At 43.1% G+C, this 57,671-nt stretch carries 52 protein-coding genes, 1 tRNA gene, 1 other RNA gene and 2 pseudogenes (2 of these 56 running past the window's edge); 25 read left to right on the top strand and 31 right to left on the bottom strand.

Features of this window, described 5'->3' with window-relative positions; translation table 11 throughout:
• The 6 genes and pseudogenes from AACQ38_RS01755 to zapG all read right to left on the bottom strand — a co-directional run.
• On the bottom strand, positions 1 to 883 hold part of the coding region annotated (locus tag AACQ38_RS01755) for a PAAR domain-containing protein (protein ID WP_207631751.1) (this coding region is incomplete at its 3' end). The annotated region extends 510 nt beyond the left edge of the window; 883 of 1,393 annotated nt are visible.
• 512 nt (positions 884 to 1,395) lie between these two features.
• Positions 1,396 to 2,457: an outer membrane-stress sensor serine endopeptidase DegS gene (gene degS / locus AACQ38_RS01750; RefSeq protein WP_165577257.1), complete on the bottom strand. Its 1,062-nt coding sequence runs from the start codon at positions 2,455 to 2,457 to the stop codon at positions 1,396 to 1,398.
• A 734-nt stretch (positions 2,458 to 3,191) separates the two neighbouring features.
• Entirely contained in the window at positions 3,192 to 3,314 is a 123-nt protein-coding gene (locus AACQ38_RS01745; RefSeq protein WP_278249216.1) for a hypothetical protein, read from the bottom strand.
• Positions 3,311 to 3,538: pseudogene (gene vapB / locus AACQ38_RS01740) on the bottom strand (type II toxin-antitoxin system VapB family antitoxin). Before vapB ends, AACQ38_RS01745 begins: the two are co-directional and overlap by 4 nt.
• A gap of 106 nt (positions 3,539 to 3,644) precedes the next feature.
• Entirely contained in the window at positions 3,645 to 5,021 is a 1,377-nt protein-coding gene (gene degQ / locus AACQ38_RS01735) for a serine endoprotease DegQ (protein WP_011148150.1), read from the bottom strand.
• Between the two features lie 237 nt (positions 5,022 to 5,258).
• A complete protein-coding gene (gene zapG, locus AACQ38_RS01730) occupies positions 5,259 to 5,663 on the bottom strand; it encodes a Z-ring associated protein ZapG (RefSeq protein ID WP_011148149.1) in 405 nt (134 codons plus the stop codon).
• 468 nt (positions 5,664 to 6,131) lie between these two features.
• Between zapG and zapE the strand changes: the two genes are divergently transcribed.
• From zapE to sspB, 5 genes are all read left to right on the top strand, one after another.
• On the top strand, positions 6,132 to 7,262 hold the full coding sequence (gene zapE, locus AACQ38_RS01725; RefSeq protein ID WP_165577256.1) for a cell division protein ZapE: 1,131 nt from the start codon (positions 6,132 to 6,134) through the stop codon (positions 7,260 to 7,262).
• A 254-nt stretch (positions 7,263 to 7,516) separates the two neighbouring features.
• Complete coding sequence (gene rplM / locus AACQ38_RS01720) at positions 7,517 to 7,945, top strand: 50S ribosomal protein L13 (RefSeq protein WP_011148147.1); 429 nt, start codon at positions 7,517 to 7,519, stop codon at positions 7,943 to 7,945.
• 15 nt (positions 7,946 to 7,960) lie between these two features.
• Positions 7,961 to 8,353: a 30S ribosomal protein S9 gene (gene rpsI, locus AACQ38_RS01715; RefSeq protein WP_011148146.1), complete on the top strand. Its 393-nt coding sequence runs from the start codon at positions 7,961 to 7,963 to the stop codon at positions 8,351 to 8,353.
• A gap of 346 nt (positions 8,354 to 8,699) precedes the next feature.
• Complete coding sequence (gene sspA / locus AACQ38_RS01710) at positions 8,700 to 9,341, top strand: stringent starvation protein SspA (protein ID WP_058589205.1); 642 nt, start codon at positions 8,700 to 8,702, stop codon at positions 9,339 to 9,341.
• Positions 9,342 to 9,344: 3 nt separating this feature from the next.
• Positions 9,345 to 9,860 (top strand): ClpXP protease specificity-enhancing factor, encoded by a 516-nt coding sequence (gene sspB, locus AACQ38_RS01705; RefSeq protein WP_165577255.1) that lies wholly within the window; start codon positions 9,345 to 9,347, stop codon positions 9,858 to 9,860.
• A 51-nt stretch (positions 9,861 to 9,911) separates the two neighbouring features.
• On the opposite strand, the gene AACQ38_RS01700 is transcribed toward sspB, so the two are convergent.
• The 3 genes from AACQ38_RS01700 to gltB all read right to left on the bottom strand — a co-directional run bounded on the left by AACQ38_RS01700 (position 9,912) and on the right by gltB (position 16,542).
• Positions 9,912 to 10,418 (bottom strand): hypothetical protein, encoded by a 507-nt coding sequence (locus tag AACQ38_RS01700; RefSeq protein ID WP_165577254.1) that lies wholly within the window; start codon positions 10,416 to 10,418, stop codon positions 9,912 to 9,914.
• A 238-nt stretch (positions 10,419 to 10,656) separates the two neighbouring features.
• Positions 10,657 to 12,075, bottom strand: coding sequence for a glutamate synthase small subunit (locus AACQ38_RS01695; RefSeq protein ID WP_011148142.1), 1,419 nt, complete (start codon positions 12,073 to 12,075; stop codon positions 10,657 to 10,659).
• A 9-nt stretch (positions 12,076 to 12,084) separates the two neighbouring features.
• Entirely contained in the window at positions 12,085 to 16,542 is a 4,458-nt protein-coding gene (gene gltB, locus AACQ38_RS01690) for a glutamate synthase large subunit (RefSeq protein WP_165577253.1), read from the bottom strand.
• 747 nt (positions 16,543 to 17,289) lie between these two features.
• Here gltB and arcB point away from each other — a divergent pair.
• The 3 genes from arcB (at position 17,290) to mtgA (ending at position 21,256) form a co-directional block, all read left to right on the top strand.
• Complete coding sequence (arcB, locus tag AACQ38_RS01685) at positions 17,290 to 19,635, top strand: aerobic respiration two-component sensor histidine kinase ArcB (RefSeq protein ID WP_165577252.1); 2,346 nt, start codon at positions 17,290 to 17,292, stop codon at positions 19,633 to 19,635.
• A gap of 237 nt (positions 19,636 to 19,872) precedes the next feature.
• Entirely contained in the window at positions 19,873 to 20,526 is a 654-nt protein-coding gene (gene elbB, locus AACQ38_RS01680) for an isoprenoid biosynthesis glyoxalase ElbB (protein ID WP_011148139.1), read from the top strand.
• Between the two features lie 4 nt (positions 20,527 to 20,530).
• Entirely contained in the window at positions 20,531 to 21,256 is a 726-nt protein-coding gene (gene mtgA, locus AACQ38_RS01675; RefSeq protein ID WP_165577251.1) for a monofunctional biosynthetic peptidoglycan transglycosylase, read from the top strand.
• Positions 21,257 to 21,387: 131 nt separating this feature from the next.
• Here mtgA and dolP read toward each other — a convergent pair whose 3' ends face one another.
• From dolP to AACQ38_RS01655, 4 genes are all read right to left on the bottom strand, one after another.
• Positions 21,388 to 21,963 carry a division/outer membrane stress-associated lipid-binding lipoprotein gene (dolP, locus tag AACQ38_RS01670; RefSeq protein WP_058589210.1) on the bottom strand — a complete coding sequence of 192 codons (576 nt, stop codon included), beginning with the start codon at positions 21,961 to 21,963 and terminating at the stop codon, positions 21,388 to 21,390.
• 10 nt (positions 21,964 to 21,973) lie between these two features.
• Entirely contained in the window at positions 21,974 to 22,564 is a 591-nt protein-coding gene (diaA, locus tag AACQ38_RS01665) for a DnaA initiator-associating protein DiaA (protein ID WP_011148136.1), read from the bottom strand.
• A 24-nt stretch (positions 22,565 to 22,588) separates the two neighbouring features.
• On the bottom strand, positions 22,589 to 22,969 hold the full coding sequence (locus AACQ38_RS01660; RefSeq protein WP_011148135.1) for a YraN family protein: 381 nt from the start codon (positions 22,967 to 22,969) through the stop codon (positions 22,589 to 22,591).
• 76 nt (positions 22,970 to 23,045) lie between these two features.
• On the bottom strand, positions 23,046 to 24,788 hold the full coding sequence (locus AACQ38_RS01655; RefSeq protein ID WP_165577250.1) for a penicillin-binding protein activator: 1,743 nt from the start codon (positions 24,786 to 24,788) through the stop codon (positions 23,046 to 23,048).
• Positions 24,789 to 24,851: 63 nt separating this feature from the next.
• On the opposite strand from AACQ38_RS01655, the gene rsmI reads away from it, so the two are divergent.
• Both rsmI and rnpB read left to right on the top strand, forming a co-directional pair.
• The gene (gene rsmI / locus AACQ38_RS01650; RefSeq protein WP_165577249.1) at positions 24,852 to 25,718 is read left to right on the top strand and encodes a 16S rRNA (cytidine(1402)-2'-O)-methyltransferase; all 867 of its coding nucleotides are present in this window, start codon (positions 24,852 to 24,854) and stop codon (positions 25,716 to 25,718) included.
• A gap of 75 nt (positions 25,719 to 25,793) precedes the next feature.
• Positions 25,794 to 26,170, top strand: an RNA gene (gene rnpB / locus AACQ38_RS01645) — RNase P RNA component class A.
• Between the two features lie 43 nt (positions 26,171 to 26,213).
• Here the strand turns inward: rnpB and AACQ38_RS01640 are convergent.
• Entirely contained in the window at positions 26,214 to 26,915 is a 702-nt protein-coding gene (locus AACQ38_RS01640; protein WP_011148131.1) for a pirin family protein, read from the bottom strand.
• A 110-nt stretch (positions 26,916 to 27,025) separates the two neighbouring features.
• Here AACQ38_RS01640 and AACQ38_RS01635 point away from each other — a divergent pair, with 110 nt between their 5' ends.
• Positions 27,026 to 27,922, top strand: coding sequence for a LysR family transcriptional regulator (locus tag AACQ38_RS01635; RefSeq protein WP_011148130.1), 897 nt, complete (start codon positions 27,026 to 27,028; stop codon positions 27,920 to 27,922).
• Between the two features lie 331 nt (positions 27,923 to 28,253).
• Positions 28,254 to 28,382 carry a hypothetical protein gene (locus AACQ38_RS01630; RefSeq protein WP_278249215.1) on the top strand — a complete coding sequence of 43 codons (129 nt, stop codon included), beginning with the start codon at positions 28,254 to 28,256 and terminating at the stop codon, positions 28,380 to 28,382.
• A 210-nt stretch (positions 28,383 to 28,592) separates the two neighbouring features.
• Here AACQ38_RS01630 and AACQ38_RS01625 read toward each other — a convergent pair whose 3' ends face one another.
• The 6 genes from AACQ38_RS01625 to AACQ38_RS01600 all read right to left on the bottom strand — a co-directional run bounded on the left by AACQ38_RS01625 (position 28,593) and on the right by AACQ38_RS01600 (position 31,611).
• Positions 28,593 to 28,988 carry a DoxX family protein gene (locus tag AACQ38_RS01625; protein WP_011148129.1) on the bottom strand — a complete coding sequence of 132 codons (396 nt, stop codon included), beginning with the start codon at positions 28,986 to 28,988 and terminating at the stop codon, positions 28,593 to 28,595.
• A 219-nt stretch (positions 28,989 to 29,207) separates the two neighbouring features.
• The gene (locus AACQ38_RS01620) at positions 29,208 to 29,468 is read right to left on the bottom strand and encodes a YqjK-like family protein (protein WP_165577248.1); all 261 of its coding nucleotides are present in this window, start codon (positions 29,466 to 29,468) and stop codon (positions 29,208 to 29,210) included.
• Positions 29,461 to 29,862, bottom strand: coding sequence for a phage holin family protein (locus AACQ38_RS01615; RefSeq protein WP_011148127.1), 402 nt, complete (start codon positions 29,860 to 29,862; stop codon positions 29,461 to 29,463). The genes AACQ38_RS01620 and AACQ38_RS01615 overlap by 8 nt, the downstream gene beginning before the upstream one ends.
• 1 nt (position 29,863) lies before the next feature.
• Positions 29,864 to 30,169, bottom strand: coding sequence for a DUF883 family protein (locus tag AACQ38_RS01610; RefSeq protein WP_011148126.1), 306 nt, complete (start codon positions 30,167 to 30,169; stop codon positions 29,864 to 29,866).
• A gap of 194 nt (positions 30,170 to 30,363) precedes the next feature.
• On the bottom strand, positions 30,364 to 31,035 hold the full coding sequence (locus tag AACQ38_RS01605) for a DedA family protein (RefSeq protein ID WP_011148125.1): 672 nt from the start codon (positions 31,033 to 31,035) through the stop codon (positions 30,364 to 30,366).
• 417 nt (positions 31,036 to 31,452) lie between these two features.
• Entirely contained in the window at positions 31,453 to 31,611 is a 159-nt protein-coding gene (locus AACQ38_RS01600) for a hypothetical protein (protein ID WP_157852119.1), read from the bottom strand.
• 89 nt (positions 31,612 to 31,700) lie between these two features.
• Here AACQ38_RS01600 and AACQ38_RS01595 point away from each other — a divergent pair, with 89 nt between their 5' ends.
• Positions 31,701 to 32,663: a TerC family protein gene (locus AACQ38_RS01595; protein ID WP_011148124.1), complete on the top strand. Its 963-nt coding sequence runs from the start codon at positions 31,701 to 31,703 to the stop codon at positions 32,661 to 32,663.
• A gap of 416 nt (positions 32,664 to 33,079) precedes the next feature.
• Entirely contained in the window at positions 33,080 to 34,327 is a 1,248-nt protein-coding gene (sstT, locus tag AACQ38_RS01590; RefSeq protein WP_165577247.1) for a serine/threonine transporter SstT, read from the top strand.
• Between the two features lie 119 nt (positions 34,328 to 34,446).
• Here sstT and AACQ38_RS01585 read toward each other — a convergent pair whose 3' ends face one another.
• The gene (locus AACQ38_RS01585) at positions 34,447 to 36,468 is read right to left on the bottom strand and encodes an oxidoreductase (protein ID WP_011148122.1); all 2,022 of its coding nucleotides are present in this window, start codon (positions 36,466 to 36,468) and stop codon (positions 34,447 to 34,449) included.
• Between the two features lie 393 nt (positions 36,469 to 36,861).
• On the opposite strand from AACQ38_RS01585, the gene AACQ38_RS01580 reads away from it, so the two are divergent.
• A complete protein-coding gene (locus AACQ38_RS01580) occupies positions 36,862 to 37,461 on the top strand; it encodes a GNAT family N-acetyltransferase (protein WP_165577246.1) in 600 nt (199 codons plus the stop codon).
• A gap of 53 nt (positions 37,462 to 37,514) precedes the next feature.
• Here AACQ38_RS01580 and AACQ38_RS01575 read toward each other — a convergent pair whose 3' ends face one another.
• The gene (locus AACQ38_RS01575) at positions 37,515 to 38,450 is read right to left on the bottom strand and encodes a VirK/YbjX family protein (protein WP_165577245.1); all 936 of its coding nucleotides are present in this window, start codon (positions 38,448 to 38,450) and stop codon (positions 37,515 to 37,517) included.
• Between the two features lie 577 nt (positions 38,451 to 39,027).
• On the opposite strand from AACQ38_RS01575, the gene idi reads away from it, so the two are divergent.
• From idi to dinQ, 4 genes and pseudogenes are all read left to right on the top strand, one after another.
• Positions 39,028 to 39,561, top strand: coding sequence for an isopentenyl-diphosphate Delta-isomerase (gene idi / locus AACQ38_RS01570; protein WP_011148119.1), 534 nt, complete (start codon positions 39,028 to 39,030; stop codon positions 39,559 to 39,561).
• 137 nt (positions 39,562 to 39,698) lie between these two features.
• On the top strand, positions 39,699 to 40,643 hold the full coding sequence (locus AACQ38_RS01565) for an SAM-dependent methyltransferase (protein ID WP_165577244.1): 945 nt from the start codon (positions 39,699 to 39,701) through the stop codon (positions 40,641 to 40,643).
• A gap of 114 nt (positions 40,644 to 40,757) precedes the next feature.
• Positions 40,758 to 41,690: pseudogene (locus tag AACQ38_RS01560) on the top strand (hypothetical protein); the annotation flags it as partial.
• 464 nt (positions 41,691 to 42,154) lie between these two features.
• On the top strand, positions 42,155 to 42,226 hold the full coding sequence (dinQ, locus tag AACQ38_RS23975) for a damage-inducible type I toxin DinQ (protein WP_369293964.1): 72 nt from the start codon (positions 42,155 to 42,157) through the stop codon (positions 42,224 to 42,226).
• 443 nt (positions 42,227 to 42,669) lie between these two features.
• Here the strand turns inward: dinQ and nadS are convergent, their stop codons facing one another.
• Entirely contained in the window at positions 42,670 to 42,966 is a 297-nt protein-coding gene (gene nadS, locus AACQ38_RS01550; protein ID WP_011148114.1) for a NadS family protein, read from the bottom strand.
• 47 nt (positions 42,967 to 43,013) lie between these two features.
• Positions 43,014 to 43,337, bottom strand: coding sequence for a type II toxin-antitoxin system RelE/ParE family toxin (locus AACQ38_RS01545; RefSeq protein ID WP_011148113.1), 324 nt, complete (start codon positions 43,335 to 43,337; stop codon positions 43,014 to 43,016).
• A gap of 383 nt (positions 43,338 to 43,720) precedes the next feature.
• Here AACQ38_RS01545 and AACQ38_RS23970 point away from each other — a divergent pair, with 383 nt between their 5' ends.
• Positions 43,721 to 44,293, top strand: a complete 573-nt coding sequence (locus tag AACQ38_RS23970; protein ID WP_165577242.1) for a BRO-N domain-containing protein — start codon at positions 43,721 to 43,723, stop codon at positions 44,291 to 44,293.
• A gap of 157 nt (positions 44,294 to 44,450) precedes the next feature.
• Here AACQ38_RS23970 and AACQ38_RS01535 read toward each other — a convergent pair.
• The 4 genes from AACQ38_RS01535 to rpsU all read right to left on the bottom strand — a co-directional run bounded on the left by AACQ38_RS01535 (position 44,451) and on the right by rpsU (position 49,212).
• Positions 44,451 to 44,527, bottom strand: a tRNA-Ile gene (locus AACQ38_RS01535).
• A 588-nt stretch (positions 44,528 to 45,115) separates the two neighbouring features.
• The gene (gene rpoD, locus AACQ38_RS01530; protein WP_109791827.1) at positions 45,116 to 46,960 is read right to left on the bottom strand and encodes an RNA polymerase sigma factor RpoD; all 1,845 of its coding nucleotides are present in this window, start codon (positions 46,958 to 46,960) and stop codon (positions 45,116 to 45,118) included.
• Positions 46,961 to 47,130: 170 nt separating this feature from the next.
• A complete protein-coding gene (gene dnaG / locus AACQ38_RS01525; RefSeq protein WP_113026170.1) occupies positions 47,131 to 48,876 on the bottom strand; it encodes a DNA primase in 1,746 nt (581 codons plus the stop codon).
• A 120-nt stretch (positions 48,877 to 48,996) separates the two neighbouring features.
• A complete protein-coding gene (gene rpsU / locus AACQ38_RS01520; RefSeq protein ID WP_001144069.1) occupies positions 48,997 to 49,212 on the bottom strand; it encodes a 30S ribosomal protein S21 in 216 nt (71 codons plus the stop codon).
• A 294-nt stretch (positions 49,213 to 49,506) separates the two neighbouring features.
• Between rpsU and tsaD the strand changes: the two genes are divergently transcribed.
• Positions 49,507 to 50,520, top strand: a complete 1,014-nt coding sequence (gene tsaD / locus AACQ38_RS01515; RefSeq protein WP_165577241.1) for a tRNA (adenosine(37)-N6)-threonylcarbamoyltransferase complex transferase subunit TsaD — start codon at positions 49,507 to 49,509, stop codon at positions 50,518 to 50,520.
• Positions 50,521 to 50,578: 58 nt separating this feature from the next.
• Here tsaD and plsY read toward each other — a convergent pair whose 3' ends face one another.
• Positions 50,579 to 51,235: a glycerol-3-phosphate 1-O-acyltransferase PlsY gene (gene plsY, locus AACQ38_RS01510; RefSeq protein WP_165577240.1), complete on the bottom strand. Its 657-nt coding sequence runs from the start codon at positions 51,233 to 51,235 to the stop codon at positions 50,579 to 50,581.
• A gap of 106 nt (positions 51,236 to 51,341) precedes the next feature.
• On the opposite strand from plsY, the gene folB reads away from it, so the two are divergent.
• Together folB and bacA are read left to right on the top strand one after the other, a co-directional pair.
• A complete protein-coding gene (gene folB, locus AACQ38_RS01505) occupies positions 51,342 to 51,692 on the top strand; it encodes a bifunctional dihydroneopterin aldolase/7,8-dihydroneopterin epimerase (protein WP_041380336.1) in 351 nt (116 codons plus the stop codon).
• Between the two features lie 176 nt (positions 51,693 to 51,868).
• Positions 51,869 to 52,687 (top strand): undecaprenyl-diphosphate phosphatase, encoded by an 819-nt coding sequence (gene bacA, locus AACQ38_RS01500; RefSeq protein ID WP_011148106.1) that lies wholly within the window; start codon positions 51,869 to 51,871, stop codon positions 52,685 to 52,687.
• Positions 52,688 to 52,752: 65 nt separating this feature from the next.
• Here bacA and AACQ38_RS01495 read toward each other — a convergent pair whose 3' ends face one another.
• Complete coding sequence (locus AACQ38_RS01495) at positions 52,753 to 54,003, bottom strand: multifunctional CCA addition/repair protein (protein WP_165577239.1); 1,251 nt, start codon at positions 54,001 to 54,003, stop codon at positions 52,753 to 52,755.
• 15 nt (positions 54,004 to 54,018) lie between these two features.
• On the bottom strand, positions 54,019 to 54,639 hold the full coding sequence (locus AACQ38_RS01490; protein WP_011148104.1) for a TIGR04211 family SH3 domain-containing protein: 621 nt from the start codon (positions 54,637 to 54,639) through the stop codon (positions 54,019 to 54,021).
• Between the two features lie 261 nt (positions 54,640 to 54,900).
• On the opposite strand from AACQ38_RS01490, the gene AACQ38_RS01485 reads away from it, so the two are divergent.
• Positions 54,901 to 55,839, top strand: a complete 939-nt coding sequence (locus tag AACQ38_RS01485; RefSeq protein WP_011148103.1) for a CYTH domain-containing protein — start codon at positions 54,901 to 54,903, stop codon at positions 55,837 to 55,839.
• A 33-nt stretch (positions 55,840 to 55,872) separates the two neighbouring features.
• Positions 55,873 to 57,671 carry the 5' portion of a bifunctional [glutamate--ammonia ligase]-adenylyl-L-tyrosine phosphorylase/[glutamate--ammonia-ligase] adenylyltransferase gene (glnE, locus tag AACQ38_RS01480; protein WP_165577238.1) on the top strand. The gene runs 1,072 nt beyond the window's last position, so the window shows 1,799 of its 2,871 coding nt (coding positions 1-1,799); it begins with the start codon at positions 55,873 to 55,875; its stop codon lies off the right edge, out of view.

Here is a 57,671-nt window from a genome sequence, read left to right as displayed (position 1 = left end):
GGCCGGCAATGGCGACCAGCCAGCGCAGGTCTTTGTTGTTGGCGGTCAGGATAGTCAGGGCATCACCGGTTTGCGGGGTGATGGCAATTGAGGCGGCAGCGCTGTTGATATTGGCGTCACAGGTGGTGCGGTGGCCCAGCCGGGCAATGGGCTTGCCGTTGGCAAACACCGTTTTCGCGCCTTCGGCAATCACCACCGAGCCGGGGTGGTCGCTGCACATAATTTTGTCCCCCTGACGGGCCACCGGCTGGCCTTCAAAAAAGACATTCGGCGACCCTTCGACAATCTGGCCTTTATTCGCCCCGTACTGCCCGAGTGTCGCGCCCACAGACGAGACCAGTCCGCCGACAAAACCGCCCGCCAGTCCGGCCGCTGCCCCGGCCACCACAGCCATCGCCAGGCCGCCGGTCGCCACAATTAACCCGCCGACGGCCACTGCCGCCAGTGCGCCGAGCAACACGCCACCCAGCGCCCCCCATAATCCGGCGCTTTTGTTCTGGTGGGCAATCGCATCCCCGAGCCGGGCCGGGGCCTGGCCTTCGGTGGCGACCGTGCTCTGGCCCATGTACGGGCCCAAAACCCCCATCACGCCATGCGTGAGGCTTTCGCCGATATTATTGCCTATCTGAGCTCCCAACTTCCCGGCGGCTACTCCTGCGACCAGCGGGAGGATGGCGGGGGCACCGCCCACTGCAACGGTATACGTCATCGCCGCCGTCAGAGAATGATACTGAAAACGCTCACTTTCCAGATAATTCAGCACCGTATCGGCAGAAGAGCTGCCTTCGGTCGGCGGGGGCGTATTATCCGCCGGGGTCGTCCCCGTGCGGGTTGTGCGCTGCGCGGTGCCGGCCCCCAGCCAGGCCATCATCAATACGCTCATGACTCCTCCCGGACATTATGGTTCATCACTCAAACGGGGCTGAAATGAGGTCATCATGGTCAGCAGTTGTTTTAGCTGGGATGGGGGCATGTTGCACGTTAGCCTGTCGACACGCTGAGTACTCAGGCAGTCAGCGATTTGTCCGGTGCTAAATCGCCTGCATGGTTTTTTTTGGAATGGCATCTCGCTTCCCTTATCATTTGCAAGTCTCGTCAGAACTATCTATAAAGCTATAAAGGCACCAGCAGTTTGTCGCTGATAGTCTTATTGATAACCTGTATGAACAGGCAACGTCGGGAATATTCCATTGCGGCTTAAGAGTATCGTGAAGATAGCTAATCAGTCATTTTATTTGTTTAATATCCACTCAGGAACATATAATAAAAAATTCCTGTTGTCCCGTCTGTTTGTGTGATGAGTATTTGATTAACTTAATAAATGTGACATAAATCCCAAATTTTTTTCACCAGTTGCGCTCACCAAAAATCCGATTTAAGTGAAGCTCAGGTGAATTAATATTCACTATATTCTTCAATGGTCACTTGTAGCGATAATATTTTCCCATTGCGCAATAAAGTGACAGGAACCACGCTGCCGGGGCGTATTTCAGCCACTTGATCCATTGTTTCAACCGCGGAAATAGCGGGTTTGTTATTGACACTGGTAATGATATCACCCACTTTAATACCAACTTTTTGCGCTGGTCCGTTTGTAGTCACCTGAAATACTCGTAACCCTTGAATCTGGTTAATACTGCCGTTAGAAGAGCGAATATGTGGCAGCTCTTGTGACGTTATGCCGATAAAACCTCGGATAACCCGTCCGTCACGAATAAGTTTCTGCATAATCTTGGTGGCGAGTTCAGTCGGAATAGCAAAGCCTAATCCTTCTGGGGTTTCACCATTTTCACTTTTATCGAATGATAATGTATTGATACCTACTAGCTCGCCAAGGGTATTAATCAAAGCTCCGCCAGAGTTACCCTGATTAATGGAAGCATCGGTCTGGAGGAAGTTTTGACGGCGGGTAGGGCTTAATCCAACGCGACCGGTAGCGCTAATAATCCCTTGAGTAATGGTTTGCCCCAAGTTGTAAGGGTTACCAATGGCTAAAACGACATCTCCCACATGCGCCACTCTATTTGGATTAATCGTTATGACAGGTAGGTTTTCGGCATCAATTTTCAGGACGGCAAGATCCGTTAAGCTGTCAGAGCCTATGACGAGGGCTTCATAAAAATGACCATCTTGCAGTGCAACAATAATTTGTCCTGCATTATTAATGACATGTTTATTGGTAAGAATGTAGCCTTTATCACTCATGATGACGCCAGAACCAAGGGTATGGTTTTCCCGGCCTTGGTGAGAAAAACTCCCCATGTTGCTGCTGTAGACGTTGACTACGGCGGGTGCTGCCCTACGGACACCTTTATTAAAGCTGAATGGAAATTCGTCATTACTGTTATTGGTAATTGCTGATGTCAGCCCGCTAGGGCGCAGTGATGGAATGGCCATCAGTAAAATTACAGCGATAAGTAATCCTAAAAAAGCAGAGCGCAGCAACTTGGCAATCATGGGTATTATTCAGTGTGAGTTAATCAGTCACTGCAGGATAACATAGAAATTAACAGACACCGCATTATGCTGTATCTCGGATTACTGACTTTTAGCGCTTCGATTATCACTATTGAGTTTTCATTAATAATAAAATGAAAAAATTTGTATTGATGGTTTGCATGGGTATTAAACTCTTTTTTATCGCATTTTGCTACAATCTGAGGGGTTTTAACGCTGTTTTTACTGTCTTTAACTTTTCGTTTTAGCACTTTTATTTACTTCATAACGTTGAGATTCGCTCAGATTAAATCATGCGGGTTTTCGTTTTTCATGTGATTTGAAAACAAGGCGTGACAGAAACTTTCGCTTATTCAGATAATATGATAAAACAGTAGTTAAAAAAAACGTTTATGGTCTGTCAGTGTGGTTTTAAAATCTGGAAAAAGTAGTAAGTGTATTATGAAAAAGCAGGTAAAAACTTTAATCATTAAAGGTAAAAATAAGTGATTAAGGTTTTTTTAAAACGGGTAAAAAATTCGATGCTATACTGATATTGGAAGAGAAAACATCAGGAAAAATCGGTCTTAAATTGATTAACCAAATGACAGCGTTAATCCAATAATAAAAGTGAAAATATTTAACAGCATTAACCGTATTAAAATAATTTGCTTATAAGAGGTTTTACATGGTCTGTAAGAAGTTTACGAAAATCATGGGCAATCATTAAAAAAAATTGATAAACCCTAAAGATTTCAAGATGCATCGCGACGGCAAGGGAGTGAATCCCCGGGAGCATAGATAACGATGTGACCGGGGTGAGCGAGTGCAGCCAACAAAGAGGCAACTTGAAAGATGACGGGTATATATTTTTTCATAACTTAACGCGTCCTTCTTCCACAATATCCAGTCGTTCGGTTAAAAAGTCAGAGTCAGTTTTTTCTTGTTGTAAAAAGGAATTCCAACTGGGTTTAATCGGTCGCAGAATAATGATATCGCCTTCACGAATAATCTCCAATTCGTTCACTCCCTCGAAATCGAGGTCGCGAGGTAAACTTACAGCTCAGTTATTGCCGTTTTTGAATATTACTACGGTTCTCATATTGAGTCCTCCAGAAAAACTGATTTACAAGACCACCTGTCGTGAGGGATATCAGTGAGTTAAGACACAGCATTACGCTGTGTCTTAAATATGTTTACTAAAAGTATTAATTTCTTAGCAACAGATAAATACTCTCTTCTCCGCGAAGAATGTTCAGCGCTATAACTGGCGGTTTAGAATCAATAACTTTGCGCAGTTCATTAATATTCTGTATCCGTTCATTATTGATCCCAACAATCAGGTCATTTTTCTGTAAGCCAGATAACGCCGCCGGTGAGTTTTGAGCAACACTATCGATTTTCACACCGTAAGTCCCTTTTACTTCACCATTGCTTAGGGTTGCACCTTGCAGGGCAAGGGTTAGATTTCCGGCTTTGGTTGTTTGACCTTCACTGTTTTCTAGCGTAACAGAAACCTCCATTGGCTTACCTTTGCGTAATAAGCCAATTTTAATTTCTTTACCTGGTATCGTTGTGCCGATTTTGGCTTTCAGTTCAGCAAAGCTACTAATCTTCTTACCATCAACGGAAATAAGAATATCGCCGGATTTAATACCTGCTTTCGCTGCGGCGGATTTTGGTAAGACTTCACTGACAAATGCTCCGCGTTGGGCGTCAATATTGAATGCCTTAGCGATATCGGAATTCATTTCAGTACCTTTAATACCGAGGATACCGCGTTTTACTTCACCATGCGCGATAAGCTGCTCGCTCAGGGTTTTTGCCATATTACTTGGGATAGCAAAGCCGATACCGATGTTACCACCACCCGGGGCTAGAATAGCGGTATTGATACCGATTAATTCACCATTCAAATTGACCAGTGCACCACCGGAGTTGCCACGGTTAATAGAGGCATCCGTTTGGATAAAATTTTCTAATCCTTCCAGATTCAGACCGCTACGTCCTAACGCAGAGATAATGCCGGAGGTTGCAGTTTGACCAAGGCCGAATGGATTACCAACCGCAACAGCAAAATCACCAACTCGGAGCTTATCGGAATCGGCCATAGTAATTGCAGTTAAATTCTTAGCATCTTTCAGTTGCAGCAAGGCAATATCTGTCTGAGGATCGCGGCCTAATAATTTGGCTTCATATTCACGTCCATCATTCAATTGCACACGGATTTTATCTGCATTCTCAATAACGTGATTGTTGGTTAATATATAACCTTTGGCAGCGTCAATGATGACACCTGAACCAAGCCCTTGGAATGGGCGGGTACTTTCACGGCCCATGGGTAGATTTGGGCCAAAGAAGAATCTGAATTCTTCAGGTATACTCTGTTCCTGTTGTACTTGCGTACCAGAGACATGCACGCTGACAACGGCTGGCAGGACTTTTTCAAGCATCGGTGCGAGGCTTGGTAATGTCTGACCGGCGATAGCAGCAGGCAAAGCAGCATTGCTAATCGTAGGGACAGAAATTGCAGACAACCCGATACTGATTGCTAATGCACTAAGGAATAAGTGTTTTCTTTTCATCTAATTTTGTTCTCTTGTATACCTAAGCTAGAAGGCTAATTGAGTTAATTCTGGCAAGCTGCCATGATTACTCTATGACTGTTAATTATTAAATAAAGTTCATCGGGCAAACAGATTTAGCATGATTCTTTACAGGTATTTACATGATTGAAAAACAAAAAAACAAAACTTGTAGGTAGATAATAGATTTTACATTTGAATTAATGCTGTGGCACACGATGTGCCACAGCAGGGTATTTACTGGTTTTTTTCATTCATCGGACGAAACAGGCCGGAAGCACCATCGGAATAATCTCTTGGTGGCATTTTAACCGGAGATTGATCATTATCCGCTTCTGATTCAGTCAATCGATAATTAAATGGATTTTCTTGTGCTGGCATATTCGGCATCAGTTCATGAGAGCTTTTAGCCATATGCTGATATAACTGACGATAATCGCGAGCCATATTGTCGAGTAATTCTGCGCTACGGGCAAAATGACCAACTAATTCTTTACGATACTCTTCCAGTTCTGATTTATTATTCTCCAGTTCAGTTTGTAAGGCTTTCTGCTGGCGCAGCTTAGTGTTACCAAAACGCATAACTAGCGCTCCGATAGCAAAACCAACCACCAATCCAATCAGTGCATACTCCCAAGTCATAGCTACTCCTTCATCGACATCGTTGTTCCGCAGAATGTTTCACTTAATTATCGTCACTATAACCGTTAATCTAGTTAGAGTGGAATATTGATCATGATTTACATTTGTTTGTATACCCGTCGTCTTTCAAATTGCCTCTTTGTTGGCTGCACTCGCTCACCCCGGTCACATAGTTTGCTATGCTCCCGGGGATTCGCTCCCTTACCGTCGCGATGCATCTTGAAATCCATAGGGTATATACCCGTCATCTTTCAAATTGCCTCTTTGTTGGCTGCACTCGCTCACTCCGGTCACATAGTTTGCTATGCTCCCGGGGATTCATTCCTTTGCCGCCGCGATGCATCTTGAAATCCATAGGGTATAGATCTTATTGTGGACCTTATTGTAGACAATTGATCCGGTAATAAGGTCAATCTGAATCATAAAAACGATAAAAAACGGGCGATTATTTTAAGGATTGTTATTGTCATGCCATCATTGATTACCCCTTCATCATGTTATCAAAAAGCCCTTTCTGAGGGCAAATACCAACCAGATGATGTTCAGCGTCAAGTTGTAGCTCAATTGGATACCATTCACCATGCTCTGATTAATGTTTCTCCCGGCAATCCCGTGAGGCGACAAAGCTTGAAAGGGCGTCTGAGTAAACTGTTAGGAAAAACGACGTCAATGAGCTGTGCACCTGTTCAAGGGCTTTATATGTGGGGCGGCGTTGGTAGAGGGAAAACTTGGTTAATGGATATGTTTTACCAGAGTTTACCCGGTGAAAGAAAATTACGTTTGCATTTCCATCGTTTTATGCTGCGGGTACATGAAGAATTAACGGTATTACAAGGGCATGAAAATCCGCTGGATATTGTGGCGGATGGTTTTAAAACGGAAACAGATGTACTTTGCTTTGATGAATTTTTCGTCTCCGATATTACTGATGCTATGATTCTTGGTGCATTGTTGGAAGCGCTGTTTGTCAGGGGGATTACCTTGATTGCAACGTCAAATATTCCTCCTGATGAACTCTATCGTAATGGTTTACAGAGAGCCCGCTTTTTGCCTGCTATTGAGCAGATCAAAAAATATTGCGACGTTATGAATGTGGATTCGGGTATTGACTATCGGTTGCGCACGTTGACTCAAGCTCATCTCTATTTCACACCGCTGAATGAAGATAATAAACGAGCGATGGATCGAATGTTTATTCTTTTGGCCGGTAATAGCGGTGAACAAGCTTCTATATTGGAAATTAACCATCGGCGGATGCCGGCAATTCGTGACGCTGATGGTGTATTGGCAATTGGATTTAACGTCTTATGTGAAGATGCGCGTAGTCAGATGGATTACATTGTTTTATCAAAACGTTATCACACGGTTTTGTTATACCAGGTTCCAGCGATAATGCCGGGTAATGAAAATGCTGCTCGTCGTTTCTTGGCATTGGTTGATGAATTTTATGAACGCCGGGTAAAATTGATAATTAATGCGGCGGTGCCGATGGAGCAGATTTACCAAGGGGTGTTGTTGGTTTTCGAATACCAGCGTTGCTTATCCCGTTTGCAAGAGATGCAAAGTGAAGAGTATCTCAAATTACCTCATTTACCTTAAGTTTGAGTTCGCTTATCTATTTCAGACGGAAAACTGATTTTAAATATTCAAATGGGGGTCGATTTTTATTTTTGACTTCTCTATAATCTTGCGACCCCACGTTACAGCAATGTTTTTTTCCCAAAAACTTGCATACAGTGCCGGCATAGGCTATTCGAAGGGGTAGGTTTGCTGGACAAGAGTCGTGTGAACCTCGGCAAGTTTCTGAACCTTGAGTGTTCACCAACGTGTAACTTATTATTGGGTAAGCTTTAATGAAAACTTTTACAGCTAAGCCAGAAACCGTAAAACGCGACTGGTATGTTGTTGACGCAGATGGCAAAACTTTAGGCCGTCTTGCAACTGAAGTGGCTCGCCGTCTGCGCGGCAAGCATAAAGCGGAATACACTCCGCATGTTGATACCGGTGATTACATCATCATCGTTAATGCAGAAAAAGTTGCAGTCACCGGCAACAAGCGTTCTGATAAAATCTACTATCACCACACCGGTCATATCGGTGGTATTAAGCAAGCGACCTTTGAAGAGATGATTGCCCGCCGTCCTGAGCGTGTAATTGAAATCGCGGTTAAAGGCATGCTGCCAAAAGGGCCACTGGGCCGTGCAATGTACCGTAAACTGAAAGTTTATGCAGGTAGCGAGCACAACCATGCGGCACAGCAACCGCAAGTTCTGGACATTTAATCGGGATTATAGGCAATGGCTGAAAATCAATACTACGGCACTGGTCGCCGCAAAAGCTCTTCCGCACGTGTCTTTATTAAGCCAGGTAGCGGTAATATCGTCATCAACAAACGCAGTCTTGAAGTTTACTTCGGCCGTGAAACAGCGCGCATGGTTGTTCGTCAGCCGCTGGAGTTGGTTGATATGTTGGGTAAACTGGATCTGTACATCACTGTTAAAGGTGGTGGTATTTCTGGTCAAGCAGGTGCAATCCGTCACGGTATCACCCGCGCACTGATGGCGTATGACGAAACTCTGCGTTCTGATCTTCGTAAAGCTGGCTTCGTTACCCGCGATGCTCGTGAAGTTGAACGTAAGAAAGTTGGTCTGCGTAAAGCACGTCGTCGTCCACAGTTCTCCAAACGTTAATTTTTTGTCTTTATGGCAATTATTTAATGTGCAAACCCGTCTTTTTGGCGGGTTTTTTACTTAATTATCCACACACTTCCCCCAAAATGTACAAAATCTGGTAAACTAGTGCCAATTTTTGCCTCATCCATTTGTCTGCCTACTATCTGAACGGTAGTAATTGCGTTGAAACGGTAATGATTGTGTTGAAACGGTAAATTGTGTTGAAACGATAAATTGTGTTGAGTAGCACATTCCGTATTCACCGTTGTGGCGCAGAAACATAAGGGATGAGAATGAATGAGTAAGAATAGTCGTGGTCGTGTGGGGCTATTCATTCCCTTTTTAGATAAACTTGGAGGTTTTCATGGCTGTCGCTGCCAACAAACGTTCGGTAATGACTCTGTTTTCAGGCCCGGCCGACATTTTTAGCCATCAAGTGCGAATTGTATTGGCGGAAAAAGGTGTCAGTGTTGAAGTTGAGCAGGTTGAGGCAGGTAACCTGCCACAGGACCTTATCGATCTGAACCCTTATCAGACAGTTCCGACTTTGGTTGATCGTGAGCTGACGCTATATGATTCCCGCATCATTATGGAATATCTGGATGAACGCTTTCCTCATCCACCATTAATGCCTGTGTACCCAGTTGCCCGTGGTTCCAGCCGTTTGATGATGCACCGCATCGAAAAAGACTGGTATTCCCTGATGCATACTATTGAGGAAGGCAATTCTCAAGAGGCCAATACTGCTCGTAAACGATTAGCAGAAGAGTTGCTAGCAGTGGCACCAATATTTAAAGAGATGCCATTCTTTATGAGCGAAGAATTCAGTTTGGTTGATTGCTATCTTGCTCCTTTGCTGTGGCGTTTGCCGGTGTTGGGTATAGAATTACCGAGTTCTGGTACTAAAGATTTACAAATTTACATGCAGCGTGTCTTTGAGCGTGATGCATTCTTAGCTTCATTAACCGAAGCTGAACGTGAAATGCGCTTGCAATCCAGGAGCTGATTTATGGAGCTGTCTCAAATGTCTCCCCGTCGTCCTTATTTGTTGCGTGCTCACTACGAGTGGTTACTCGATAATGATATGACTCCACATCTGGTTATAGACGTGACTTTACGTGGAGTTAATGTACCAATGGAATATGCCCGTGATGGGCAAATTTTGCTGAATATAGCGCCGAGAGCTGTTGGTAATCTTGAGTTAACCAATGATGAAGTACGCTTCAATGCCCGTTTTGGTGGTGTTCCCCGTCGGGTTAATGTACCGATGGCGGCAGTTATTGCGATTTATGGCCGTGAAAATGGGGCGGGAATGATGTTTGAGCCTGAAGCAGCTTATAAAGATGAATATCTTTTTAAATCCGCTTCAGATCAGGATAAGGCTGATACCTCTGCATTTGCGACAGATAATCTGGTATTAGTTACGGATACATTGCCCGATGCTGAAGATAATAGTGGAACTTCACCTGATGATGAGCCACCAAAACCGACGAGAGGGCGCCCTGCTTTACGGGTAGTAAAATAAGCGTTAAAAGAGGGGGCGGTTTGCCTCCTTATTTTTTTTCAAATTCATTGATTAGAATTCTGTATTGTAGGCTTTTTCTAATTCCCAAAAACAATCTTCAGCTCTGTTTTTAGCTTTGAAATCTGTGATAGCGCTTAAGCTCTTTTTAACCTTATCTACAAACTCTATTTTATTCTCTCTGGTCCCCAGTTCTGGTGGGATTGTGCAGATATCAGCCAATGATATATTGTTTTCTTTATCTGAGTTAGCAAGGACTTCAGCAGGATTATTAATTAATGCTAAGGATAATGCGTAGCGAACTTCTTTGGCAAAACCCAGGTGTATGCTTTGCGTTAATTTAAAAGCCAGTTTTATCCATTTACTATCACCAGTAGAAATGTTGTGAGTGATTTCTTGTTTGGCTCCTATTTCACCTAATTCTGCCACTACAGAATTGGTACCTCTATTCATAATTTCTTTATTAATATTTTCAGATGTTAAGGGCTGTGATAAAGCAAGTGCTGTATGACTGATAAACAGCATTGGAGATAATAAAATTAAGGTTTTTATTAGCTTCATTAATATTTCCAGTATTTATAGTTGAATAAGTATCGTGATATTGGTGTCGGTTAATTGGAGTATTTTATTTAAAACCCACATTAATGAGAAAAAATATTCCAAAATATCATGTATGACAGTAATAAGTGTGGAATGTTCATTAAATTCACTTACTTTTTTGTGTAAGGGTAATCCAATTAATATAAAGTATTGAACTGATGATAGAAAGAGATGGGAGCTGAAAAGCTCCCTTGGTTGACTAGATGTTGAGATAATCAAGAATGCCTTGTGCGGCTTTGCGCCCCTCGGCAATTGCGGTTACAACGAGATCTGAGCCACGAACAGCATCTCCACCAGCAAATATCTGCGGATTGCTAGTTTGAAAGGGAATGTCTGAGTACTCTGGTGCGACAATGCGTCCTTGTTTATCCAAGGTTACTTGATGAGCACTTAGCCAGTTCATGGTATGTGGTTTAAAGCCGAATGCCATGATCACTGCATCGGCCTTAAGCAGGTGTTCCGAGCCTGCGATAATTTCAGCTTGGCGGCGTCCATTCTCATCAGGTTGGCCTAATTGAGTCCGTACCATGTTTATGCCACAAACTTGACCTGAATGGTTGATTTCAATCCTGACTGGTTGCAGATTAAACAGAAATTCTACACCTTCTTCCTTGGAATTTTTGACTTCACGCTGGGAGCCTGGCATGTTGGTTTCGTCACGACGATAAGCACAAGTAACCGAAGCCGCTTTTTGGCGAATAGCCGTTCTGACACAATCCATTGCAGTATCACCGCCACCAAGCACTACGACCCGCTTGCCTTGCATATTGATGAAAGGTTGCGATGGTAGGGCGGGATAACCCATCAAATGCCGGGTATTGGCAGTCAGAAATGGTAGAGCATCATAAACACCATCAGCATCTTCATTTGCCAGTCCCCCACGTATTGACTGATAGGTTCCTACGCCAAGAAATATCGCATCAAACTGCTCAGTCAGTTCAGATAAGGCAATATCTTTGCCTATTTCAGTATTGAGCCGGAATTCAATTCCCATCTCAGAGAAAATTTCACGGCGGCGTATCATGACCTCTTTTTCCAGTTTGAACGCGGGTATGCCAAAGGTGAGTAATCCACCGATTTCCGGGTGACGATCAAAAACAACGGCTTGTACGCCATTACGGGTCAATACGTCAGCACAAGCTAGCCCCGCGGGGCCTGCACCAATAATCGCAACCTGTTTGCCCGTGGGCTGAACGTGTGACATATCGGGCTTCCAGCCCATAGCAATCGCTTTATCATTGATGTAGCGTTCAATATTACCAATAGTTACTGCACCGAACTCATCATTCAGAGTGCAAGCGCCTTCACAAAGGCGATCCTGTGGACAAACACGACCACAAACTTCCGGCAGGCTGTTTGTTTGATGGGATAAATCCGCCGCTTCCATAATACGTCCTTCATTAGCCAGTTTAAGCCAATTGGGAATGTAGTTATGAACGGGACATTTCCATTCGCAATAAGGGTTACCGCAAGAAAGACAGCGATCGGCCTGTGTCTGTGCCTGACTTGTTGAAAATGGCTCATAGATTTCCACAAATTCTATTTTGCGGATTTTCAGCGGCTTTTTAGGCGGATCGACGCGTTGTAAGTCGATAAACTGATATACATTCTGGCTCATCTTGGCTCCTTATTGCGCTTGAATTCGCAACTCTGCGGAAGAACGACTGCGATGTCCCAATAGGGCTTTCACATCACTGGATTTTGGCTTCACAAGCGCGAACTTGCTCAGCCACTGTTGCCAGTTAGCAAGAATATCTTCACCGCGTTGGGAACCGGTCAGGAGGACGTGCTCGGTGATAAGCCCTCTCAAGTGCTCTTCGTGGATAGCTAAGGCATCTACTGCCAGTACTTCAACCAACTCTAGGTTAACCCGTTTACGGAAATCATCATTTTCATCCAAGACATAAGCAAAGCCGCCGGTCATTCCTGCACCAAAATTGATGCCAGTGCGTCCGAGAATACAGACAATACCTCCTGTCATATATTCACAGCCATTATCTCCGATACCTTCTACAACCGTAATCGCCCCTGAATTACGAACGGCGAAGCGTTCTCCTGCTCGCCCGGCAGCAAACAGTTTGCCTCCGGTTGCACCGTAGAGGCATGTGTTGCCAATGAGGGTTGCCTGATGGCTTTTGAAGGCAGAACCCACTGGCGGGTGTATGACAATGCGACCGCCAGCCATACCCTTACCGACATAATCATTGGCATCACCGATGAGTGTCAGCTCCAGACCGCCGGCATTCCAGACGCCAAAACTTTGACCGGCAGTACCATTGAAATGAATTTTTATTGGTGCCGCTGCGATCCCCTGATTACCATATCGAGCAGCGATAAAACCGGAAAGGGAAGCGCCCACTGAACGATCCGTATTACGGATATCAAAATAGAAAGTTTTACTTTGTTGGTTCTCAATATAGCTAGCGGCTTGAGTCAGTAAGTTTTTATTCAGTGCTCCATTATCAAATGGTGGATTGTTTTCGGTGCAATATAATGTTTTGCCCTGATGGGGTTCTGCGGTTGCTAAGAGCGGATCAAGATTTAGTTTGCTCTGTTTTGCTGAAATACCTTCCAGTACTTCCAACAGGTCAGTTCGGCCGATTAAATCAGTTAGATTTTTGACACCCAATGTAGCCATGATCTCTCTGGTTTCACGGGCGATAAAGCGGAAATAATTCATGACCCGTTCAGGTAATCCGTGGTAGTGGTCGCGACGTAATTTCTCATCCTGAGTGGCAACCCCAGTTGCACAATTATTGAGATGGCAAATACGCAGATATTTGCATCCAAGGGCAACCATTGGCCCAGTACCGAAACCGAAACTTTCAGCGCCAAGAATGGCCGCTTTAATAATATCTACGCCTGTTTTCAACCCGCCATCAACTTGTAAGCGGATCTTATGACGTAATCCGTTAGCAACTAGCGCTTGTTGGGTTTCCACCAGCCCCAATTCCCATGGGCATCCGGCATATTTCACCGATGACAATGGACTGGCACCGGTACCGCCATCATAACCTGCGATAGTAATTAAATCGGCATAAGCTTTGGCAACGCCAGTGGCAACAGTACCAACACCGGGTTCTGAAACCAGTTTTACTGAGATCAGCGCATTGGGGTTGATCTGTTTTAGATCGAAAATCAACTGAGCCAAATCTTCAATAGAGTAAATATCGTGATGTGGTGGTGGAGAAATAAGTGTTACGCCGGGTACGGAATAACGCAGTTTTGCAATATACGGTGTTACTTTATCACCTGGTAATTGCCCACCTTCTCCGGGTTTAGCGCCTTGCGCGACTTTAATTTGAATCACATCAGCGTTGACCAGATAAGCAGGTGTCACACCAAACCGACCGGAAGCAACTTGTTTGATACGGGAAACCTTTTTTGTTCCATAACGTGCGGGATCTTCTCCACCTTCGCCGGAGTTGGAAAAACCACCTAACGTATTCATGGCTTCAGCCAGAGCTTCGTGTGCTTCCGGGCTTAATGCTCCAATCGACATCGCAGCAGTATCAAAGCGTTTAAACAGTTCTTCTGCGGGTTCCACTTCTTCAATAGGTAGAGGCTCAGCTTCTGTTTTTATCGCCAGTAAATCACGGATTGTGGTAATTGGACGCTGATTAACCAAACGAGAATATTTCAAGTAATCGTTATATTCGCCACTATGAACCGCAGCCTGTAAAGTGCTGACAACATCCGGGTTATAAGCGTGATATTCGCCGTTATGAACATATTTCAGCAGTCCGCCCTGATCGAGTGGTTGACGAGCAAGCCAGGCACGTTTAGATAAGTTTCGCAGATCCTGCTCGAAATCGCTGAAATTAGCACCGCCAATTCGGCTGACGACGCCATTGAAGCAGAATTCAGTTAATTCTGAATGTAAGCCGACAGCTTCAAATAGTTTAGAGCAGCGATAGGAGGCGATAGTCGAGATGCCCATTTTCGACATGATTTTATATAACCCTTTATTGATACCATTGCGGTAGTTAAGCATGACATCAGCATAAGGTTTATTAATTGTGCCATTATCGACCATTTTGGCGAGGGATTCATAAGCCAGATAGGGATAGATCGCTGTTGCACCAAATCCCAGTAGTACAGTGAAATGGTGTGGATCACGGGCACTTGCTGTTTCTACTATCAGGTTAGTATCACATCGTAGGTTTTTTTCTACCAAACGGTGTTGAATAGCGCCAATAGCCATAGGTGCAGGTATAGGTAATTTGTTCGGCGTAATGTTGCGGTCAGATAATACCAACAATACCGCGCCATCTCTGGCGAGTTGTTCAGCTTGGTCACACAATGCAAACAGGGCATTTTGCAAATTGGTTTCTTGTGGATTGACAGTTAAGTCTAATTGTTCTGCGCGATAGTGTGGACTTTGCTGTGTGATTAATTGGTGAAAGTCAGAGTAGAGCAGAATAGGAGATTTAAAACTTAATCGGTGTGCCTGTCCCTCTGCTTCACAAAATACGTTCATCTCCCGCCCAATGCAGGTAGTGAGAGACATAACATGTGCTTCGCGTAGTGGATCGATTGGCGGATTAGTGACTTGAGCAAATTGCTGGCGGAAATAGTCATAAATAATCCGTGGGCGGCTGGAAAGGACGGCAAACGGTGTATCATCCCCCATTGACCCGGTCGCTTCCTGACCATTCTCTCCCAAGACTCGGATGATTTGATCTAGCTCTTCGTTGCTGTAGGCAAATTGTTTGTGATAGACCGCTAAGGATTGATCGTTCAGATCCCGATGACCAGCTTGATCTTCCAGTAATTCTTCGAATGGGGTCAGACGCTTGACGTTTTTATCCATCCATTCTTTATAGGGATGGCGGCTTTTTAAGTCATTGTCTGTTTCTTCTGCATGAAGGATGCGGCCTTGGCGGGTATCAATCACGATAAGTTCACCGGGACCAACGCGCCCTTTTTCCACCACTTCATCCGGTTGATAATCCCAGATACCGACTTCGGAAGCACAGGTGATCAACTTATCTTTGGTGATAACATAGCGGGCTGGGCGCAAGCCATTACGATCCAGATTACAGGCAGCGTAGCGTCCATCTGACATAACGATACCCGCAGGGCCATCCCACGGTTCCATGTGCATAGAGTTGAAATCAAAAAAAGCCCGCAGATCTTCATCCATATCAGGATTGTTTTGCCATGCGGGAGGAACCAGCAATCGCATAGCACGGATTAAATCCATTCCGCCGTTGAGAAACAGTTCCAGCATATTATCCAGCGAGCTGGAATCTGACCCTGTTTCATTGACAAAAGGGGCAGCCGTGTGCAGATCGGGAATAAGCGGTGTCTTGAATTTATAGGCTCTTGCTCGTGCCCACTGGCGGTTACCGGTGATGGTGTTTATTTCACCGTTATGGGCAAGATAGCGGAAAGGTTGTGCCAATGGCCAGCGTGGGACGGTATTGGTTGAGAAGCGTTGATGAAATAGGCAAATTGCCGATTCTAAACGTAAATCAGCCAGATCGGGATAGAAACGGGGCAAATCTGCCGCCATGCACAGCCCTTTATAGATAGTCACCAAGTTAGACAAACTGCAAACATAAAAGTCGCTGTCGTTGATGCGTTTTTCTATTCGGCGGCGAGCAACGAATAAGCGGCGTTCTAAATCACGTGCACGCCAGCCAGCCGGAGCATTAACAAAAATCTGTTCAATATGAGGGAGGCTTGAAAGGGCTATTTCGCCCAGAATATCACGGTTGATGGGGACTTCACGCCAGCCAACGACTGACAGGGTTTCATTTTGTAGCTCTTGTTCGATGATTGCCCGGCAGTTTTGTGCAATCTGAGGATCTTGGCTGAGAAATAGCATACCGACGGCGTAATTGCGGGCTAAATGCCACTCTTGCTCCTGTGCAACCATCCGAAAAAAGCGGTCAGGTTTTTGCAACAATAAACCACAGCCATCACCGGTTTTGCCATCTGCCAAGATTGCCCCACGATGTTGCATTCTGGCTAGGGCATGGATAGCGGTACGTACTACTTTGTGGCTTGGCTCCCCTTCAATATGGGCTATTAGTCCAAAGCCACAGTTATCCTTTTCTTGAGATTTGTTATATAGCATAGTGTGAACCTCCCGAGGTTCTGTCCGACTCTCACAGAAACTCACAGACATTTGTGAGATTAATATTTTTTACTGGCGTCTGAATTGCGCCCTCAAGCAACCACCACTTGTTTATTTGTGATAAACAGGTGGTGACTTAAATGATATTGTGTCACTGCATAATTATGGTTCAGATGAGAATCTGACAGATGATTTCCAGTGACTTTCCAAGTTAACTAGAAATATAAATCAGGTCAAATATCACCGGGATAAGATAAGGTCAGGTGATAAGTAAAGTTAATGTTATGATTTATAAGTAGAAAAATTAACATTCATGTTGTGTGATATAGATCAGGTTAGGATTTTAATGTGATTTATATCACTAATATTAGTGTAATATCTGTTTTGTATATGCTGTTAAACTTTTATTTATTAGATTTAAAATCTAACTAATATTAACTTTACGGAATTAATGTGTATTTTTGTTTCTTTATAAGAATAAAGTTTTATCTTTTTGGGCTATTAAACGAGTAAAAAAGAATTTTATGCTTATTTTGTCAATGTGTTTGATTATTTATTCATGCTTGGATTGTGCGAAAAGACCGGCAGGAATAAAAAGCCAGAATAATGTTTGGGAAGTCATCACTAAAACTATTAAATAATACTATTGTTTTACCCGGTCAACAATTTCTGTTATTCCTTCAACGAAGTGGCCGGTTTTTTACGGTATGATCCGGAATGGTCATATTTAACGGGAGTTTTTATGAAATGAAGCTGCTCAGGGGCCTGGCCCAATATTATGTTGATTTAATGATGAAATTGGGGTTAGTGCGCTTCTCATTACTGCTTGCATCTGCACTGGTCGTTCTTGCTATGGGTGTACAGATGGTAGTCACTTTTCTGCTTCAGGGAGGAGTGCAAAGTATTGATTTAGTTCGCTCAATCTTTTTTGGTTTGTTGATTACACCTTGGGCTGTCTATTTTCTTTCAGTTGTTGTTGAACAGCTTGAAGAGTCCCGTCAGCGATTATCTAAGTTAGTTGAAAAGTTGGAAGTTATGCGTCAGCGTGATCGGGAACTTAATCAGCAATTAAAAGACAACATTATTAAGCTTAATCAGGAGATCTCGGAAAGAGAGAAAGCTGAGCAGGCGCATCTGATATTGTTGGATAAACTCAAAGAAGAGATGAAACACCGTGAGCAGACGCAGATTGAATTGGAACAACAATCTGTATTGTTGAAATCTTTTCTCGATGCTTCTCCTGATTTGGTCTATTACCGTAATGAAAATAATGAGTTTTCTGGTTGTAATCGGGCGATGGAATTGCTGACGGGTAAAAGCCAGAAACAACTTGTCGGGCTGACACCAAACGATGTTTATGACAAAGAGGTTGCTCGCAAGGTAATGAAAACCGATGAAAAAGTGTTCCGTCATAATGTTGCACTCACTTATGAACAATGGCTAGTTTATCCCGATGGTCGGAAAGCCTGTTTTGAGCTTCGGAAAGTCCCTTTTTATGATCGGGTAGGAAAAAGACATGGGCTTATGGGATTTGGGCGCGATATAACGGAACGTAAGCGTTATCAGGACGCTTTGGAGAATGCAAGTAGGGATAAGACCACTTTTATCTCAACGATTAGCCATGAGCTCCGTACGCCTTTAAATGGCATTGTTGGTTTGAGCCGTATTCTGCTCGATACTGAGTTGACGTCTGAGCAAAATAACTATCTGAAAACGATTCATGTCAGTGCCATCACGCTTGGTAATATTTTCAATGACATTATTGAAATGGATAAAATTGAACGGCGTAAAGTGCAAATTGATAATCAGCCAATTGATTTTACTGGTTTTATGTCCGATCTGGAAAACCTCTCTGGGCTGCTGGTGCAACCGAAAGATATTAAATTTGTCATGAACCCAGAACTGCCACTGCCTGCCAGAATCATGACAGATGGTACTCGCTTGCGCCAAATTCTATGGAACTTGATTGGCAATGCGGTGAAATTTACGCAAAAAGGTGAGATTACTGTTCGAATTTGGTACGAAGAGGGAGAACGTTTGCTGTTTGAAGTCACAGATACGGGGATTGGTATCCCACATGATGAGCTGGAGAAGATTTTTGCGATGTATTATCAAGTGAAAGGCAGTCATGGTGGTTGTCCAGCAACGGGAACCGGTATTGGATTGGCGGTATCCAAACGTTTGGCTCAAAGTATGGGAGGGGATATTGTGGTGGAAAGTGAACCGGGACAAGGTTCTCGGTTTACACTGTCTATCATTGCCCCTGCTATGGAGGAGAATCTTTTATGCAAAGAAGATACAGAAGATTATCCACTTCCAGCGTTGCATATCTTATTGGTAGAAGATATTGAGCTGAATGTGATTGTTGCTCGCTCGGTATTGGAGAAGTTGGGTAACAGCGTAGAAGTCGCTATGAACGGTAAAGATGCGCTAGAAGTGTTTAAGCCAGGAGAGTTCGATCTGGTACTGCTTGATATTCAGCTACCCGATATGACCGGGTTAGATATCTCCCGGGAGTTAAGTCAGCGATATGCCAAAAAGGATCTGCCCCCCCTGATTGCACTGACAGCAAATGTCTTAAAAGACAAAAAAGAGTATTTGGATGCAGGTATGAATGGTGTGTTGAGTAAGCCGCTTTCTGTGAATGCGTTAACTGCCATTATTGAACAATATTGGGGGGAACAGTCTGTGCATCATATGCAGCCGGAAGAAGAGGCGTCAGGATTGATGAAAAAAGATGAAGATTTACTTGATACAGAAATGCTTAACCAATACATCGAGCTCGTTGGGCCCCAATTGATTCGCAATAGTCTGAGTGTGTTTGAAAAGATGATGCCGGGTTACTTATCTGTTCTGGACTCAAACATGACAGCGAAAGACCAGAAAGGCATTACGGAGGAAGCGCATAAGATAAAAGGTGCTGCGGGATCGGTTGGATTGCGTCATTTACAGCAACTGGCCCAGCAGATTCAATCACCTGATTTACCTGCATGGTGGGATAATGTTCAGGAATGGGTTGATGAGTTAAAGCAAGAATGGAGAAAGGATACGGAAATTTTGGGGGAATGGTTGACGGACGCTGAAAAAAAATAACCCCAACCGAGGTTGGGGTGCGCGAATACTGCGCCAACACCAGGGAAAACTTTTTACACGCCTATCTGATATATCTTTGGTTGCGGCGAGTAAATGAGGAATTCTCCGTACATCATACAAGTACCAACATAGCAAAGATAAGATTTTTTGTTACAAGATTCATTAAAATCTGTGATGAAGATTGGTGTTTAACCCCCTAAAGGGTTAAGCAATAATCTACTACAAATGGAGTGAGGTATGAAATCAGTTGCGGTTGTCTTAAGTGGATGTGGTGTATTCGATGGTAGCGAAATTCATGAGTCAGTATTAACTCTGCTTTCTTTAGACCGTTTAGGTGTTAAAACGAGCTTTTTTGCGCCTGACGAACCACAACTTCATGTTATTAATCATATTAACGGTGAAGAAATGGGGGAAGAACGTAACGTTCTACAGGAGTCTGCCCGTATTTCAAGGGGAAAAATTAAGCCTTTATCACAAGCAAATGCCGATGAATTTGATGCCCTGATAATTCCCGGGGGATTTGGTGTTGCAAAGAATTTATGTGACTTTGCCGCTAAGACAGTTGATTGCGAAATAAATAAGGAATTGTTAAGTTTGGTGAGGGCTATGCATAATCAACATAAACCAATGGGATTTATGTGTATTGCGCCTGTTATGTTGCCAAAATTACTTAATAAACCGGTGAAACTAACGGTCGGCAATGATCCAGAAACGGTTGCTCAAGTAGAGGCAATGGGAGGCGTCCATATCATTTGCAAGGTAAATGATGTTGTTGTTGATTTAGAAAACAAAATTGTGACGACACCAGCCTACATGCTTGCTGAATCTATTTCCCAGGCGGAAGAGGGAATTGATAAACTTGTCAGAAAAGTATTGGAAATGACTGAGTAACTGGATGCGAAATCCTTTTCAATTTTTATGGTACTGGCTTAAAAAAATCGCAATCTCAGTTATTATCTTATGGATAGTTTCTGTTGTTGCATTTTCATTTTTGCCAGTGCCGTTTTCCATGGTTATGGTTGAGCGCCAGATTAGTGCTTGGTTATCGGTTAATTTTTCTTATGTATTTCATTCTGACTGGGTAGGGCAAGGACAAATATCGCCAAATATCGCATTGGCTGTTATTGCTGCGGAAGATCAGAAATTCCCACAACATTGGGGATTTGACTTTGATGCTATCGAAAGTGTACTTGAGCGTAATCAAAATCATTCAGGAAGACTTAGAGGGGCTTCAACGATTTCTCAGCAAACGGCCAAAAATTTATTTTTGTGGGACGGACGTAGTTGGTTAAGAAAAGGGTTGGAAGCCGGGATGACCTTTGCTATTGAACTGGGATGGTCAAAAAGTAGAATTCTGACTGTTTACCTTAACATAGCAGAATTTGGTGATGGCATTTTTGGTGTTGAAGAGGCATCTAAACACTATTTTCATAAATCAGCCAGTAAATTGACGGCATCAGAAGCGGCTTTACTTGCTGCTGTATTGCCTAATCCACACCGCTATAAAGTTAACTCACCTTCGGCTTATGTCTTACAGCGTCAGCAATGGATTTTGCGGCAAATGCGGTTGTTGGGCGGGGTGAGTTATCTTGAGAAAAATGGGTTAATGAAAGATGATTGAAGGAAGAATGAGAAGTTATTCAGTTTGACGTGAGATGATGAAAAGGGTAAAACGCCAGCGCCAAAAAATGACGCGGCCTGATACCTGAATGTTTGACAGATTTATCGTGTCATCACTTTCAATCAATATATTTAATTCAAATAAGTAAATGCGGTTGTTACTCGCTTAACACCGTTAGTTTCGCTGGCAATTTTCGCGGCGGCATTACCCTCTTGTTTGGTCAGAATGCCCAGTAAAAAGACTTCGCCGTTTTCCGTAACGACTTTTATGTTAGAAGACTTAACCGAGTCACTAGCCAGGATTTTTGAGCGTACTTTAGTTGTAACCCAGGTATCCTTAGAAGCAGTACCTAATTCAACAGGTTTCCCCTGACGAATTTCATTGTAAACGGTGTGTGCTCCATCAACACGTGATGCTATCTGTTTAGCACGCTCTGGAAGGCTTGAGTCTGGGCTTTGGCCTGTCAGTAAAACTTTTCCTTGATAGGCAGTGGTAATAATACGGGTTTGCTCTTTGAGCTGCTTATCTTTGTTAAGCGCATTACTGACACGGGCTTCGAGAGTACTATCGTCAACCTGCTGACCAATAGTGCGGGGATCGGTTGCGGTTTTTGTCGCTACGGCAGCAGAACTGACCACGACCGCACCAATACATCCTTGCAACATTACAGCAGCACAAATCGTGGCTAATAGGGAGAAAAATCGCATTATTGGCTCCTTAGTCATCCTGATGGGGAAAAAGTGTATTATCGATTAAGTCACATAAGCAGTTAACTGTTAGCATATGAACTTCTTGAATTCTGGTACTGCGATGAGATGGAATACGAATCTCTACGTCTTGTGGCCCGAGTAAGCCGGCAAGCTCACCACCATCATAGCCAGTAAGGGCGACAATTGTCATATCGCGGGTTACGGCGGCTTCAACGGCTTTGACAATATCACGGCTATTACCATGTGTGGAAATCGCTAATAACACATCGCCTGGCTGACCTAATGCCCGTACCTGTTTAGCATAAATTTCATCATGCTGTTTATTGCTTGAAATCGCAGTGATGACCACATTGTCTGCGTTAAGTGACAATGCGGGCAGGCTTGGGCGCTCAGTTTCAAACCGGTTAATCATATTGGCAGCAAACCGTTGGGCAGTCGCTGCTGAGCCTCCATTACCACAGCAAAGGATTTTGTTACCATTCAGTAATGACTGAACCATCATTATTGCCGCTCGCGAGATAGCATCAGGTAATGCTTCTGCGGCTGCAATCTGAGTTTGAATACTTTCTGTAAAACAGACTTTAATTCTATCCAGCACGTTTATAACCTACTCAGTATCATTTTAACGAGTGAACTCATTTTGATTGAAGGCATTTTGCAACCATTCAAATTGTTGACCAGTAATAGCACAAATATCAAAGCGACAAGAAGAGGTTTCAAAACATTCACCTCGTTGAAACAGCCAAACTGCGGCAGCGTGTAATAATTTTTTACGCTTGCTACGAGTGATTGTCGCCAATGCATCTCCATATTGTCCTGATTTGCGAAAACGGACTTCAATAAAGACCCAAGTTTGCTTGTCTTTCATAATCAGGTCAATTTCACCACCGTGAACTTTCACATTTGCGGCGATAAAAGATAATCCTTGTTTTTGTAAAAACAACTTTGCCTGCGCTTCATAGTTGCGCCCCAGCAAATAACTTGTCAGCTTTTTTATTTTCATTCTACTTTTTATTCTCATTCTGAAATGAGTCATTTGAATTGAAAGGCCGCTTGGTGACAAGCGGCAAGTTACTTAATTAAATCGCAGTGATTTGGCCTTGATGATATTGCATCCATGAGAGTTGTCGGAAAATGGTGCAGTTTTCCTGAACGGACAGCACTCCAGAAGCACCATTGAGATGGAAATCACTTTGAAGCTGAACTTGACTGAATTGATTTGCTAATGACCAGGCGTCAATACCCATAGCGTAAAGGCGCATCAAAGAGTAATCATTCGCAAATTTACTGACTGCTTGCTGCATCAGTGGCAAGTTAGCACCGGCGATTAAGGGAATGTCACTGAATTGCATTCCTTCCATCTCCAGGCGAAAATCGGGACCGACGCCCGCCTGATTACTGCGGGAACTTGCGTAAAGGGCGGGCTTATCGCGGGAACTGATTGCCATATCAATCATTGTCTTAATTAGCGTCAGTTCATCCAGGGTAGAAACAATATAAACTGCATCCACTGAGCCGCCAGTAGAAGTAGGAACGACATCGGTGTTTATCTGGGGGATTTCCAGATCACCAATAGCGATTGATGTAGGTTGATTGCTGGTGACATTGACGGCTGTTCCGGTCAAGCGAATACCGGTACCTCTATTAATTAATTGTTTCAGTTCGGCAGAAGAGCCAAAAGTTTGTTGCAGAACAGTATGTCCCCCTTGTTTTTGCCATTCCTGTGCAAAGGCGTTGGCAATGCGATCACCAAAAGTCCCTCTGGGGACCAAAATCAGAGGATTCTGTTTTTGTTGCTGCCAAATATGTTCCGCAGCATTTTTCGCTTCATCTTCTGGTGACAAAGAAAAATAGCAGATATTAGAGTGTGGTTGAGCATTGTCTAACTCGTTAAGTACTAGCATGTTTAATGCCGTATTTATCTGAACGAGTTTAACCACATCTGGCTTAAGTAACGGCCCGACAATTAAATTCACACCATCCTGCTTAGCCTGAATGAATAAGTTTTCCAATGGCTGGCTTGTTGTGTCATAGATTTTGACCTGTTGTGTGTTAATCGGCGCATTGGCTATGACAGGTGTTGTTTGAGTGGCTGGTATTGCTGAGTTTATGATCGCCCCTTCACTAGGGGACATATCGGTAGAAGCCACACTATCTGACGCACTATCACTGTCTGTTATAGATAAATTTTCCGGGTTTTCTGTTGGCAATGATGGACTTGGTAAACCGGCCTGAGCATCAAGAAAACCTTGGCGAATGGCTTCACCGAATACTTTTGCTTGACCGCTTAATGGCAGGAACAGAGCAATACGGATATTCGTATCTTGCTGTTGGATGGCTGCCGGCTGTAACTGAGTTGGGAGTGACTGTACAGCAGGGTTTTGTGGATAGCGAATTTTCCAGTCACGGATAGCTGCCTGTAGTTTGTCGGAGTCCTGTTTGTTATCCTGATAGGCACTGAGTAAGTCCAGCCAGCCTTGCAGAACATTTTCATCAGCGTTGATGACCAACCCACGGCGCTCTTGTGGTGAAAGACGGGTCAGCATTTGCCAGGTATCATCAATATTTTTTTGACGAACCGCACTCTCTTTCACGAGTGGTTCCTGAGCGATATAAGCACGGATGACATCAAGAGAAGGTTCGCCATGAGCGGCATCAATGATAGATTGATAACGGGCGATTTCTGTACTGATTTTGTCCTGAGTTTGCGAAGGTTGTTGTCCCTGTTGGTCAGGTACGGTACATCCTGCGATGATCATGACTGCCAGCATAGCTGAACAGACTAAACCAGTTTTGATACGCACAAAAATTGAGGAAAGCATACTGTATCCAGCGATGTTTTTTTCAAAGATGCTCAATTTTAAATCGGCCATTCGGATGAAACAATGAATCAACCTAATCGAGCAGTGGTTACGACATCCACGCTATATGTTGTGCCAACCCCTATTGGAAACTTGGGTGATATCACTCAGCGTGCGCTTGAAGTTCTTGAGCATGTCGATCTGATTGCAGCCGAAGATACGCGACATACTGGCTTGTTGCTTCAACATTTTGCCATTAATGCACGCATGTTCGCACTTCATGATCATAATGAACAGCAGAAAGCAGATCAATTAATTACAAAACTCCAACAAGGGCAAAGTATTGCATTAGTCTCTGATGCAGGAACGCCGCTGATTAATGATCCTGGTTACCATGTGGTTCGCCGTTGCCGTGAAGCCGGTATTCATGTTGTCCCACTTCCAGGACCTTGTGCGGCGATAACCGCCTTGTCTGCTGCTGGTCTGCCATCAGATCGTTTCTGTTACGAAGGATTTCTGCCCGCAAAGCGTAAAAGTCGGACAGATACTTTACGGGCTTTGCAACAGGAGCCACGCACATTAATTTTTTATGAATCCACCCATCGTCTGATCGAAAGTTTAGAAGATATGGTTGAGGTGTTGGGAACTGAACGTTACGTCGTTTTGGCGCGGGAATTGACAAAGACTTGGGAATCCATTCAGGGGATGCCAGTAGGTGAACTTTTGGCGTGGGTGAAGGAAGATGAAACCCGTCGCCGTGGTGAAATGGTATTGATCGTTGAAGGCTATAAAAAACTGGATGACGATGTTTTGCCTCCAGAGGCATTAAGAACGCTGGCGCTTCTTCAACAAGAACTGCCCTTGAAAAAAGCGGCTGCACTGGCAGCAGAGATTCATGGTGTGAAGAAAAATGCACTTTATCGTCATGGATTGGGACAGAATGAAGAATGATAGCAATTGCTAAATTAGGGCAGATAATCGGTAAATGCCTATACATTATTGGGTAAACCTCTTATAATCCGCCGCGGAGTTGACTAGACAGTCGCTGCTTTATCATTAATCCTTTGGATGATAGATGGAGGAGAGGAAAGTCCGGGCTCCACAGGGCAGGGTGCCAGATAACGTCTGGGGGGTGAAAGCCCACGACCAGTGCAACAGAGAGCAAACCGCCGATGGCTTACTTAATGTAGGATCAGGTAAGGGTGAAAGGGTGCGGTAAGAGCGCACCGCACGGCTGGTAACAGTCCGTGGCACGGTAAACTCCACCCGGAGCAAGGCCAAATAGGGGTTCATTAGGTACGGCCCGTATCGAACCCGGGTAGGCTGCTTGAGCCAGTGCGTAAGTGCTGGCCTAGATGAATGATTGTCCACGACAGAACCCGGCTTATCGGTCAACTTCACAAATTTAGCCCCGTTAGATTGGAATCTGACGGGGCTTTCACTTTTTTAAGCAGCCAGATCAATTAACAGTCCTTGGAATTCCGTATCTGCTTTTAAAACCAGACGACTTTCTTCATGAATAAAAGCGCCATCTCCACATTTAATTAAATTGTTATCCTTAGAATTGCCTCTTATTTTTATATTTCCGTTTAGAGATTGCAGATAGGCATTTTTTCCTTTCAATTGCAGATGATGAGATTGATTTTTATTAAGGGAAATATGATTTACCCACACTTGTTGACGTAATTGCATACTGCCATCTTCTGCGGTTGGAGAAGCTAGCATAGCCAGTGGTTGTTCTGGTAATTCCATTCGTTGCAATGGTAAGCTTTCCTGCTGAGGAAAGGCATTCAGCCAAAGCTGCAAGCGCGTTAGTGGCTTATTAATACTGGCATTATGTTCACTGTAGCTGATGCCTTGACGGGTAGAAAATAGTAAACATTCTCCTTTACGGGCTCTGATATAGTTGCCTTCGCTGTCACGGTATTCTGCTTCACCTTGTAGAATAATATTCAATATATCCACATGTGGATAGGATTTAGGTTGGAAAGCGGCTTTGGGGGCAATGACTTCTTGATTGAGTACACGTAGCGCGCCATAACCTAAAAACTTTGGGTCAAAATAGTGACCAAATGAAAATGTATAACGAGCTTGTAGCCAACCATAGTCAGCTTTCCCACATTGTTTTGCTGTTCTATTTATAATCATAATGGCGGTTACCTTACAAAAACACACACAAACAATAGTAATTATCTGGACGGCGAAATGTTAGCCAGTTAATCTGGTCAGCATATTCAAATTTCCTGATTGAGAAAAATATGAGCAAAGAACGAGCGCTTACACTGGAATCTCTCCGGGTCATGGATGCGATTGACCGGCGGGGAAGTTTTGCTGCGGCCGCTGATGAGCTTGGTCGTGTTCCTTCTGCACTTAGCTATACGATGCAAAAATTAGAAGAGGAGCTGGATGTAGTGCTGTTTGACCGTTCGGGTCACAGAACTAAATTCACCAATGTTGGTCGTATGCTGCTTGAGCGTGGACGTCAATTGCTTGAAGCTGCTGATAAATTAACGGCTGATGCAGAAGCATTAGCGCGAGGTTGGGAAACTCACCTGACAATTGTTTGTGAGGCGTTGGTTCCTGCTTCTTCATTATTTCCATTAGTGGGAAAGCTTGCTCAAAAATCGAATACTCAGCTCTCTTTATTGACAGAAGTTTTGGCGGGGGCATGGGAGAGGCTGGAAACGGGTCGGGCGGATATTGTTATTGCACCAGATATGCATTTTCGCGCATCGGCAGAAATTAATTCACGTCAGCTTTACAGCATTACCAATGTCTATGTTGCTAGCCCTGATCATCCTATACATCAAGAGCCGGAGCCTTTATCTGATGTCACGAGAGTGAAATATCGTGGTATTGCTGTGGCAGATACAGCGAGGGAACGTCCGGTATTAACGGTTCAGTTGTTAGATAAGCAACAGCGTTTAACAGTAAGTTCTCTGGAAGATAAACGCCGTGCTCTCTTGGCTGGGTTGGGCGTTGCTACCATGCCTTATCCTATGGTGGAACAAGATATTACTGAGGGGCGTTTGCGGGTGATTAGCTCTGAATATAGCCATGAGACAAATGTCATTATGGCATGGCGACGAGACAGTATGGGGGAAGCTAAATCTTGGTGTTTGCGGGAAATCCCTAAATTGTTTGTTAGTCGGTAAGTAGAAGCGATGTGAGCAATCAAATTAGAAGACAGGCTGTAAAAAAACATGATTCGATGATTGCTTAGCGAAATATGAAATTATGGCACAACGAATCTAACATTCGTAAATGGTGCCAGCCAGTACAGCAGACTGTCTGGTTGGCTGTGTTAATCTTTTTGAGCAGACATCATGGGTAGGTGTAATTTGCCTTAATCTAAATTTTGTGATTTCTATTCGCTGAGTATTGATGATTCTATTTTTGGGGTACCAGACAGTGATGAAAACAGGGAGACTTTCGAATTTATCAATAACACCAATGGTTTTTCCCTAAGTCAGAATGGTTGTCCTGATGTCAATATATACCCTAAAGATTTCAAGATGTATCGCGACGGCAAGGGAACGAATCCCCGGGAGCAATAGTAAACTATGTGACCGGGGTGAACGAGCGCAGCCAACAAAGAGGCAATTTGAAAGATAACGGGTATATCTTACCAAAGTCACTATGATTTAATAAAAGTTGGATCTATTGGCTAAAGTAAGCCGAAAGATCTTCTAGATCCCCCAGATTACTATTTATCTTTAGACCCAATATTGGATAGTTGGCTGATAAAATCTTTGAGCTTTTGATCGTTTCACCTTTTACCTGTGAGCGGTTATTTTTCAGATTCAGAACAGCCATAGCAAGATATTACCAGTTTCTTTTTATCAGGTGGTCGATACTGAATTTACCTGGGCCGATGATAGCCAGTAACAGATAACCGCCACCAATAGTCAGGTTCTTGAGAAACATAGTTTGGTTCATGCCTTCAGCAAAATTGCTGTGGAAGAGGATGGCAGTCAGGACACAGAAGCCAAAGGTAAATAACGCGGTGGTACGGGTTAACAAACCAAACAGAACTGCCAGACCACCACCTAATTCAAGTAAGATCGTCAGTGGTAATAGAAAACTAGGGACGCCCATAGCATTCATATATTGCTGGGTACCCGCGTAGGAATCACCTAATTTTCCATAGCCTGCAACGATAAATAGAATCGGCATCAAAATGCGAGCCAGTAACAGGGCACTATCTTCAAATTTTTTCATTAACAACTCCTAAGACACAGGAAAAATAATAATAGTTTGTTTGATGATTAACTTGTACCAACCCGAAACAGCACAATTTGTTAATCATTAACGGATGGAATGTATACTAAAGGTAGATGAACTTAGTTGTAAGCAAGGATTATTAACAATTTTATACAAAGTTTTTGAATGTAAGCAACTAGAGTGATCATCAATGAGGGATATTATGAAGAATTATTACTATTTCCATTTCAATAGTCGAATGATATGACGAGACAAATGATAAAATTTCACAGGATGGTGAAGGCCATACAAAGAGATAGCATGGATTGCAGGTCCCAGATAGGGTTTTAATGACAAAAGCTTTTGCCAGCTTTTGTCATAAGGTTCAGTGAGGTTCTTCCAGAGCTGTGTATTGTTGGTGAGTTCGAGGCGTTGTAGTTGGATATTTCTCATTAGCTGCTGTTCTTTCAGCTTTTTTTTCTGGCGTTGTTTACTCATTACTATGATCCTCCAACATTTCTCTGTCTATCTTTAATTGCTCGCGAGTTGCACTAAGTAATGTTGAATTTCGCGCTTTCCTGATGGTCCATATAAGGCCAATAAGCGCCAGAACGAGTAGTGTGCCAGTAGTACTTGCTAATACGGTAAAACGCCAGCTGGGATCGATAGCCCAAAAAATCATAACAAGTAAACACATGAGGCCGAAAGCGGTGAGCAGTAATGTCAGGCTGGCTATGACTACCAGCTGTATCAAAGTGGCTTTTTCTTTTTCCAACTCTACAACGATGAGTTGTAAACGAGTTTCTATTATCTCGATAACAACAGAGGCAATACGTTGGAGAATGTCAAGGACCCCTTTACCGGGGCCTTGAGATTTGGATGAGTTGATCATATTAGCGTTTAGCTAACACTACACCTAATACGGCACCGACAACAGTACCAATACCGATGCTTACCCAAGGTTTATCGTGAACGTAGACATCAGCACGGCCCGCCATATCTTTTGTTTTCTTAACAACCATATCACTGGCATTGCTGAGTTTAGAACGAGTATCTTTGATGACTTCCTCTACTTTGCCGCGAAGTTCTTCCAGCTCGACTTTGGATTTATCACCAGAGCTTTTGATCACTTCTTCCAGTGTATCTGCGAGTGATTTTAGTTCAACGTGTAGATCTTCATTAGTTTTGATCTTTGACATGTAGATTACTCCTCAATGTAAGGTGTGTGTATTTGACTTAGTTAGTTGCTTTTCCTGATGCAGGAAAAGACTATCACTAAATATAGCTTATATTTTGGAAGGTGAATAAAAAACATTAGCGTTATTTCACTATTCTGCTGCAAACGATACTTTTATCTGCAGCAGGGAGGGATATTAGATTTTATTGGAATTAATTACTTTTTTTGAGGGGATTGGCAAGTTTTTTTACGCCATACAACGAGCAAACTGCCGCTAAAACCAATAATAAGTAAAGCAAGTGGCAGTAATATCAGGAAATTCATTACCAAGTCTTCATATTGACGGAAAATGGGGGTCTTACCAAATGCATAACCCAAAGAGGTAAGGATAATGACCCACAGGAAGCCACTGAGCCAGTTAAAAAACTGGAAACGACTGTTTTGTAGACCTGTCAGTCCTGCAAGTGTTGGTAAGAGGGTTCTGACAAATGCGAGGAAGCGGCCAAGAAGTAAAGCTGATAGGCCGTGGCGGTGAAAAAGATTGTAAGCTCTTTGGTGATAATAAGCTGGAAGGTGAGAGAGCCAGCCTTGTACTGTCTTGGTATTTCCTAACCATTTTCCTTGAAGATAACCAATCCAACAACCTAAGCTTGCTCCGGCAGTTAATACTACAATCGTTAGAGGGAAACTCATTGCACCTTTGGCAATCAATACGCCAACTAGTATAAGCAGGCTGTCTCCTGGTAAAAATGCAGCAGGAAGGAGGCCATTTTCAAGGAAGAGAATCAAGAATAGCATGATGTAAATGGCCCATAATAGGGATGGGTTGGCCAGAGTTTCATAATCCTGGTACCAAAGTGCATATATAAGTTCTTTTACTATTTCCATCAGGTGTTCCTAAAATGCCTTTGTTCGTTCATCCTGAAAGCATGAGGCTAAACCGATTAAATTACATCCTATTTTACGTTATTTGGTTGGTTTTCATGCCTTTTCACTGTTGAAAAAGGCAAATGACGCAGCCTGTGCCACTGTAACAAAATCAGGGGTGACTAAACAGAAAATTTTGGTGATCAATTGAACGTTCATTAAAATAGGATAAGAAATGGGTCTATAAGGCGGGCTTGTTAGGTTTCTTGCATTTAAATGAATGACTGTTTGTCCTACTATTTTAATCTGTTTTTGTTACCATTTTATTCACTTATGATTTACTGACCGCTGACCGCTGACCGCTGACCGCTGACCGCTGACCGCTGACTATGAGTCAATATTTTTTCAGTGGTAGATTGATTCTTGTCTGAATTTGATTTATTTTTCACCGCAGCAAAGGGGAGTAACTTCCTTAGCCGGTTTATCGTCATTACGATGCAACAGCATCCGGTAGCCGGGCAACCTTGAACTTATACCTGATGGTACATTTTCTGTGTTGTAAGTGAGACCTTGCCAGAAGGCGAGGGTTGCTTGCAATACATCCTTATCCACGATGTGGGGAAGAAATATAGCAGCGGCTGGCGTCTTCTGAGACTTCAGCCGTTTTTGTTTATGAGAGAAAGAAAATGAACTCTGTGGGTAGTCCTCTCTTATGGGGAAGTTTTGCTGTTTTAATTACGATTATGTTGCTGCTGGATCTATCCTTACAGGGGCGTAAGAAAGAGCAAGCAATGTCATTTCGTCAAGCTGCTGTCTGGAGTGTAATTTGGGTAAGTTTGTCGCTCTTATTTGCATTAGGATTATGGTGGTATTGCAGAGAAACTGTAGGGGTAGCGGTTGCTAATAGTCAGGTAATGGCTTTTCTTACCGGGTATTTACTTGAGAAAGCGCTTGCTGTTGATAATGTGTTTGTATGGCTGATGTTATTCAGCTATTTTGCCATTCCGGCAAATTTACAACGTCGGGTGCTTATTTACGGTGTCTTAGGCGCAATTGTGCTGCGTACCGTGATGATCTTTGCAGGGAGCTGGCTGGTTTCTCAATTTAGTTGGATACTTTATCTGTTTGGCCTCTTTTTGCTGGTTACCGGCGTTAAGATGGCGTTGGTTAAAGAGGATGATTCTCCGATAGGCGATAAACCTTTTGTTCGTTGGCTAAAAGCGCATATTCGCATCACTGATAATCTTCACGGAGAACGTTTCTTTGTGAAAGAAAAGGGTTTGTTATATGCGACGCCACTCATCTTGGTCCTGATTCTGGTTGAAATTAGTGACGTTATTTTTGCGGTAGACAGTATTCCTGCTATTTTTGCAGTCACTACAGATCCTTTTATTGTTTTGACTTCTAATCTTTTCGCTATCTTAGGATTACGTGCGATGTATTTTCTGCTGGCTGGGGTGGCAGAGAAATTTACAATGCTTAAATATGGTTTATCAGTCATTCTGGCATTTATCGGTATTAAAATGCTGATAATAGATTTTTATCATATTCCTATAGGGGGTTCTCTGGGAGCTGTAGCCAGTATTTTGGCAGTAACAATGATTATTAATGTTTGGGTAAATAAATACAAAGCGACAGAGAACCAGTAATTAGGTAACTATTTTTTAACAGATAACCATATCTTTTTTGAATGGGGAGATATGGTTTCTTCTTGTCTTAAATTGCTGCGAAATGGTTAAACATAAAAACAAATAATTGTATTTTGTAAATGTGTAAATTGCCGTTTTGATCACACAAATGTGAATGTGTTGTTAATAAGTGCTGGCGAGGTTGTATATTTTAACTATCGCTGCTTTTCTCTACTCTTGGTTTCCCTATACTGAGGAAGCAAACACAAAAAAATATATACTCGTTATCTTTCAAGTTGCCTCTTTGTTGGCTGCACTCTCTCACCCCGGTTACATAGTTCGCTATGCTCCCGGGGATTCGCTCCTTTGCCGTCGCGATGCATCTTGAAATCCATAGGGTATAGGTTTAACAGAACTGTTAATAAAATGGATCAGCTATGGAAAAACAAAAACGTGGCTTCGTGCATTACATTGTACAAGGAAGCCTGGTTAAACAAATTTTGGTAGGTTTAATTGCAGGGATACTGTTAGCGTTGTTGGCACCTTCGGTTGCCAAATCAGTCAGTTTACTTGGGACGTTGTTCGTTGGCGCCCTGAAAGCAGTAGCCCCGGTATTGGTATGGATTTTGGTCATGTCTTCTATTGCTAACCATAAAAAAGGCCAAAAAACCAATATTCGTCCAATCCTTATCCTCTATATCTTGGGTACTTTTTTTGCTGCGTTGGTTGCCGTGGCCGGTAGCTTTATATTCCCATTACCGCTGGTGCTAGCTGTCAATGATGCTCAGATGTCGCCTCCTGAAAATATTATAGAGGTGATTAAAGGGTTACTGGTTAATGTTGTCGCTAATCCAGTGAATGCATTACTGAACGGTAACTATATCGGTATCCTTGCCTGGGCTATTGGTTTGGGTATCGCCCTGCGTCATGCGACGGATTCAACTAAGTCTCTAATTCATGACATGTCTGAAGCGGTTACTCAGGTTGTTCGGGTGGTCATTCGTTTTGCACCGGTTGGTATTTTCGGTCTGGTGTCTGCAACAATTGCAGAAACGGGGTTTAATGCCTTACTGGGATATGTCCAACTGCTGGTTGTATTACTGAGTTGTATGTTGGTTATGGCACTTGTTGTAAATCCGTTGATTGTTTACTGGAAAATTCGTCGTAATCCTTATCCACTGGTATTTGCCTGCCTGCGTGAAAGTGGCGTAACGGCATTTTTCACCCGCAGTTCGGCTGCAAATATTCCAGTGAATATGGCGATGTGCCGTCGTATGAATCTGCATGAAGATACTTATTCAGTTTCTATTCCATTAGGCGCAACGATCAATATGGAAGGCGCTGCGGTGACTATCCCGGTGTTGACTCTGGCTGCGGTCAATACGCTTGGGATACCTGTTGATGTGCCTACAGCATTATTGTTAAGCGTGGTTTCTGCCATTTGTGCCTGTGGTGCTTCTGGTGTGGCTGGGGGATCGTTATTGTTGATCCCTCTGGCCTGTAGCATGTTTGGGATTTCCAATGAGATTGCGATGCAAGTTGTAGCAGTCGGTTTGATTATTGGTGTATTACAGGATTCTGCGGAAACGAGTCTGAACTCTTCTACCGATGTATTGTTTACTGCTGCTGTTTGTCAGGCTGAGGATGACCGTCTGTCATCGGATCAGTTAACTCAACGTAATTAATTGAAGTATTTCGGTTTAAAAAGATTAGGTAAGAAAGAGTAAAATATCCGCGCCAGGAATGGCGCGGTTTGAGGATTTACCCTGTCTTACGGTCTGTCTATGACCGTCATTATTTATCATCAAATTTTAAGACCTAACCGAGTACCTTGATCGATAGCCCGTCGGGCATCCAATTCCGTTGCAACATCTGCTCCACCAATAAGATGCACGGTTTTTCCCGCTTGCTGTAGCGGTTGATATAGTTCTCTCAGTGGCTCTTGTCCGGCACAAATAACAATATTATCTACGGCAAGACAGCGTTGTTCCCCATTGCTGCTAATATGTAATCCCTGATCATCTATTTTCAAATATTGCATATTGTTGAGCATTTTCACACCACGCAGGTGTAGATTGGTTCGGTGTACCCAACCTGTTGTTTTACCTAATCCTTCACCAACTTTTGTCGGTTTACGTTGTAATAGATAAATTTTTCGGGGAGAAGGTTTTGGTTTAGGGCCTTCAGGAGATAAACCACCACGATGTGTCAGATTATGGTCAATGCCCCATTTTTCGCTGAAAGTGGTGCTATCAAGGCTAGTACTTTTTCCTGGTTGACTCAGATATTCTGCGGTATCGAAACCGATACCACCTGCGCCAATGATAGCGACACGTTGACCGACATTTTTCTTATCTCTTAATACATCTAAGTAGCTCAGTACCTTTTCATGATGAATACCATCAATGGTGAGTTGGCGAGGCACAATGCCGCTGGCGATAATCACCTCATCAAAATCAGAAAGTGCTTCTGGTGTTGCGGTTTGGTTCAACCGTACATCAACATGATGGATTGTTAACTGGCGCTGAAAATAACGCAGTGTTTCATGGAATTCTTCTTTACCTGGGATCTGTTTGGCAATATTAAATTGTCCGCCAATCTGTCCGTCACGTTCAAACAGAGTGACATGATGACCACGACTGGCGGCGGTCACTGCAAATGACAATCCGGCAGGCCCGGCACCGACAACCGCCAATTTTTTCGGTGTGGTGGTTGGCTCGGCAGTCATTTCTGTTTCGTGGCAGGCGCGGGGATTAACTAAACAGGAGGCTATTTCACCGACAAAAATCTGATCCAAACATGCCTGATTACAGCCAATACAAGTGTTAATCTCATCGGCCCGTCCTTGCTGGGCTTTCATAACGAATTCAGCATCAGCCAGAAAAGGTCGTGCCATAGAAACCATATCGGCACAACCTTGAGCCAGCACTTGTTCTGCAATGTTGGGGTCATTAATTCTGTTTGTTGTGATCAATGGAATAGAAACTTTCCCCATCAGCTTTTGCGTTACCCAACTGAATCCGGCGCGGGGAACCATAGTAGCAATCGTTGGGATTCGAGCTTCATGCCAGCCGATACCGGTATTGATGATAGATGCCCCCGCTTGCTCAATAGCAACTGCGAGTTGCTCGATTTCCTGCCAATTAGAACCCTCTTCGACTAAATCCAACATCGAAAGCCGGTAGATTAGAATAAATTCTCGCCCTGTTGCTTGATGGACTGCTTTAACAACTTCCACAGCAAAACGCATTCGATTTTCGAAACTTCCACCCCATTTATCTTGGCGGTGATTGGTACGGGTAGTCAGAAACTGGTTAATCAGATAACCCTCAGAACCCATGATTTCTACGCCATCATAACCTGCTAGTTGTGCCAGTTGAGCACAATGAGCGAAATCAGCAATGGTTTGCTGAATATCTTCTTCTGTCATTTCACGAGGCATGAATGGATTAATTGGTGCCTGAATAGCGGTAGGGGCGACAAGGTGTGGTTGATAGCTATAACGGCCGGTATGTAGGATTTGCATTGCAATTTTTCCACCAGCCTGATGAACTGCGTCTGTAATAACTTTATGGTGAATAAGATCTTTTTCATCTACTAGGAATGCAGTGCCTTTCCCTATAACACCTTGTTTATTTGGCGAAATGCCGCCTGTGACAATCAATGCCACGCCTCCGGCTGCCCGTTCAGCATAAAAGCGGGCAAGCCTCTGGGCGCGATCGGGATGTTCCTCTAGTCCAGTGTGCATTGATCCCATCAAAATGCGGTTTTTTAGTGTGGTGAACCCCAGGTCTAGAGGGGCGAACAGGTGAGGATAATGGCTCATTGCAATCTCCATCGGGTGTTTGTCAATTATAACCAGATTATTATTGTGTTCTAAACCACCAGTCAAAACTCAAAGTGGTCGGATGAGTGATGGTTCAAATTTAGATGGAATAAGGTTGATTGGGGAAAAAATGTTAAATGAATGTGATGAAGGTCATGAAATCAGGTTCTTTCATCGAGTTAGTGAAAAGAATCTGACTGATTCAGTCAGGCGATTTGTTTACCCAGTTTTAGTATTTTTTTCTGAATGATTCGACAGCCGCCTGAGATGTTAAAAGTGTGGGTTTTGCTTTAATCGGGGATTGATTTTTCATATATTAACTTGATTCCAGTTTTGATTCTGGAATAGGGTGAACTCTTCTATTCTGACTTAATTTATAACTCAGTGGTTATTATGAAAAAACAGATGACTGAATGGGTAACTTTGGCAGGAAAAGGGGTGACTTTAGAACCTCTGACACACCAACGGCATGATGAGTTTTTACAGGCAATTGAAGAAAGTGAGCTGCATAAATTGTGGTACACCAGTGTCCCTTCGCCGGCTGAGCTAGGTAACGAGATTGAACGCCGTTTATTGCTACATGAAAAAGGTACTATGCTGCCTTTTGCTATTGTTGATCATCGAACAAGTAAAGCGGTTGGCATGACCACGTATATGAATATTGATTCTGATGTCCGCCGGTTGGAAATCGGTTATACCTGGTATGCTCGTTCTGTTCAGCGGACACATATTAATACGGAAGTAAAATATCTCTTATTGAAATACGCTTTTGAAGGATTAGGATGCATCGCAGTGGAGTTTCGCACTCATTTTTTTAATCATCAGAGCCGGAAAGCGATAGAGCGACTGGGTGCAAAACTTGATGGAATTCTGCGTAGTCATGGTGTATCTAAAGATGGCAGTATCAGGGATACTTGTGTTTACAGCATTATCAGTGGTGAATGGCCGGCGGTTAAAATACATCTTGAATGGCAGATGGTTAAACCGAGATAAGAGTCATCTTAAAAATTAGGCCGCTCTGTGAAAGGTAGCGGCCTGATTCTGATTTAATTTGAAGGCAGAGAATGCTGCATTCCATTATCCAGTTCATCTAGTAATTGATAGCGGCGGCGATATTCTGCCCGCTTCTTACTGGCTATATCTTCAAGCGGTTTTCTTTCAATGGATAAGGGGAGATGGAAATCCTTATTTTTGCCCTTTGCTCCACCTAATGATTCCCAGAAAGAGTCGTAATCAGCGACTAATTTGTCTTTCTTTTTATGCCAATAGCGTAGACTCTTATAGATGTGAGTATCATTGCTGGCTGCCAGAATTTGCTGGCATTCAAAGTGGGCAGCGAGACGGCAAATGGATTCAATCAGTAAGCGTTTTGGAAATAATCCATAACAATCTTTCGTTGCATCGCGGATAATTTCAAGGGTTGCATCGCCTTTGGAACCTTGTAGTCCACCGATGAACAGTGTTTTTTTACCGGCAATAGTGAGTAGTGTGAAAGCGCATCTTGCCAAAGTTTTACTATCTCCTGTTGTAATAAATAGAGTGAGCTCACCTTCTTTATTAAAACAATCCATAGAATCTAGAAAAATAGTGTAAGTTCCACTCTTACCATTGATAACCGCTAATGGATATGCATTGGAGCGAAATATTTTATTAACAATAGACTGATTTAACCCAGTAAATAATAGCTGGTAATGTTCATTTATTGCACGTAACGTCTGCTCTCTATTGAAGTTAATACTTAGATAAGGGCGATGTAATTTAGAAGGTAAACAAGGCTGTTTCTTCAAAATATCCAAATAGAACGGCGTATTAACTATCTGGTTTAATAGTTTTAGTGTCGATATTGGCATCAGAGCGCTACGTAAGGCAAATTTAGTGCGATTCTGAGCAGAATACCAATGAGGGCTAGGGCTAATTTTTTTTCCGACTAAATCTGTGAACAGCCGAATTCCTGAACTGGCAGGTTGATACATATATTTCATTTATTTCATTTCTTTATCTAGTTCTAAAAAATACTGGAGGGAAGAAGACTTGCAAACCGTGAGTATACTCCTTTGGTATTAAACAAAACTTCAACGGATGTTTATTTATATTTTTTTAAGATAAAAAATCAACAGCTGTTTAATGAATGTTTAGTTATTAAGGGGATTTTCTCATGTTTGTTTATTATTCGTTTAGTTTTCTGTGATGCTTTTTGCTGTAAAAGCACATCCAGAAAGATGAGAGAAACGGCTATAACTTGTTGTGATACCCGAGCTCATGATCTGTAACAAATTTAGCAGGTGAGTATTGGTGATAAATGATTAATGTCGGATATATTCTTTTTTGAATCCGTTTAATTAAAACATTAATAATTATTCTATTAATTTGTTCTGTTTTTACATTAATGTCAGAAGGGAATGGATGAAATATTTTTATTTTGTGATTTATATCATGTTGTTATGAAAACCCCCTTATTCTTGAAAGTTAAGTTAGTACTTGCAGAATATGTATTGTATTTTTATTGTTAATTAAAATTTATGATTTTATATGATTCAATTCACAGAAAGGGCATTAATAATGGATGAGATACTTGTTCTTGTTGATAAACATGATAATCCCATTGGTTCAGCGGGAAAAGCTGATATTCATCAGAAAGGTATGTTACATCGGGCCTTTTCTATCTTTGTTTTTGATAATAAAGGAAATTTACTCTTACAGAAGCGAGCGGCAACCAAATATCATTCAGCCGGGCTTTGGACCAATAGCTGTTGTGGTCACCCTAGGGTTGGTGAAGCTCTGGAGGCCGCTGCACATCGGCGTCTTGGCGAAGAGATGGGTTTTGACTGTCCATTGAAAAAGGTTTCGTCATTTATTTATCACGCGATACTTCCTAATAATTTGATTGAATACGAGTATGATCATGTTTTTATTGGACGCTTTGATAAAGAACCGATAATTAACCTTGACGAAGTATCCGATTATAAATGGGTTAATCTTCTGAAATTGAGGGCGCTAATTAATAATGCTCCTGATGTGTATACGGTTTGGTTCAAAAAAATCATTAATGGTCTTTCGTATCAAGATATTGAGGAGTGGCAAAGGCTGATTTGATAACAATGTAATTTATCGGTAGCCATAGCATTGGATTAATTAGATATGAATATTTCATTGAAATTTACCAATACGCCGAAAATCTTGACAAATTAAGGGTGTGACGCTTTTAAAAACCGTTTAATAAGGAAAAGTTCATGAGTAGCTTTGATAATGTGTTTTGCACTGATGTTGAGTCTGTCTCGCCCTATCACATCATTCAGGGGGAAACCACCAACGATTACGAAAGTAAAGTGGTACAAACTTATTGCGGAGATCCAGAATGCTGGCGTAAGGTGATTGGCGATACACTGTTATTCCAGTTTGGTGTTTACGATGATCCTGCTTCAAAGCTACCAATTTCATTGGATGACTCAGGTATTCGTTATTTTGATCGTCAGCTGCTATTGGCTGGTTTGGAAACAAAGATCGAAAGGCCACCAATTCAGCGTATTTTGGATATCGGTTGTGGTTGGGGTTATATCCTGAAATATCTGGCTGAGCGTTTTCCTGAATGTAAACGTTTGGGTGGCGTAAATATCAGCGAGCAGCAGTTGCGGTATTGTGCTGAATTTCATGCACAATATGGACTTTCTGAGCGTATCAATCTGTATCTGTGCAATGCACAGGATATTGATCGCTTACCTGATCCGCAGGAACCTTATGATCTGGTGATTATCCGTGGTGTCATTTCACATTTTCCGAACTCGTTGTATGAAAAGGCTATGAGTGCATTGTTCAAACGGGTGAGCGCTGGTGGTCAGGTGATTATTTCTGAAAATCTCTATAATATGGAGTTGGATAATTATAAATCGGATATTCCTGACACCATTGATCGTCTCGCTTGTGCTAACCGCAAAACACCCAGCTATTTCAGACAAGTGTTGGAGAAAAGTGGCTTCGTTATTAAGGATATGAGGGTATTGCCGTCTAATATTGATGTGGTGCATTGGTTGTTGGATGTTAAGGCCAACATCGAACGAAACTTTCCTGAAGGTGTTAGTGGTCCTCTGGAAGAATTGCGTGTACTGGCTGAAAATTTTTCGGTTGCTCAGGTGAAAAACTATGTGTCGACTTATAGTGTTATTGCACAGAGACTTTAGAAAGCAGCTTTGTTTTCTTGGTTGAAGAGTAGGGCCGTTAAGAAAATCTTTGTCGCCGTTTTGTTGTTACTGACCGTTGGAAATAAAAAAGCCACTTTTTACGGAGTAGCCTCATCGCCAATGCAGCGTCAGATTGATGCCGCCTACCCCGAATTATCGGCAGGGCTGCATTTACCCAAATTTGCCCGCATTGAGGCACACCCTGAAAATACGGTCAGCGGCGATATCTCCGACCCATTCCGGCCACTCTATGCGGTTGATGTGCAATTATTGGCTGATGATGGTCAGGATGCCGCTGTTCCTGTTTATCACGCGGTTCCGCTGCCTTTGCCGATGGCGGGCAGTGAATCGGGTATGTTCCAATATCCGCCAGTCGGAACGGTGGTTGAAATCGCTTTTGAGGCAGGCAGGCTGGACAAACCCTTTATCCGGCAGACATTAAGCCAGGGTAATACCTTGCCCGATATCAAGCCAGGCGAAGAATTGCAGCAGCGGGCGGAAGTCTCGCAGAGAGTGACTCAGGAAGGGCATTGGATTCGTCAGACTGACCAAACTATTGATGAATCGTCCATGCACCGTGAAGTCAGGGCAGACACGGAAACACGTAACGTAGTTGCCCAGGAAACCACGATACAGGCCACGGATAAAACCACGGTCTTGGGCACGTCTACGCTACTGGCGGGCGCTGCCCAGCAAATTGCAGATGGTGACTATAGTATGGTGACCTCATCAAATTTCGTTGTCAGTGTGGGGAAAGAGGCCAATGTTGAAGTTGGGCAAAAGCTGATAGAGAAAATTGTCCTGCTTAAGCAGAGCATCGCCGGCGCCAGGCAAGAAATCGTCGCGCTCGTGGTTTGGGTGGGCAGCCAGCAAATCAATGTCATGACCTTGATGTTAGAGACGTTGGATGTGGTTAAGGCACTGGCGGAACAGACTGCCGCCCATACGCACCACAACACAGGTACGCTGGAGAATGCCAGCGCGATAAGGAACACGACCTATAAATCCGATGGATTGAAACAGAAGTATTCTCCTGTGATTGGGTGAATATCATTCCATTTGTATGAGCTTTTTTACTCTGCACCCTAGGTTGATATTTTATGCTATAGGTATTAGACTGGTTATGTCAGTTAAGGAATATCGCGCTAGGGCTGAGGCTACCAATCTCGGTAATAGCACAAAAGATACCCGCGCCCTGTATGGGTAAAACAAAAAAGCCAACCTCACCAGTTGGTTTTTTTGTTTTTTCCAACTCACCATTTTAATTGATTGAATCATCTGAAAATAAACCTATAATCAACGGCTGTTAGTTTGGGGTAGCGTTCTGGCCTGTGTATCTCTGACGCAAGTTTTCGTAAGTCCTGGCTGAAGAACAGGTGGTGCTGCTTCAGTGCCTCGGTCAGAGCGCGATATTCCTTAACTGACTTGATGGAAGTCAGCTGGACAGGCAGCGTAAAAGCAATGGCTGGTTAAGTCGTGCTCCTAACTGGAGCAAACGGGTGAAAGCATTTATTGATACTGCTATCATCGTTCTCAAAGCGTTAATCGCGCTTTTAGAGCTGATCCGTGCATTTCTGAAATAGATAACGGAAACGTAGCTAAGGCCATCGGGTAACCTCCCGGTGGCCTTTAACATTTACCGCCTTTGATCAAGCAAGCCATTCTTGTTTAAGTGGCCCAATATATTGATCTAACGGCTTAAATTTGGTAATCCCGACTGGACTTGAACCGGTGTTCAAGCGGTTATTGACCACAACAGTCTCGCGGCGCTTATGACGAAATAAATGAACTTATGGCGAAAACGGCACTACACCGCACCCGCCTGCACGCTTTGGATCAAAAGAGGATCACGAAGATAATTACAATACAATGATATTAAAGGAAAAATTCTATTTTACGTGAAAAAGAAGATCACGAAAGGAAGCCGTGCTTTATCATAGAAATCAGATAGAGCGCGGCTTTACAGGATATACAGAACTGAAATTATTTTATCCTTTTGCATTATGACAAGGAGAAAGTGAAAGTATTAAAGTGTGCTTAATTCATTAATAAGCGCAGGATTACGTTCAAGCATCTTAAGTAGTTTCAGTGATGAACCAGAAGGAATGCGGCGGTGCTGTTCCCAGCTTTGAATTAGAGATGTAGAAACGCCAACAGCTTCGGCAAATTCACTTTGTTTTAAGCCAAAGGTTTCACGTAAGTTTTTTACATCAGGCAGGCGATGGTAATGGATATTTTCATCAAAAACAGAAAGTTCGCCTTTTTCAATTGCTACCATCTGATTCATGCTTTCAACCAAATCGTTAAAAAGTCTTTTGTCCATAGTCTCTCCTGTTGTATGAACATTGCCGCGTATCTGCGCGGTGTTAATTACTGTAATTTGTTACTGATGGCTTTAAGTACCTCTTTTTCTTTTGGAGTTAAGTCATCTTTTTTATTTTTAGGGTAAATCAAAAGGAGATAGAGCCTCCCAGTTTTGGTTATGGCATAGTAGATAATTCTTACTCCGCCACGTTTTCCTATCCTTTCTCGCTGCCAACGAATCTTTTTACATCCTCCAGTAGCGCTGATGGTACTACCCTGCTCGTGATTCTTTAGTAAGTGCTCCTGTAATAGCCTAAATTCATCATCGGTTAACAGTTCTGCTCGTTCTCTACTAAATACGGGAGTTTCAATAAAAACCAGATATTCCATAAAAAACATCCTTGCCTATATATGGAAATATGATATTCGTACATAGTACGATAGTCAAGATAAAATCGTACTGGAGACTAGATCTTAATGCACATAGAAAATTGTAGTTGATCTTCTGAAAACAATTTATTATCGTTTTATGCATGGGGACTCAAAACCTCAAGTAAGCGGTCAAAACCAACCCCGTTAGTGTTGGGTTTTTTATGCCTAATTTTTAATGGTAGCTATTCGGCTATCATCTCTCTGATTCAATGTCGGGAGGGCGACTAATACAACACCCGCAAGGGGAATAAGTCCGCGGTTTCTTACTGCCGTTTTGAGCCTCCCGACACCATATTCTTAAATGGTAAACCCAATTCTCAAAGAAAAGTAAGGAGTCAGCAATGGCTAGCCTATCCGTAACTCCATTCATTTTTGAAAATCAGCAAGTACGTACATTGATTAAAAATGGCAATTTTTGGTTTGTTGCACAAGATGTATGTGATGCTTTGAAAATCACAAACAGCCGCGAAGCTATCGCAAAACTTGATGATGATGAAAAGGATGTAGCTTTAAGTGACACTCTTGGTGGAGAGCAAAAAGTAAACATTATCAATGAATCAGGAATGTATTTTCTGACAATCCGATGTCGTGATGCCGTAAAGAAAGGAACTTTACCCCACCGTTTTCGTAAATGGGTTACTAGTGAAGTTTTACCTTCGATTAGAAAGACCGGTAGCTATATAGGCAGGGAGAAGAGTATTTCACTAAGTCAGCTCATTATTTGCCCTTATTGTCAGAAACCAGCCAATGTTTTAAGTACAGAAAAATTGCATAGACACAGAATTGAAGTCTTGGCAATTTGTGATTCTATTCGGTGTTCAGAACAAGCTTTTAAATTTGATCTATGTTTCTCACATTATCTTCAAGAAGAAGCAGGGATAAGGGTAGAAAAAGTGATGATGTTAAGAGGTTGATAAATAGCCTAACTTTCTGCTCAGAAATTGAAGCTGGCTAGTGTGTTTTCATCTGGGTAATGGCTTTATGAAAAAATCTCTGTCGCCACTGACTACCAGAAACAAAAAAGCCACTCTTGTTTGAGTGGCCTAATGTACTGATTTATCAGCTAAAATCTGGTGGCCCCTACTGGACTTGAACCAGTGACCAAGCGATTATGAGTCGCCTGCTCTGACCAACTGAGCTAAGGGGCCGTTGAATGGGAGGGATTATACGTACAGTTTTGCTCGCGGTCTAGCTTTGTAAATTCGTATGATCATTTTATGTGCAAAATTGCGTTTTTAGTAAGTAGTGAAAACGGGGAGTGATATATATTAGTTGTTTTTATGGTCTATTTAACGTTTTTATCCGTTACTGGATTAATTTTTCAGAAGCGATTTTGCACCATCTGGTCATATATTATTCCGATAAAGATCTATTTTATACCCGTTATCCTTCAAGTTGCCTCTTTGTTGGCTGCACTCGCTCACCCCGGTCACATCGTTATCTATGCTCCCGGGGATTCACTCCCTTGCCGTCGCGATGCATCTTGAAATCCATAGGGTATATACGTGATTATTTTAATGATAATCATATTTCTTTCATTCTTTCTTAATCACCGGATGGAAAACGACTTTTTTATCTATCGGCTAGAGAGAATGTTAATTGAGTTATATAAGAGGAACCTGTGATGATATTTCTGCATAAATACCATATTGTCAGAGGATTTAGAGTATCGCCGATATTAAAAACAAAAGCGTCTGCCGGAGCAGACGCTTTTTAGTCAGAATGAATAAAATTGATTATTCATCAAGGAAGCTACGTAGAACTTCAGAACGGCTTGGATGACGTAGTTTACGTAGTGCTTTCGCCTCGATCTGGCGGATACGTTCACGGGTAACGTCAAACTGTTTACCGACTTCTTCCAATGTATGGTCAGTATTCATATCAATACCGAAACGCATACGCAGTACTTTTGCTTCACGAGCGGTCAGACCAGCCAAGACATCGTGGGTTGCTGAGCGCAGGCTTTCTGAGGTTGCAGAATCCAGCGGCAGTTCCAGCGTTGTATCTTCAATGAAATCACCTAAATGTGAATCTTCATCATCACCAATCGGCGTTTCCATTGAGATAGGTTCTTTGGCAATTTTCAGTACCTTACGGATCTTGTCTTCCGGCATCAACATACGTTCTGCCAGCTCTTCCGGCGTTGGTTCACGCCCCATTTCCTGCAACATTTGGCGGGAAATACGATTGAGTTTGTTGATTGTCTCAATCATATGAACGGGTATACGAATGGTACGAGCTTGGTCGGCAATTGAGCGTGTAATTGCCTGACGGATCCACCATGTGGCGTAAGTTGAGAATTTGTAACCACGACGATATTCAAATTTATCAACCGCTTTCATCAGGCCAATGTTGCCTTCTTGGATCAGATCCAAGAATTGCAGGCCACGGTTGGTATATTTTTTGGCAATTGAAATAACCAAACGTAAGTTGGCTTCAACCATCTCTTTTTTTGCTCGGCGGGCTTTTGCTTCACCGATGGACATACGACGGTTGATATCTTTCACCTGTTCAATGGTTAAACCGGTTTCTTCCTCAATTTGACGAAGTTTTTGCAGGCTACGCTGTACTTCGTCTTCCACTTCAAGGAGTTTTTCAGACCACGGTTTGTTCATTGCTTTTGCAGCAGTAAACCAAATGTCACTGGTTTCATTACCGGAGAACAAAGTGATGAAGTTCTTCTTCGGCATTTTGCACTGCTCAACACACATTTTCATGATTTGGCGTTCTTGAAGGCGAACGCGATCCATCATAGAACGCATGTTGTTGACCAGATAGTCAAACTGCTTTGGCACCAGACGGAACTGTTTGAAAACTTCTGAAAGTTTTAAGATTTCGGCCGCAGTATTTGGATGATTGCGACCGTTTTCCTTAATTTCCTGACGGGTGACGTCATACTGTTGTCGCAGTTCTTGGAATTTCTGGCGAGCTAATTCTGGATCGATGCTGTTGTCATCATCACTATCGTCATCACTGTCTTCATCATCGTCGTCTTCATCATCATCGAGCTCTTCCTGTGGAAGTTCAGAACCAACGTGGGTGGCAGTAGGTGCAAGTTCTTCTTCTGCGTTCGGGTCAACGAAACCAGTGATGAGATCTGACAGACGAGCCTCACCCGCTTCCACTCGGTCATATTGTTCCAGTAAGTAGGTGATTGCTTCAGGGTATTCAGCAACGGAACACTGTACCTGATTGATGCCATCTTCAATGCGTTTAGCAATGTCAATTTCACCTTCCCGGGTCAATAACTCAACGGTACCCATTTCACGCATGTACATACGTACCGGGTCGGTGGTGCGACCGATTTCAGATTCAACACTAGACAGTACTTGCGCAGCAGCTTCCACAGCGTCTTCATCTGTGTCGTTAGCGGTTTCTGCTAGCATCAGATCATCGGCATCAGGTGCTTCTTCCATTACCTGAATGCCCATGTCATTGATCATCTGGATGATATCTTCGATCTGATCGGAATCGACGATATCTTCCGGCAGATGGTCATTGACCTCAGCATAGGTCAGATAGCCTTGCTCCTTACCACGGGTGACAAGTAGCTTTAGCTGTGACTGCGGGTTTTGCTCCATAAGACGGTATCCACACTTCAGAGTATTTGGGTTGGTGTCGGTCGGCGAAACTAATCTGCCAACAATAACTTTTAAGGGCGTTTTCGTTATATTGCCGCTGCCCACTTATAGCGGCAAAATGTAGGGTTATTTCCCTACCTAATGCGGCATTTAAGCCGTGAATTCAGTGTTTACTTTCTGGCACGGGATTCATTAATTAAGCGAACTTCTTCGCGCTCTTCCGGTGTCAGACCTTCAGTTCTTGCTCTGGCGATAAGAATGTCTAAACGTTCTTCTAATGCTGAATCAACAAGATGATCCAACGCGTCACGAAATGTATTTTCTGCTATTTCTTCTACTTGTATATCGTTCCATGTAGCTAATTTTTCAAGTTGTTTACTAAATTTATTATCACGATATTGCTCTAGCAGTTGTCCAGTTGTCAGCCCTGGCTGAGTAAGACAAACCTCCACAAGCTCCATAAATAATGGTAAGCCTGCAATTTTGGCCTGCATAATTCCCTGTAGGGGGGGAACTAAAGTGGCTAAGTGTGGGTTTTGTACCAACAGTCCTATAAGTATACGCATAGTTGTCGGTTTTAGCTGCGGCATCTGATAATTATTCCCACTTTCCAGATGCTGCGGCAATAGACGTTCCAACTGCACTGCATCAGGGATGCCCATCATATTGCCAAGTTCTTGTCTCATATAGAGACGCAGAACTTCCCCTGGAATCTGGTTAATCAATGGTACGGAAAGTGAACTGAGTTTTGTTTTCCCTTCAGGATTACTCAAATCAACTTGTGGTAGCAATGATTCGAACAGAAATTCGGATAATGTATGAGATTGTTCCATTCTTTGTTCAAATGCTTTCCGACCTTCCTTACGGACTAGTGAATCAGGATCTTCGCCATCAGGCAAAAACATAAAACGTAACTGCCTACCATCATTCAGATAAGGGAGCGCTGTTTCCAATGCCCGCCATGCTGCATCACGCCCGGCTCTGTCACCATCGTAACAACAGATGACGTTATCAGTAGCGCGGAAAAGTAATTGAATATGTTCCGATGTAGTCGAAGTACCTAGTGAGGCAACTGCATAATCGATACCAAACTGCGCCAGTGCTACCACATCCATATAACCTTCAACTACTAATAATCGTGAAAGGTCACTGTGATTTTGTTGTGCTTCATAGAGGCCATATAGCTGGCGGCCTTTATGGAAAATTTCAGTCTCTGGTGAATTGAGATATTTTGGGAGTGCATCTCCCAGAACACGTCCACCAAATGCAATTACGCGCCCTCTACGGTCACGGATTGGAAACATTATTCGTTCGCGGAAGCGGTCATAGGTACGGCCATTATCATTTGCGACCAACATTCCGGCGTCGTTTAACTGTCGACGATCTTCCTCATTATGAGCAAACCGTTTCAAGGTGTTGTCCCAACCAGCGGGTGCGAAACCAATCGAGAAACGGTGGATAATTTCTTCACTAAGCCCCCGCTGAGCCAGATATTGCCGGGCTTGTTGTGCAGCAGGAGTGTTTAATACATTTTGATAGAAGCTGTTAAGCTTATCCATCAGTTGGTAAAGGTTTTGTCTTTGGTGACGTTCTATCTGACTGTGACTGGAACCTGCTTCATAAGGGACTTCCAGACCATGCATAGCCGCTAATTCTTCGATGGATTCGACAAACTCAAGTCTATCGTAATTCATCAGAAAATCGATAGCGTTGCCGTGAGCTCCGCAACCAAAGCAATGATAAAACTGTTTATCGCCATTAACAGTAAACGAAGGTGTTTTTTCGTTATGAAATGGACAGCACGCGTGGTGATTTTTACCCTGTTTTTTAAGTGGCACACGAACATCGATCAGATCGATGATATCGGTACGAGCTAATAAATCATTGATAAATGCGCGCGGAATTCGTCCAGCCATAAGCCCTTTTACGCCTGTTGATGAACGACAATAAGCCGCGCTCCCTTTCGGAAAGCACGGCCTTTATCTGCAACTACTATTGTCTGCAAATTCAATCACTATGCGGATCAACCGCAAGGATTAGTACAGACGAGTGCGGCGTGCGTTTTCACGAGCCAGCTTCTTAGCGTGACGTTTTACAGCAGAAGCTTTAGCGCGTTTACGTTCAGTCGTTGGTTTTTCATAGAATTCACGACGGCGAACTTCTGCTAATACACCTGCTTTTTCGCAGGAACGCTTAAAGCGACGCAATGCTACGTCGAATGGCTCGTTTTCACGTACTTTAATTACCGGCATGTGCCTCTCACCTCAATAGAAATCGGTCTTGCTGGCGTGGGATGCCAGCCATCTTAAAATGGTGCGGAATTTTACTTCAATGAACACGGCTTTGTAAAGCGCCGCAGCAAATTGAAACAACAACACTACGACGGTGATCTGCAAATCAGTTCCGTAATATTGATGATAACCACACAGGGATTTTATGTAGAGGAGTGATTATAGACTAAGCAGCAAAAATAGTCAGCATGTAAGCCGCGCAAATTAGCTTATTAATGATAAACTGGCTCTCTTCTGTGGAATATAGGTAGTGTAATGCGAGTTTTAGGTATAGAAACGTCCTGCGATGAAACCGGAATCGCAATTTATGACGACGAAGCCGGTTTATTGGCAAATCAATTATACAGTCAGATTAAACTGCATGCTGATTACGGTGGTGTCGTGCCTGAATTGGCTTCACGTGACCATATCCGCAAAACAGTGCCCTTAATTCAAGCTGCTTTGAAAGAAGCAGGATTAACCTGTAAAGATATTGATGCGGTGGCTTATACAGCAGGTCCTGGTCTGGTTGGTGCATTGTTGGTGGGGGCGACGATTGGCCGTTCTCTGGCGTTTGCTTGGGATGTTCCTGCGATTCCTGTTCATCATATGGAAGGGCATTTACTCGCTCCAATGCTGGAAGATAACAGTCCTGAGTTTCCGTTTGTAGCTTTGCTGGTGTCTGGTGGTCATACACAGCTTATTAGTGTGACGGGTATCGGTAAATATGAGCTACTTGGTGAATCAATAGATGATGCCGCTGGTGAAGCATTTGATAAAACAGCTAAGTTACTGGGATTGGATTATCCAGGAGGGCCGGTACTCTCCAGAATGGCTCAGAAAGGAGAAGCTGGGCGTTTTGTATTTCCTCGCCCGATGACAGATCGTCCTGGGTTGGATTTCAGTTTTTCAGGATTGAAAACTTTTGCGTCTAATACTATTCATAACAACAGCGATGATGAGCAGACCAGAGCGGATATTGCCCGCGCTTTTGAAGACGCAGTGGTTGATACATTAGCGATTAAATGTAAGAGAGCGCTTGAGCAGACCGGGTTCAAGCGACTAGTGATGGCTGGTGGTGTCAGCGCCAACCGGGCATTGCGGATTAAAATGGAAGAGGTCATGGCAAAATTGGGTGGCGAAGTATTTTATGCGCGCCCTGAATTCTGTACAGATAACGGTGCCATGATTGCGCTTGCCGGCATGATCCGCCTAAAAGGAGAGGTGAATGACTCACTTGGCGTGATAGTCAAAGCCCGCTGGCCATTGTCGGAATTACCTGCATTATAAATCTTCAAATAAAAGACCAGTAACTCAATGAGTTGCTGGTCTTTATCCAGCCTTGTTGTTAATCTTCTTTTCTTTGCTCTTTTTCTGTTCGGTTTTTTTCTTTTTCGGTCATCTCTTTTTTCTTTTTTAGCTTGTTCCAGAGACGATTTTCTTGGCCGCGCCACAGACGCTGGATATTATCATGGTGACGTAGTAACACCAGACAGCAGAGCATGGCTACGGGGAAAGTAAATTCGGGTTTAAACCACCAGACATAGAATGGTGCTATCAAGGCACTGACAATGGCCCCTAAAGAAGAATAGCCGCTCAATAATATGGTCAGCAGCCAAGTACCCATCATCAAACCTGTCAGATCCCAACCAATTGCCGCAATAGCACCAAAAGCAGTTGCGACACCCTTACCGCCTTTAAATTGGAAAAAGATCGGGTAAATATGGCCGAGACAAGCAGCGATTGCTGTAATTCCTAAATAGAAAGGGGGAACATAGAGTTGATAAGCCAACCAGACGGGGATCATCCCTTTTAGAACATCACAAATTAGTACTATTGCCGCAGTACTGCGGCCACCAATTCGCAATACATTTGTCGCGCCTGGGTTGCCTGAGCCATGTTGACGAGGATCAGGTAGCCCAGCCAGGCGACAAATAAGTATTGCGCTGGAAATTGAACCGCAAAGATACGCGAAGATGATCATGCCAAGCGCGATAGCACTCATAATGTCTCCCCAATAATAATGGTCGTTTTCTTAGACTAGTCATGGATAATACGCATATTTAGTCGGAAGTGGTATCTGACAAGTTGAAAAACAGGAAAATGACGTGATGGATATCGTATTTATTGAGGAGTTAGTCGTTGTTACCACAATTGGTGTTTACGACTGGGAACAGACTATTAAACAGAAGTTAGTGTTCGATATCGAAATGGGATGGGATAATAAACGTGCATCATCCAGTGATGATGTCGAATATTGTCTGGATTATGCCAAAGTTAGCGAAGCGATCATCAATCATGTAGAAAATCAGAATTTTGCTCTGGTTGAAAGAGTGGCTGAAGAGGTAGCGGATCTGCTGTTAAAACGTTTTAATTCGCCGTGGGTACGGATAAAAGTGAGTAAACCGGGTGCTGTCGCGCAGGCTCGTCAAGTTGGTGTTATTATTGAAAGAAAAAAATAATCTGATCAGTAGTGAATTTGGCTGCCATATTATTGTCATTGTTCTTACATAGACTGGCATGCAGTGGTGCCAGGTTTGATAATTATGTCAATTGATTAATGACAATGGGAATAATGGTAGCTGAGTTTATTCCATGCTACTTGTTTCGGATATTTATTAATGGGCGACCTCTCTATATGACTGACCTTTCTACCTTGTTTCATGCAGCTATCCTTGGTGTTGTTGAAGGGCTAACTGAATTTCTTCCTGTTTCCTCTACCGGCCATATGATCATTGTTGGCCATATGTTGGGATTTACTGGCGATAAAGCTGAAACATTTGAAGTTATTATCCAGCTTGGATCTATCCTTGCTGTGGTAGTCGTGTTTTGGCGTCGCTTATTTGGGCTCATTGGTATCCACTTTGGTGAAGTTCCTCATGAAGGTAAAACCAATGGCAAACTGAAACTGAGTCATATTATTTTAGCAATGCTACCTGCGGTGACACTTGGGTTGATGTTCCACGATGTCATCAAATCACTGTTTAACCCACAAAGCGTGATGTACGCCTTGGTTATTGGTGGTGTGTTGCTGATTACTGCAGAAATCTTGAAACCTAAAACACCAAAAGCAGAGGGGCTGGATGATATTACTTATCGTCAGGCTTTTATGATTGGCTGTTTTCAGTGTCTGGCTTTATGGCCGGGATTTTCCCGTTCAGGTGCGACAATTTCTGGTGGAATGCTGATGGGGGTTAATCGTTATACTGCATCAGAATTCTCGTTTATTTTGGCTGTACCGATGATGATGGGAGCAAGTGGATTAGATTTATATAAGAGCCTGCACTTTTTGAGCGCTTCTGATATCCCAATGTTTGCTGTTGGTTTTGTTACTGCATTTGTTGTCGCGTTAGTCGCCATTAAAACTTTTCTGGCATTGATTAAGCGTATATCTTTTATCCCATTTGCTATCTACCGCTTTATTGTGGCAGCCGCTGTTTACTGGGTATTTATGTAGTGAATGGTTCCCCCTGATATCAATTTAACTCAAATATTGCCTAGTGTTTGATATCAGGGGATGTTTCAGGTAACAGTATTGTCTTGAGCTGTATCGTCTTGTTGTTTCCATTGCGCCAATGCATGCTGACGTTGACGTCGTAACTCATGACCAATGTCAGCACCACGTAATCCACTGTCTACAATATTTTTCACCTGAACCTGGCTGGCAACTTTGAATGCCTGTCGCAGACAATCACCTTGTGGATAGGGTGTATCTTCAAAACCGGTACGACCCCGCGCATCGGCTTCACTGATGATAATTAATTGCTCTATTCGCTGAGGCTTACGCCATGCATCAACAGCATCAAACAACTTAAGTAATGTTTTCGGCCGCAATTGAGCGACGGTATGCACTAAATCATGATATTGAGCAGCCAGTTTTGCTAAATCACGAGCAGAATTAGGAACACGCAGACGTTGACATAATTGGTCAACTAACTTAACGCCCGCTGGCCCATGTCCATAATGGTGAGGCCACTGTTCTGGTGGTGTCAACCCTTTGCCAAGATCATGGCATAGAGCAGCAAAACGACTATCGACTTCATCTGTTAATTCAGTCGCTACTTTCAGCACCATTAACGTATGAATACCGGTGTCAATCTCAGGATGCCACTTCTCTGGTGCGGGAATACCAAACAAATTATCAATTTCAGGAAACAACACTGCCAATGCACCACAATCACGTAAAACCTGAAAAAAGACCTGAGGGGAAGGGCTAGCAAGGGCTTTCTCGGTCTCTTTCCAGACACGTTCTGGTGTGAGTACTGATAACTCGCCATTGATTGCCATATTTGACATTAATGCTTGTGTTTCGGACGCGATGGTAAACCCTAAATGGGCGAAACGAGCAGCAAAACGAGCGACTCGTAATACCCTTAACGGATCTTCAGAAAAAGCATCAGAAACATGGCGTAGAATACGATTGTTCAAATCATCAACACCATGATAAGGATCGACCAGTTCACCAGTGGGTGTTTGAGCGATCGCATTAACTGTCAGATCACGACGCTGCAAATCGTCTTCCAGTGTGACATCTGGCGCTGCATAACAAGTGAAACCCGTATATCCCAGGCCGGATTTTCTCTCAGTGCGTGCTAAGGCATACTCTTCATGGGTTTGAGGATGCAGGAACACCGGAAAATCTTTGCCAACTTGCTGATATCCCAAGGATAACAGCGCTTCTGATGTTCCACCCACAACGACCCAATCCCGCTCTTTTACAGGAAAATTTAGCAGTCGGTCACGTACTGCGCCGCCAACCAGATAGACTCTCACCTAACATGTTCCTTATTAACTCATCCAACGGTCATTACGCTTACGGCGAGGGATCATATGTGGCAGTAATAGCCCAAAGATTAAACCAGCGCCTGCAACACCACCGCCATACATAAACCATTGCAGAATGATATTACGTTGTTTGTCATCAAGTTGCAGATTTGCAGCATCAAGCTTTTTTTCTGCTACCGTCAGTTTGTTTTTTAACCTCTCATTCTCTTTTTTCAGTTCTGCAACAATGCTACTACTATTGGCAGCCTTCAGTTGCATGTCGGCAGTGCGCTGATTCCAGTTATTGTCTATATTGGCTAACTTCTCTGTCAATGTTTTCACTTCCTGTTCCAACTCAGGGAGGCGGGTGCGTAGGCTTGGTTTATTACTGAGTTGGTTAACGGGTAGCCAGACAAGGCGGCCTTTATCATCTTTAACTTGAGCGTAATTACTATCCCGATTGATGCTTATCAATGTGACTTCATCACCGGCATTCAGTGTACCGGCAATACGATACTGGTTACCCGGCCCGGCGTGTGTGTAGGTAGATAACTCATCAGATACATAGCGTTTTCCTTCCGCGTAGGTAGTGAGCGAAAAGCTGAGGCTCATTAACGCCGTGAGAAGTAAATGTAGTTTTCGCATTGTGATTTCAACCGTTTTTTATCTATGGTGAGTTTAGAATTTGATAGTAAAGAGTTAAGTTTGCTAGAGCAATCAGTAAACCAAAATGACATTTTTCTAATTGGTTGAATACGGGGCTTGTTATCTATTGAACGAAGCATTTCCTGTTAATGGCTATCATAACTTGCAGAAAAGGAAAATTTTAATTTTTTTCTTACTCATCGTAGCAAAAAGCGAAATCAAGGTAAGATGAGAGCAAAGATTGTCATCAACGGTGTAGATATGAGTGTAGAAATTGAATTAAAACTTATTGCCAAACCACAAGTTATTCCTACCATTCGCCAGCAATTATTGTTACTTCCGCATGACTATTTTTCTCCCCAAAAGTTGACCAATATCTATTTTGAAACGTCGGATAATCAACTGCGTGGTCTTGATATGGGGTTGAGGATCCGTGGTTTTGATGATCAATATGAGATGACGGTTAAAACAGCAGGTAAGGTGGTTGGCGGGTTGCATCAGCGACCGGAATATAATGTGCCATTGGCAAAGCCGGAATTGGCATTGACTCTGTTTCCACCGCACATCTGGCCTGACAACTGTGATGTGGAAGCATTGCAATCCCGTTTGAATGCATTATTCAGTACTGACTTTATGCGTGAGAAGTGGGTAGTAACTTATGGACAAAGTGAGATTGAAGTGGTGCTCGATCAGGGAGAAATTATTGCAGCCAATCGTAAGGAGCCAATCTGTGAGTTTGAACTGGAGTTAAAGCGAGGAATCATAGCCGATGTATTAGCATTGGCGGTTGAATTGGCAAAATCAAATGGCTTGCGGCAAGGAAATAGAAGCAAAGCGGCCCGTGGTTATCAATTAGCTCAGGGAAAACCAAAAGCAGTTTGGCCTTCAACTCAAGTGGAAATTGATATGCGGCAGTCATTGCCTTCGGTACTTACGTCAATATTAGCCCATTGGCAGGAGCAAGAGGAATGTTGGCTGGCCGGTTTATCAGACGGTCGAGATGGCTTAAAGCAAGTACTGACTTTGATTCAGCAGACGATCGAATATTCTAGTGAGTCGGAACAGTTGGATAACCAATTAGTTGCTATCAACCAGAAATTATTGGATATGGAAACAGAAGCTGAAACGCTATGTTATAGCTCGCTCTATTTGCAATGTAAGTTGGCACTGACTATGTGGTTAATAAATCTATGTGGTTAATAAATTTCTCCGTTTAAATAACAGGAATTCTCTATGTTGCCACTTTCAACTCCGCTTCTGGCCCAGTTACAGCGTGTGACTGAACATTTTCATCAACTGACTTTGAACGTTGAGCCTGTTGCTGCTCATGAGCAGGCCATATTATCCCTGAGCGATTTTGTTGTTGAAAACCTGCAAGCTCATCCTGAATGGTTAGTTGAGATCCGCCAACATCCACCTGAAGCGCAGGAGTGGCATCAATATACTGAATGGCTGCAACAGTTACTCGCATCAGTAGAGGATGAAAATACCCTCATGCGGGTTTTACGCCAGTTCCGTAACAAGATTCTGGTCAGAATAGCTTGGTCGCAGGCGCTACATAGCATTACGACTCAGGAGACTCTGCAACAGCTTAGTATGTTGGCTGAAACGTTGATTATTGCTGCCCGTGATTGGTTGTATCAGCGTTGTTGTCAGGATTGGGGAACGCCTTGTAATGAGCGGGGCGAACCACAACCGCTGTTGATTATCGGTATGGGAAAACTGGGCGGTGGTGAGTTGAACTTCTCTTCTGATATTGATCTGATTTTTGTCTATCCTGAAAACGGCATTACCCAAGGTGGCCGGCGTGAAATGGATAACACCCAGTTTTTTACCCGCCTGGGGCAGCATCTTATCAAAGTGCTCGATCAGCAAACTGTGGATGGTTTTGTGTATCGGGTAGATATGCGCTTGCGCCCGTTTGGTGATAGTGGCCCATTGGTGTTTAGTTTTGTTGCACTGGAAGATTACTATCAAGAGCAAGGGCGTGATTGGGAACGTTATGCGATGGTGAAAGCACGGATTATGGGTTCGGACAACCAAGCGTATGGTGAAGAGCTACGTCGAATGTTGAGACCATTTATCTTTCGCCGTTACATTGATTTCAGTGTGATTCAATCCCTGAGAAATATGAAAGGCATGATTGAACGGGAAGTGCGGCGCCGTGGCTTGAAAGACAATATTAAACTGGGCGCTGGTGGTATTCGTGAAATTGAATTTATCGCCCAGGTGTTCCAACTGATTCGTGGTGGACGTGAACTGTGTTTGCAATCTCAGGCGTTGTTACCAACTCTGCAAATAATAGCGAAGTTGACGCTTTTGCAATCATTGCAGGTGAAACAACTTGCTGACGGTTACCTTTTTTTGCGGCGGTTAGAAAATCTTTTACAGTCAATTAATGATCAACAAACTCAGACTTTGCCAGAAGATGAGCTGAATCGTTCACGACTGACGTGGGGTATGGGATTTGAAAGTTGGGACGCCCTAATAATTGAATTGAACAACAAGATGAGTGCTGTTCGGGCTATTTTTACGCAATTAATTGGTGATGACAGTGATAATAGTGATGAGGAACCTAGCCATGTACCATTTAAAAGTCTGTGGCTGGAAGATCTCGAAAAAGAAGAGTTAATCATACTCGCTCCGCATTTGGATGAAGAGATTGCACAGCAGATATTGCATATTATTTCTGTGTTCCGCCATGATGTGGGTAAAAGAACCATTGGCCCGCGTGGGCGCGATGTGCTCGACCATCTGATGCCACGTTTGTTGGCAAAAGTTTGTTTGCGACAAGATGCCAATAATCAAGATGTTAATAATCGAAATGTTAATATAGTGCTAGAGCGGGTTATCCCTCTGTTGTTAAGTATTGTCAGCCGTACAACTTACCTGGAACTGATACTTGAATCGGAAGCTGTACTGGCACATGTTATCCGGCTGTGTGCTGCTTCACCGATGATTGCGACTCAGCTTGCCTGTCATCCATTGTTGCTGGATGAGCTGCTTGATCCACAATTTCTGTATGAACCTTT

The sequence above is a fragment of the Photorhabdus sp. RW14-46 genome, from assembly GCF_963887965.1.
Taxonomy (GTDB): Bacteria; Pseudomonadota; Gammaproteobacteria; order Enterobacterales; family Enterobacteriaceae; genus Photorhabdus; species Photorhabdus laumondii.
Note: the sequence above shows the minus strand (reverse complement) of the source record. Positions and strands in the feature narration are given on the sequence as shown.

Excerpts from the sequence above, each read along its gene's own strand:
- AACQ38_RS01635 (WP_011148130.1), top strand. The coding sequence starts at position 27,026 with ATGAGCAAAGAACGAGCGCTTACACTGGAATCTCTCCGGGTCATGGAT.
- dolP (WP_058589210.1), bottom strand. The coding sequence starts at position 21,963 with ATGCGATTTTTCTCCCTATTAGCCACGATTTGTGCTGCTGTAATGTTG.
- gltB (WP_165577253.1), bottom strand. The coding sequence starts at position 16,542 with ATGCTATATAACAAATCTCAAGAAAAGGATAACTGTGGCTTTGGACTA.
- idi (WP_011148119.1), top strand. The coding sequence starts at position 39,028 with ATGGATGAGATACTTGTTCTTGTTGATAAACATGATAATCCCATTGGT.
- AACQ38_RS01655 (WP_165577250.1), bottom strand. The coding sequence starts at position 24,788 with ATGCTTTCCTCAATTTTTGTGCGTATCAAAACTGGTTTAGTCTGTTCA.
- plsY (WP_165577240.1), bottom strand. The coding sequence starts at position 51,235 with ATGAGTGCTATCGCGCTTGGCATGATCATCTTCGCGTATCTTTGCGGT.
- degS (WP_165577257.1), bottom strand. The coding sequence starts at position 2,457 with ATGATTGCCAAGTTGCTGCGCTCTGCTTTTTTAGGATTACTTATCGCT.
- AACQ38_RS01625 (WP_011148129.1), bottom strand. The coding sequence starts at position 28,988 with ATGAAAAAATTTGAAGATAGTGCCCTGTTACTGGCTCGCATTTTGATG.
- rsmI (WP_165577249.1), top strand. The coding sequence starts at position 24,852 with ATGAATCAACCTAATCGAGCAGTGGTTACGACATCCACGCTATATGTT.
- AACQ38_RS01545 (WP_011148113.1), bottom strand. The coding sequence starts at position 43,337 with ATGGAATATCTGGTTTTTATTGAAACTCCCGTATTTAGTAGAGAACGA.
- rplM (WP_011148147.1), top strand. The coding sequence starts at position 7,517 with ATGAAAACTTTTACAGCTAAGCCAGAAACCGTAAAACGCGACTGGTAT.
- sstT (WP_165577247.1), top strand. The coding sequence starts at position 33,080 with ATGGAAAAACAAAAACGTGGCTTCGTGCATTACATTGTACAAGGAAGC.
- tsaD (WP_165577241.1), top strand. The coding sequence starts at position 49,507 with ATGCGAGTTTTAGGTATAGAAACGTCCTGCGATGAAACCGGAATCGCA.
- AACQ38_RS01485 (WP_011148103.1), top strand. The coding sequence starts at position 54,901 with ATGAGTGTAGAAATTGAATTAAAACTTATTGCCAAACCACAAGTTATT.
- AACQ38_RS01575 (WP_165577245.1), bottom strand. The coding sequence starts at position 38,450 with ATGAAATATATGTATCAACCTGCCAGTTCAGGAATTCGGCTGTTCACA.
- rpsU (WP_001144069.1), bottom strand. The coding sequence starts at position 49,212 with ATGCCGGTAATTAAAGTACGTGAAAACGAGCCATTCGACGTAGCATTG.
- rpoD (WP_109791827.1), bottom strand. The coding sequence starts at position 46,960 with ATGGAGCAAAACCCGCAGTCACAGCTAAAGCTACTTGTCACCCGTGGT.
- nadS (WP_011148114.1), bottom strand. The coding sequence starts at position 42,966 with ATGGACAAAAGACTTTTTAACGATTTGGTTGAAAGCATGAATCAGATG.
- sspA (WP_058589205.1), top strand. The coding sequence starts at position 8,700 with ATGGCTGTCGCTGCCAACAAACGTTCGGTAATGACTCTGTTTTCAGGC.
- AACQ38_RS01660 (WP_011148135.1), bottom strand. The coding sequence starts at position 22,969 with ATGAAAATAAAAAAGCTGACAAGTTATTTGCTGGGGCGCAACTATGAA.
- AACQ38_RS01745 (WP_278249216.1), bottom strand. The coding sequence starts at position 3,314 with ATGAAAAAATATATACCCGTCATCTTTCAAGTTGCCTCTTTGTTGGCT.
- AACQ38_RS01700 (WP_165577254.1), bottom strand. The coding sequence starts at position 10,418 with ATGAAGCTAATAAAAACCTTAATTTTATTATCTCCAATGCTGTTTATC.
- zapE (WP_165577256.1), top strand. The coding sequence starts at position 6,132 with ATGCCATCATTGATTACCCCTTCATCATGTTATCAAAAAGCCCTTTCT.
- AACQ38_RS23970 (WP_165577242.1), top strand. The coding sequence starts at position 43,721 with ATGGCTAGCCTATCCGTAACTCCATTCATTTTTGAAAATCAGCAAGTA.
- rpsI (WP_011148146.1), top strand. The coding sequence starts at position 7,961 with ATGGCTGAAAATCAATACTACGGCACTGGTCGCCGCAAAAGCTCTTCC.
- AACQ38_RS01490 (WP_011148104.1), bottom strand. The coding sequence starts at position 54,639 with ATGCGAAAACTACATTTACTTCTCACGGCGTTAATGAGCCTCAGCTTT.
- AACQ38_RS01610 (WP_011148126.1), bottom strand. The coding sequence starts at position 30,169 with ATGTCAAAGATCAAAACTAATGAAGATCTACACGTTGAACTAAAATCA.
- elbB (WP_011148139.1), top strand. The coding sequence starts at position 19,873 with ATGAAATCAGTTGCGGTTGTCTTAAGTGGATGTGGTGTATTCGATGGT.
- mtgA (WP_165577251.1), top strand. The coding sequence starts at position 20,531 with ATGCGAAATCCTTTTCAATTTTTATGGTACTGGCTTAAAAAAATCGCA.
- degQ (WP_011148150.1), bottom strand. The coding sequence starts at position 5,021 with ATGAAAAGAAAACACTTATTCCTTAGTGCATTAGCAATCAGTATCGGG.
- AACQ38_RS01580 (WP_165577246.1), top strand. The coding sequence starts at position 36,862 with ATGAAAAAACAGATGACTGAATGGGTAACTTTGGCAGGAAAAGGGGTG.
- sspB (WP_165577255.1), top strand. The coding sequence starts at position 9,345 with ATGGAGCTGTCTCAAATGTCTCCCCGTCGTCCTTATTTGTTGCGTGCT.
- zapG (WP_011148149.1), bottom strand. The coding sequence starts at position 5,663 with ATGACTTGGGAGTATGCACTGATTGGATTGGTGGTTGGTTTTGCTATC.
- arcB (WP_165577252.1), top strand. The coding sequence starts at position 17,290 with ATGAAGCTGCTCAGGGGCCTGGCCCAATATTATGTTGATTTAATGATG.
- AACQ38_RS01605 (WP_011148125.1), bottom strand. The coding sequence starts at position 31,035 with ATGGAAATAGTAAAAGAACTTATATATGCACTTTGGTACCAGGATTAT.
- dnaG (WP_113026170.1), bottom strand. The coding sequence starts at position 48,876 with ATGGCTGGACGAATTCCGCGCGCATTTATCAATGATTTATTAGCTCGT.
- AACQ38_RS01640 (WP_011148131.1), bottom strand. The coding sequence starts at position 26,915 with ATGATTATAAATAGAACAGCAAAACAATGTGGGAAAGCTGACTATGGT.
- AACQ38_RS01615 (WP_011148127.1), bottom strand. The coding sequence starts at position 29,862 with ATGATCAACTCATCCAAATCTCAAGGCCCCGGTAAAGGGGTCCTTGAC.
- AACQ38_RS01585 (WP_011148122.1), bottom strand. The coding sequence starts at position 36,468 with ATGAGCCATTATCCTCACCTGTTCGCCCCTCTAGACCTGGGGTTCACC.
- AACQ38_RS01565 (WP_165577244.1), top strand. The coding sequence starts at position 39,699 with ATGAGTAGCTTTGATAATGTGTTTTGCACTGATGTTGAGTCTGTCTCG.
- bacA (WP_011148106.1), top strand. The coding sequence starts at position 51,869 with ATGACTGACCTTTCTACCTTGTTTCATGCAGCTATCCTTGGTGTTGTT.
- AACQ38_RS01620 (WP_165577248.1), bottom strand. The coding sequence starts at position 29,468 with ATGAGTAAACAACGCCAGAAAAAAAAGCTGAAAGAACAGCAGCTAATG.
- AACQ38_RS01630 (WP_278249215.1), top strand. The coding sequence starts at position 28,254 with ATGTCAATATATACCCTAAAGATTTCAAGATGTATCGCGACGGCAAGG.
- folB (WP_041380336.1), top strand. The coding sequence starts at position 51,342 with ATGGATATCGTATTTATTGAGGAGTTAGTCGTTGTTACCACAATTGGT.
- AACQ38_RS01595 (WP_011148124.1), top strand. The coding sequence starts at position 31,701 with ATGAACTCTGTGGGTAGTCCTCTCTTATGGGGAAGTTTTGCTGTTTTA.
- AACQ38_RS01695 (WP_011148142.1), bottom strand. The coding sequence starts at position 12,075 with ATGAGCCAGAATGTATATCAGTTTATCGACTTACAACGCGTCGATCCG.